Here is a 57,671-nt window from a genome sequence, read left to right as displayed (position 1 = left end):
GAAGAAATAGCTGATAAAGCTGAAGAAGCTTTAGAAACCGCAAAAAATACTGGAAAAGTAGCAAAAGGAACTAATGAAGTAACTAAATTTATTGAAAGAGGTAACGCAGAATTAGTCGTTATTGCAGAAGATGTAGATCCTGCTGAAATTGTAGCACATATTCCTGTTCTTGCAGAAGAAAAAGAAATTCCTTATGTTTACTTAGCAACTAAAGATAAAGTCGGTGGAGCTGCAGGTTTATCTGTCGGTACTGCTTCAGCTTGTATTGTAGAAGCTGGAGAAGCTGAAGAATTAGTAAAAGAAGTTGTTGAAAAAGTAGCAGAACTTAAAAACTAATTGTAAGCTCTGTAGAAAGCATAGTCTTTCATCTTAGTTGACGGTGATTATATGGAAGAAGGAACTCCTGCTGAAGTTATAGAAGTTCTTAAAAGAACTGGTATGACTGGAGAAGTAATGCAAGTAAAATGCAGAATCCTCGATGGTAGGGATAAAGGAAGAATTTTAACAAGAAACATCATGGGCCCTGTAAGAGAAGGTGATGTTTTAATGTTACTAGATACTATTAGAGAAGCTAAAGAAATTAGAACTCCATGGTATTATAAGAAGGTGTTTACATGAGAACTTGTTCATTCTGTGGTAAAGAAATAGTAGATGGTACAGGAAAAATGTATGTTAAAAAAGATGGATCTGTCTATTTCTTTTGTAGTAGTAAATGTGAAAAAAATATGATTAAACTTGGTAGAGTACCAAGAAAAGTTAAATGGGTTAAACAATGATTCAAAAAACTTATGTTATGTTAAAACCTGACGCAGTTGGCCGTCGTTTAATGGGTAAAATTTTATCTCGTTTTGAAGAAAAAGGTTTAAAAATCGTTGCTTTAAAATTAAGAATGATTTCCGAAGATTTAGCAAAAGAACATTATGGTGAACACAAGGATAAACCTTTCTTTGAAGGATTAATTGAATATATCACTTCAGGACCTGTACTTACTATGGTTATTGAAGGAGATGAAGCTATTAGTGTAATCAGAAAAATGGTTGGAGCAACCAATCCTCAAGAAGCTGATGTAGGAACTATTAGAGGAGATTTTGGTATGGATACTGGAAGAAACATAATCCATGCATCTGATGCACCTGAATCCGCTGAAAGAGAAATTAACCTTTTCTTCAATGAAGATGAAATTATTGATTATTCAATGTCTGACAACAGTTGGATTTATGAATAAATTTTCAATTCTTTTTAATTAAAGAATTTATAAGCAAATCTAAAAGAAATTTAAAATTAAATTTTTTTAAATATTTAAAAATTAAATATGTGGAGATAATATGAATATACGATCACCTATTGTTTCTGTATTAGGTCATGTAGATCATGGTAAAACAACATTACTTGATTATATTAGAGGTAGTACTATAGCTAGTAGAGAAGCCGGTGGTATTACTCAACATATAGGAGCTACTGAAATACCTATTGAAACTATTTCAGATATTTGTGGTCCACTTATTGATAAATTATCTATAGCAGATACTATTCCTGGACTTTTCTTTATTGATACTCCTGGACATGCAGCTTTCACATCTTTAAGAAAAAGAGGTGGAGCTTTAGCAGATTTAGCTATTTTAATTGTTGATATAAATGAGGGTTTTAAACCTCAAACATTAGAGGCTTTAAATATTTTAAAAATGTATAAAACTCCATTTATAGTTGCTGCAAATAAAGTCGATAAATTATTTGGCTGGGACTCAATTGAAAATGCTTCATTTACTGAGAGTTTTAAAAGTCAAGCTCCTAGTGTTCAACAAGACCTTGAAATGAAAGTTTATGAAGTTGTTGGTAGATTACATGAAGCTGGATTTCAATCAGAAAGGTTTGATCGTGTAAGTGATTTTGCATCTCAAATTGCAATTGTACCGATTAGTGCAAAAACTGGTGAAGGAGTAATTGAATTAATTACAATGTTACTTGGTCTTGCACAAAAATATTTAACATCTCAACTTGCTATCCATAAAGACGCTCCTGCAAAGGGTACTGTTCTTGAAGTTAAGGAGGAAGTTGGTTTAGGTACAACTATTGATGCTATTATTTATGATGGTGTTTTGAAAACAAATGATGAAATAGCATTAATGGTTCCAGGTGATGTAATAACAACAAAGATCAGGTCAATTTTAAAACCACGTCCTTTAAATGAAATAAGGGATTCAAAGAATAAATTTGAAAAAATTGATCAAGTAACTGCAGCAGCAGGTGTTAAGATTGCTGCTCCTCATTTGGATAATGTTATTTCTGGTTCACCTCTTCAAGTATTAAACGATAAAGAAGATGTTAAGGAGCAAATCCTTAAAGAAATTGATGATGTTACAATAGATACTGAAGACCGTGGAGTATTAGTTAAAGCAGATACTTTAGGTTCTCTTGAAGCTATTGTAAGTCTTTTAACTGATTTAAAGGTTCCGATCAGATCAGCTGATATTGGAGATGTATCTAAAAGAGATGTAATAAATGGTCAAATAGCATCTGAAGAAAATGACGAGGATGGAGTTATTTTTGCATTCAATGTAAGTGTACATCCTCAAGTCCGTGAAGATCTGGAAGAATCTGATGTTAAGTTATTTGAAGGTGAAGTAATCTATCAATTAACTGAGGATTATAGTATTTGGATTAAAGAGAAAAAAGAGGCTGAACGTAAGGCTTATCTTGATGCTATTATTAAACCCGGTAAAATATTCTCAATACCTAAATTGATTTTTAGACAAAGTAAACCTGCAATTTGTGGTATTGAGGTTTTAAGTGGTACAATAAAACCAGGTTATCCATTGATTAATGCTAATGGACATCCTGTAGGTAAAATTGCAAGTATGGAAGATAATGGTGAATCTTTACAATTTATTTCACGTGGTCAAAAGGTTGCAATGGCAATAGACAATGCAATCGCAGGTAAGGATTTTGAGGAAGGAGATGAACTGTATATTGATATTCCTGAGAATCATTATAAAGTCTTAAACCGTGAATTTAAAGATAAATTGTCCGAGGATGAATTACAAACTTTGGATGAGTTTGTAGAAATCAAAAGGCGTAATGACCCTGATTGGGGTAAATTAGGTTTGTTTGAATAATCATTATTATTTAATTGATTTTAGATTTGGTTAAAACATAACTAATAATCGTATTATATAGGAATTTTATAAAAAAACTAAAAGGAGGAATAGCTGTGGTATTTAAAGTAGTTGTTTCTGATAAAGATCAAACTTACCAAATTGAAACTGAAGAAACTATTTTCAATGGTAAAAAAATCGGTGACGATGTTGACGGTAGTGCTATTGGTTTAGATGGTTATAATTTAAAAATCACTGGTGGATCTGATAAGAACGGATTTGCTATGAGAAAAGATATTTCAGGACCTAGAAGAATCAAAACTTTAGTATCTGGTGGAGTAGGTTACAAACCTGAAAGAGCTGGAGAAAAAAGAAGAAAAACAATGAGAGGAAACACTATATCTGATGATATTGTTCAAATCAACACCATTGTTTTAAGTCGTGGTTCAAAATCTTTAAGTGATATCTTAGGATCTGATGAAGAAGATGAAGAATAGTTATACTATTCTTAATTTAAATTTTTTATGAATTTTATAATTTTTAAGTAAGGTGTAATCTGTGAAAGTACAGGCTGATGTAAATATAGGTTTAGTTGGACATGTAGATCATGGTAAAACTACACTCACAAAAGCTTTATCTGGAGTATGGACTGATACACACAGTGAAGAAACTAAAAGAGGTATCTCTATCCGTTTAGGTTATGCAGATATTGAATTTAGAAAATGTCCTGTTTGTGATGAACCTCAGTGTTATACTACAAAAGAAGTATGTGAACATTGTGGTAATAAAACTGATGTAATTAAGAAAATTTCATTTGTAGATGCTCCGGGACACGAGACTTTAATGGCTACAATGTTATCTGGTGCTGCAATAATGGATGGTGCAGTTTTAGTAATTGCTGCAAATGAACATTGTCCACAGCCACAAACTAAAGAGCATTTAATGGCTCTTGATGTAATTGGTGTAAAGGATGTTATTGTAGTTCAAAACAAAATAGATATTGTTTCTAAAGAAAGAGCTATTGAAAGTTATAAGGAAATTAAGGAGTTTGTAAAAGGTACCTGTGCCGAAGATGCCCCTATAATACCTGTATCTGCTCAACAAGGTGCAAATATTGATATTTTAATTGAAGCTATTGATAAAAATATTAAAACACCTAGAAGAAGTGTTAGAAAATCTCCATTAATGTATGTAGCTCGTTCATTTGATATTAATAAACCTGGTTCTTCACCTGATAAAATTAAAGGTGGAGTTATTGGTGGTACATTAGTACAAGGAACTCTCCATTTGGGAGATACAATTGAGGTAAGACCTGGTGTTGACGCTAGTTCTGATAAAGATAAAAATTCAAATTGGATTCCACTTAAATCAGAGATTATTGGTTTAGAGGCAGGAGGTCAACAAGTTGAAAAAGTTACCCCTGGTGGATTAGTAGGTGTCGCTACTAAACTTGATCCATCTCTTACTAAAGCCGATTCTTTAAGTGGTTCTGTTGCAGGTAAAGAAGATAAATTGCCTCCAGTTTTATTCAATTTTGAAATGGATGTAAACCTTTTAGAACGTGTTGTTGGTACTAAAGAAGAGAGAGAAGTTTCACCAATTAAACTTAAAGAACTTTTAATGATTAACTGTGGTACAACTACTACCATTGGTGTAGTAACTTCACTTAAAGGCGGATTAGTTGGTGTTAAATTGAAATTACCTATTTGTGCTGATAAAGATACAAGAGTAGCTTTAAGCCGTAGAGTCGGTGCTCGTTGGAGATTAATAGGTTTTGGTATTATAAAATAGATTATTTTATTAAATTTTTTAACAATATTTATTAAGAACTAATCGGTTTAATAAGTAATTTTTTCTTTTAATAGATTTTCTAGAAGGCATTAAATGGTAAATGAGGTTGTAATTGATACAAATTTTTTCATGGCTCCATTTCAATTTAATATTGATATAATTGAAGAGCTTAAAAAAGTTTTACCGTCTTATACATTAACCACTCCTAAATTTGTAGTAAGTGAGTTGGAAGGATTGAAGAACAATAAAAATAAAACTATTAGAACCGAAGCGTCTTTAGCTTTAAAAATAGCTCAATCTGATGATGTTGAAATAATGGATGTTTCAACAAAAAAAGGAGAAACAGTTGATGATGCACTTCTTAGAATCTCTGATTCCAGAATTCTTGCAACAAATGATGTTGAATTGAAGAATCGTGCAAAAGATAGATCTATTAAGGTTGCATATATCCGTCAAAAGAGATATATTCAAGTGGAATAGGTGACTATTAATTGTTTTAATAAGTATTTTTAATAAATTCAATTAAATTTATATTATTAATTGTTTCTAAAATTAATAAATTGAATTCTTAATATTTTAAATATCGTTAAAAATAAATAAGATATTAAATTATATATTTTATTAGAATTTTTTATTAACTTATAAATTATTTAATTTTTGATAAAAATATGAGGGATTATTTTGTATTATACGACTAAAATTGAGGATACCGTAAGGATAGCTCCTTATAAATTTAAATATCCTTTAAAAGATGTAGCAATTGATACTCTTAATGAAGCTTATATTGGTCAACTTGATAAAAAATTAGGTTTACTTGTTTGTGTTTATGAAATTGATGAAATTAGTGAAGGTCAATTAGTTATAGGTGATGGAGCTACTTATCATCATGTGACATTCTCCGCTATATTTTATAAACCTGAACAACAGGAAATTGTACTTGGTCAAGTTATAGAAATAGCTGAATTTGGAGCATTTGTTAGGATTGGACCTATGGATGGTTTAGTCCATGTTTCACAAGTAACCGATGATTATATTAACTATGATCCTAAGAATGTTGCACTTGTTGCAAGCGAATCCAGTAAAGTCCTTGGAGAGGATGATTTAGTTAGGGCTAGAATTGTTGCTTTAAGTCTCAAGTCTAAATCTGCAAGGGATAATAGAATTGGTCTTACAATGAGACAACCCGGTTTAGGTAAATTAGAATGGATAGAAGAGGATAAAAGGAAGAATAAAAAATGACTGAAAAAGCATGTCCAAAATGTAAAAGGATAACTCATAATGATATTTGTCCGGTATGTCCCGGTAAGGTAGCTACTTCAGACAATTGGAGTGGTCTTTTAATAGTTCTTAATCCAGATAATTCTAAAGTTGCTGAAGAATTAAATATTACATTACCTGGCGAGTATGCATTAAGGGTTAAATAGACTTTAAAATTTATTTTTTTATTATTCTAAAACTAACTTTATGATTAAGAAATTACTCATATAAAATTTAAAATATAAATAATTTATAAATAATATTTATTAGGTAAGGGTTAAATTGTTACAAATTACTACTAAATTAATTCAGGAATTAAAAGATCCTTTAGGGGAATTATATCCTAATTTTGAGGATGCATTGGAGGATATCAAAGCTTCTAAATTCTTAATTTCTGCTGGAGATTGTACTTTAAATAACCTTATTTCTCATAATATTTATCCCGATGTAGGGATAATTGATAATCGTATTCAAAGAAAGGATCACGATTCTATAATAAATTATACTGATAATATTTTAACAGCAGTAAATCCTGCTGGAACTATAACCGATGATCTATGGGAAACCATAGAGTTTGCTATAAAACAATCAATTGAAAATAATACCAGATATATTATTGATGTTGATGGGGAAGAAGATCTTGCAGTTCTTCCTATAATTGCATTAGCTCCAGAATATACTACTGTATTATATGGACAGCCTAATGAAGGTTTAGTTTTATTAAATGCTGGTGATTTAAAAGAGAAAGGTGAGAAATTTATCAGTGATTTTAATGAGATATAATCTCTTAAATCCATTTGCTCTAATGATAAATTAGCTAACCTTAAAATTAACTGTGAGGGTTAACTATGGAAATAGAAATTATTGAAGAAAAAGAAAATAAAATTTTTAACAGAAAAGAAATTAAATTTTATATTAATTATGAGGGAGAACCTACTCCTAAAATAATTGATGTTAAAAATAGATTAGTTGCTCAACTTGATTCACAAAAAGATTTAGTTGTTGTAGACACTATTGATCCATATTATGGTGAACCTAGAGCTTTAGGTTATGCAAAAGTATATGCTACAAAAGAAGATGTAGACTATATTGAAACCGAAAGTGTTTTACTTAAAAATACTGAACCTGCTGAAGAACCTGAAGAAGAGGAAGAAGAATAAGTGGAGGCTTTTTGATGAAAGTATCTAGTTTATATGAAGTAAAAGATGATAAATTAGAAAGAAAAAATCCAGTATGTCCTCGTTGTGGTGGAGGAGTCTTTATGGCTGACCACGGTGACAGATACGCATGTGGTAAATGCGGATATACTGAAATGAAAAACAAAGATTAAGTATTTTACTTAACCTTTTTTCTATTTTATTTACTTTTAGAGTTTTATTGTTTAATGCCTTTTAACTTCTTTTTTAGTTTTATTTTAAATTTATTTAGTTTTTAGTATTATTTTAATGTTTTATAAAATCCGTTCTCTTTTTTTATATTTATTCTTTAGTTATGTCTTTTTTTACTGATTAGTTTTTTTTTAAGGTTTATTGTTTATAATCTATTTTGATTTTCGATGGTACTTTCCTAATCTTATAATAATTTAGTTTTGTTTTAGAATTTGTTTAGATAGTTTAATAAATAGCTTAAATTCTTCTAGTAATTTTAAGTTTCAAATTCCTTCTATTTCTTTTAATGTTAATTAAAACTTTCTAGAATTATTGGTATAATCGAATTAATTAATTAATTATTTATATTTATTTTACAAATATTATATTATTATAATTAAGATTATTTTTTATCATTAAAATTATTAGGTGAGGCTTTTGATTTTACGTAGTGGAAGATTAGATAAAGAGATGACTGATGAGGCAGCTGAATTTACTTCATCACTTGAAGCTGATAAGGAAATTTTTTATGCAGATATTAAATGTAATTATGCACATACTTTAATGTTAAAAGAAGAGAAGATTATTGATGAGGATATTGCAGATAATATTCTTCATGCTCTTTTAAAACTTAAAGAGGAAGGTTATTCAGTATTAAACTTCGATCCGTCTGTTGAAGATATACATATGGCAATTGAAAATTATGTAACAGATATTGTTGGTCCAAATGCAGGATTTATGCATACGGCAAAATCAAGAAATGATCAGGTTGCAACTGATATAAGACTTGTAACCCGTGAAAAAATAAAGGATATTCAAAATGATATTCTTGATTTTATGGAGGAATTAGTGGATATGGCTTCAAACTATAAGGAATCTGTATTTATCGGTTTCACTCATCTTCAGCATGCACAGCCTATAACTATTGCTCATCATTTAATGGCTCATGTACAGGCTTTGAAGAGGGATTATGAAAGGTTATCAGATACTTATAAACGTGTAAATCTTAATCCTTTAGGTTCCGCGGCAATGACTACCACTAGTTTTCCGATAAATAGGGAACTTACAACAAAGTTGTTAGGTTTTGATGGATATCTTGAAAATTCCATGGACGGTGTTGCATCAAGGGACTTTGCAATAGAGGCAATATTTGACTTATCATCATTATGCACTAATCTTTCAAAGATATGTGAGGAACTAATACTTTGGAGTACCTATGAATTTGGAGTAATTCAAATGGATGATGCATACTGTTCCACATCATCAATCATGCCCCAGAAGAAGAATCCCGATGTTGCAGAGGTTGCAAGAAGTAAGGCCACACGTGTTAACGGAGAACTTGTAACGGTTTTAACAATGCTTAAGGCATTACCATATACCTATAATAGGGATCTCCAGGAAATCACACCTCATTTATGGTATAGTTTTGAACAATCTAAAGCTGTTTTAAGTATTGTATCTAAAATGCTTTTATCCGTTAAATTCAATGAGGATAGATGTTTGGAACTTGCAGGTAAGAACTTTGCTACTGCTACTGATTTGGCTGATATCATGGTAAGGGAGCGAAAGATACCATTTAGAACAGCTCATAAAATAGTTGGAAGGGTGGTAAACGAGGCAACTGCTCAAAAAATGGAGGCAACAGATGTTACAAGTGGATTTGTTGATGATATTGCAGAGGAGCTTGGTTTTGATAAATTAAATCTTCCTGAGAATCTTGTAAAGAATGCATTAAATCCCCTTGAAAATGTTAAAATGAGACAAGTTCCAGGTGGTCCTTCCCCTGAAATGGTTACCCTTGCAATGGACAACATTAAAAAGTTTATAAAAGAAGAAAGATCTAATTAATCTAATAGATTTTTTTATTTTTTTTTAATTTAATTGTTTTATTGAAATTTACATTCCTGTAATGTCAGGGTAACTTTGATTTTTAAAATAGCATCTAAAATATCGTTCTATGGTTTATATTCCAAGATCTTCTAATTTTTTATCGATTTCTTCATCAGTTAAATCATCCTCTTCATTGTCTTCCTCATCTTTCTCGTGATTTAACATTTTAAGACGATTGAGTTCCGCCTCCTTCATGATTTCCTCTTTATTTTCTCTCCAATTATTTACTATTTCCCTTTCTAAATCGTCATCCACCTCAATAACCGGTCCAGTATAGTCACAGTTATAGCAAATCCATCTTGACCAGACCTGTGGAATAATCCATTTTACTTTACGTGAACCACATCTGGGGCATATTTTCTTTTTCATAAAAATCGAAACTGTTTTTTATTAAGCCTTATAGGGGAATCGAACCCCTATTATTCGTTTACGAGACGAAGGTTTTACCATTAAAACTAATAAGGCACACTTAGTATAACTTTTATTGGATTTAATATTTAATAATATGTGATTAATATTAAAAAAATGGATGGGGTATTTATTTTATTTGATCTTATAAAAACTCCATATAAGGTCTAATGCCTCTCCGACTTCAAGGGCACCTGAGCGTGTTTCCCTAAGTATTCTTTGAATGGAATACTTTCTCATGTGGGGGTATTTTCTGTGAACCTCATATAGAAGTGGACAGCCAAATCCTTTAATTTCTTTAAAGTCATAGTCCTTCATTAATTTCTTGCCCTCTATTTTACCACAGGATAATGATGCAGGTAAGTTTAATCGTTTAATATTATGATTATTATATAGGTTATCTGTGATGCATTGGCTACCGGTAGATAACATGTCACCAAATATTACTATTGGAATATTGTTTTCTATGGCATAATCGAATATTGTAGACTCGATTTGTTTGGAGCATCTTCCACAGGGGTGGATTCTTCCGGAAAGACATTCCTTAATCAATTCGGAGTAATCAATATCAATATATCTATGTTGGATACCTGTTTGATTGCAGATATTGTCAATGTTGTTTCTAAATTGTTTTGGAAGTACAATAGTGCCTGGATTGACACTTATTGCAATGGGGTTGAATCCTAAATATTGTGCTAAAACTAGTGAGAAACTACTATCCACACCACCGGATAATGCAACAACGGCTTTATGGGTAGTATTGTCAACATTATCCAAATTATCTCTAAAATTTTCATTGAGATATTTTTCAAGGTTAAAATAACTTAAGTTTTCTAGTTTATACTGAATCGTTTTTTTAAGATTTTCAATTGGAATATATAAACCATCTTCCTTGTTTAATGTATTTTGAAAGCTCCTAACTTTATCGAGTGATAGTTTTAATCTATATTCCTTTTGCATAAAATCTGTATAGCTTTCTACATGGATACTGTTAATGTCTAGATCTTCTTTCAGTCTTCCTACAATCCATCCCCCTTTGCCGATTATTGCAGATTTATCAGGCCTATCCATTCCAATAATCCATAATTCATTAAGGCCCTCATCATAATGGATCTCTTTAATATTTATATCTGCCTCTTTATGGTCGATTTCTTTAAATATTCTGTTAATATTTTCAAGAATAATGTCCTCTGTTATTTTCATTTTACACCATTTTATCTAATTTCTTATAAGTGTTTTTATTAAATTTACTATATTTAGTTTTGATTCAATTAATTAATAAATCTTGTTTTATAACTTTTCCTATTGTTCTGTTTAAATATAAATTATTTTTAAAAACTTAATTTAATTCTTTTATAAGATAAACAAGTAATTGATTTTTATATTTATTAGTAAATAATCCTATTCTATCTTTTTATTCTATTTTGAAAACTATTTAATTAGTTATTATAAAAATTATAAGTTATAAGTTTTTTAAAAAAACTAAACTTTATATATAGGTGAATTATATAATATTATTTAATAGAAATATATTATTTTTTTAAAATATATAGGATACTGATGAATGTAATAATTTTAATAAATATTGGTCGATAAAAATGGCAAAATTCTTAGGAATATTAGGAGATAATGAGGAAGAACCTACAGATCGTTATAATCCTAGATTCATTGAGGATAACATTAAGATAGGAGTCAACTATAAAAGATTTTCAAAATCACCTGTAATAGGTAGAAATCCTTTTATAAGATCAAATTCTGTTATCTATAATGATGTAGTTATTGGTGATGATTTTAGAACAGGTCACAATGTCTTAATCAGAGAAAATACTACAATTGGCGATGATGTTCTTGTTGGAACAAATACAGTTATTGAAGGAAACTGTGTTTTGGGAAATAATATAAGTATACAGTCTAATGTATATATTCCATCAAATAGTATAATAGAAGATAATGTGTTTATTGGTCCATGTACTTGTTTTACTAATGATAGATATCCAGTTAGAGTGGATTATGAATTGAAAGGACCCCAAATAAGAAGAGGGGCTTCTATAGGGGGAAACTCAACATTCTTATCTAATCTAGAGATAGGGGAAGGAGCTATAGTTGCTGCAGGAGCGGTTGTAACCAGAAGTGTTCCTCCATATTATTTAGCTATAGGTACACCTGCTAAAATCAAACCATTACCAGCCTCACTTAGGGTTCCAAACATGATTTAGTTTAAAAACTTTTTTTTAATTAGTTTTTCACTTTTTTTTATTTATTTAGATTTTTAGTTTAACATTTTTTTAATTAGTTTTTCACTTTTTTTGTTTTATTTAATTAGTTTTAATATACTCATGTTTTTTAGATCCTGATTCACATTTTTTTGTCTATTTTACTTTTTTTATATTATTTCAATTTGATTGAATCTATTTTATAACCTTTATATTTTGGATATTTTTTTAATTTTGTTTATATTGGTTTATTTTTATTTTTTTTCAAATTATCATTCTTTAAATCCATATTTACTAAACATTTAAATAATATAAAAATGATAATTTAATTTTAATATTATACTTATTCTTAATTAATTTTTAATTACTATAATTTTATTAAGGAGAATCATTATGATTGTTAAAGATTGGTGTGTTTACTGTGGTGAATGTGCAGGTGTATGTCCTAGAAATTTAATCACAGTCAGAGAGACAAATTTGGAATTTAAAACTGATGAATGTAAGGAATGTAGTACATGTGTTGATGCATGTCCAATTAATGCTTTAGAACAAGAATAGGTGATAAAATGATTGAAACTGATGTATTGGTAGTTGGAGCAGGTCCTGCTGGTTCTACAGCAGCTAAACATGCAGCATTAGGTGGGGCTAAAGTAATTTTAATGGATAAAAAATCTGAAATTGGAGCACCAAAAAGATGTGCTGAAGGGGTTTCAAAAAAAGGTCTTAAAAAATTGGGTGTTGAACCTAATCCTAGATTTGTTGCTAAGGAATTAGATGGTGTAAGACTCGTATCACCAGATGATACTAGTGTATGGATGACTTCCGAAGAGATTGAACTTCCTGAAGCAGGTTATATATTGGAAAGAAAGGTCTTTGATAAATTTATGGCTATGGATGCTGCAAGGGCTGGAGCAGAAATTAAGATTAAAACATTGGCAAAAGGAGTTACTAAAACCGATGATGGTTATATTGTAAGCTGTGAACAATATGGTAAGGATATTGATATCAAAGCTAAAATTATCATTGCAGCAGATGGACCGGAATCTCATATAGGAAGATGGGCAGGATTAAAAACCGCTCAAAAAGCAGTAAACATGGAATCTGGAGTTCAATATGAAATGTGTAATCTTCACTTTGAAAGACCTGGAGTAATTGAATTTTATTTCGGATCCTGTGCTCCTGGAGGATATGTCTGGGTTTTCCCTAAAGGTGACGATATAGCAAATGTAGGTCTTGCAATACTTGCACCTCATGCAGATAAAGTTAACCCAGGTAAAACTGCAAAGGAATATTTGGATGATTGGATAGCAACCAGCCCAATTACAAAAGATGCTCAAGCTGTTGAGTTAAATGTAGGTGGAGATCCTGTTGGTGGAATGCCTAAAAAAATCTATGCTGACAATATAATGGTCTGTGGAGATGCGGCAGGTCAAGTAAATCCTTTAACCGGTGGAGGAATTATCAGTGGTATGACCGGTGGTATGTATGCTGGTCAGGTAGCTGCCGAGGCTATTAAAGAAGGGGATTGTTCTGCTAAATTCCTTAAAAAATATGATAAATTAGTTAGGGATGATATTGGAGATGAAATCAAGAAATATGCTGTTGTTCAAGATTATATGCTTGGTTTAAAAGATGAGGATCTTGATAAGATAGCACATGAATTTGTGGATGTTGATTTCTCAAAAGTTTCTACAACCCAACTTGTAAAAGCTTTAATCAAGGTATCACCTTCAGCTGCTTTAAAATTAGGTAAATACTTCTTATAGATTTTTTTTTACCTTTTTATTTTTTTTATTATTGTTCAATTATTTTTTATTTTATTCTGTTATTGTATATTTTTTTAATGTTTATGTTCTATTTTTATCTATTTTTCCTTATTGTTACTTTAAAGTTACTTATTAATTTAAATATCTTTAAATTAAATTATAATTAAAGTTTATTACTTAATATTGTATGGAGAAATGCTAAAATGTTTAAAATGAATTCATGGACAAAAAAAGATAATTATTACAATCCTAAAAACTTCAAAAAATTTATGAATGCTTCAAATATCAATGCTGTATCTACTGCTTGTGGTTCTGAAGTTGATACTGCTTGTGGTTCTGAGGTTTTTGCTGCTTGTGGTAGTGAAGTTGATACTGCTTGTGGTTCTGAGGTTTTTGCTGCTTGTGGTAGTGAAGTAAACTTATAAATTTTATTGTTAATTAATTTTTAACAACTTTTTTTTCTATTTTTTTAAGTGGTGTTATTTAGTGAAAGAATTTTTTGCTTTTCAATGGCATATAACTGATTATTGTGATCAAAGATGCAAACATTGTTATATCTTTAATAATGAACATGTAACTGATTTAAAAACTGTAAGTTATGAGGATGCAGAAAAAATTTTTCTTAATTGCCTAGATATGTGTAATGTGATTAATAGAAATCCATTCTTCTTTCTAACTGGTGGTGACCCTTTATTACATCCTGATTTTTTTAAAATAATTGATTTATTTAAAAAAAACCATATTAAATTCGGTATTCTTGGAAATCCATTTCATTTAGATCAAGATTTATGTAATGGATTACATGAAGCAGGTTGTATTGCTTATCAATTATCTTTGGATGGTCTTGAAAAGACTCATGATTACTTTAGGATGCCAGGTTCTTATCAGAATACTTTAGAAAGTATAAAATATTTAAAAAACAGTGGTATCAAAGTAAATATCATGTCTACCGTATCCAAGATTAATATGAATGAGATTCCAGAATTAATTGATGTTGCGGTTGCAAACAATGTTGACACTTTTAGTTTTGCAAGATATTGTCCTGAAGAGTTTGACGAGGAAAGTCATATAACACCTTTAGAGTATAAAGAATTCTTATCAAAATGTTGGGATAAGTTTAATGAATATAAAGATTCTGAAACTAACTTTAATTTAAAAGATCATCTTTGGACTTTGTTTTTATATGAAAAGGGATTATTTAAGATTCCTAAAGATTTAGATGACGATGTAATCTATGATGGTTGCAATTGTGGAAATTCACATATAACGATACTTCCAAATGGGGATGTATGCGCTTGTAGACGTATGGAAAGTTGTATTGGTAATATCTTTGATGAAAATATAGTTTCATTATTTACAAGTCGTAAAATGGATGAATATCGTCAGTACGAAAGCTTTGAAAAATGTAGTAGATGTGAATTATTAAGATTCTGTAGGGGATGTCCTGCTGTAAGTTATGGATATACTGGAAATATGTATAGTCCTGATCCTCAATGTTGGAAAATAATTGAATAATTCTCATGTTTTATTTAAATTTAAATTAAATATTCTGTGGATAAGATATGAAAGCTGTTGTTTTAGAAGATGTATGCAATTTAGAAGATTTAAAAGTAAGTAATATTCCAATTCCCAAAATCAAGGACGGCTGGGTTTTAGTTAAAGTTTTAGGTTTTGGAATAAATAGGTCTGAATTAATTCTCTGTGAATCAGAAGCTAGGGAAAACTATATTAATTTACCGGTTGTACCTGGAATTGAATGCTATGGTAAGGTTGTAGATGAATCCAATAGTAGATTTCAAGTAGATGATCATGTTGTAGGATTGATGGGTGGTATGGGTCGTAGTTTTGATGGTAGTTATGAGGAATATGTGTTAATACCTGAGAAAAACCTATTTAAAATACCTAAAAATCTTGTTGAAAAATTATCTGCTGAAGAAATCGCAGCTATTCCTGAAACATTTTTCACGGCTTATGGTTCTCTTTTTGATTGCTTAAACATTAAAGAAGATGATTCCCTATTAATTAGAGGGGCTACTAGTACTGTTGGAATTGCAGCTATTCAGCTTGCAAATAAATTAGGAGTAACAGTAATAGCTACAACAAGAACCAGTAAAAGAATAGAATCACTTAAAGAATTCGGTGCAGATTATGTTTTTATAGATGATAATGATTTATCAAAAAATATTTTATCCCAATTTCCGGAAGGTGTGGACAAGATTTTAGAGCTTGTAGGTCCTTTAACAATGAAAGACTCATTTAAGGTTTTAAAAAATCAAGGAATCTTATGTGTAACCGGTATACTTGGTGGGTTAGAATATATTGGCCAATTTGATCCAATTAAAGATATTCCAAACAATAAATATTTATGTTCATTCTTTAGTAATTATCCTTCACAGGAGATTATAACTGATATTTATGATTTCATTTTAGAAAATAATATTAGACCAGTTATTTCAGATGTGTTTTCTTTAGATGAGATAAATAAAGCACTTGTAATTAGTAAAAAAAATAATAAATTGGGAAAAATTGTAATTAAGGTTTAGTGATAATATGGCAAGTAAAGATGATTGTTTTAAATTATTAAGGGAAGTTATAGATGCTACAATTTCAACTATAGATGGTGATGGTAATCCTCAATCTAGAGTAATTGATATTATGCATACTGATGAAGAGACAGCATATTTTTTAACTGGAAGGGGAAAAAGATTCTACAGACAACTTGAAAATAATAATCATGTTGCAATTGTAGGTTTATTAAATAATGTTTCAGTTAGAATTATTGGGGAAGTTGAAAAGCTTGAAAATCAGAAAGAATGGATAGATTTAATGTTTGATGAGAACAAATATTTAAACAATGTTTATCCTGGTGATTCAAGATATATTCTAGAACCTTTTAAAGTTGTGAAAGGTGAAATGGAATATTTTAATCTAACTACTAAACCAATTACAAGGGAACAGTTTACAATAAATAGTGATGAGGTTAAGTATTTTAAACAAGGTTATAGAATTAAGGATACCTGTATAGCTTGTGGAATCTGTGCCAATGTTTGTCCTCAGCAGTCAATTATTCCAGGTTTACCTTATGAAATACAGCCAAACCATTGTCTTGATTGTGGTACCTGTTATGAAAATTGTCCTAACGGCAATATTGAAAAACTGTAAATATTTAAATATTTCCATATCATTTTTTTCTAATTTTCCAAATATTTTATTAACTATCTTCTATTTTCTATTAGCTATTTGATTGATATCCATTTTTTTTTAGTTAAACTGTCAAATAAGAAATATTTCATTTTTTTTTAGATTCATATAATTGATTTAATATTGAAATCCGATTTTCTTTTCAGATTCGAATAATTAATTTATTATTATAAATAATTTTTTTATTTTAAGTTTTCAAACTTTAAACAATTAATTTAATAAATATTAAATTATAAACTAGTCTAATAATAGAAATTCAACTTTTATAGTTTAATAATTTAATGTGATATAATGATTTTAATAACTGGCGGAGCTGGATATATTGGCTCTCATGTAAATAAAGCTTTAAATAAAGCAGGATATGAAACTGTAGTTCTAGATAATTTAATAAAAGGATTTGAGGATTTTGTTAAATGGGGAGTTTTTGTTGAAGGAGATTATGGTGACGAGGAACTCCTAAATAGAATCTTTAAGGAATATGACATAGAAGCTGTAATGCATTTTGGTGCATATATCTCAGTTGCAGAATCTGTGGAATGTCCTAAGGCATATCTTGAAAATAATTATGAGAAAACCTTAACTTTAATTAAGGCTATGAAGAATAATGGTGTTAAGAATCTTATATTCTCATCTACCGCTGCTGTCTATGGTTCACCTGTAGAAATACCAATCAAGGAAACTCATCAATTAAAACCTATTAACCCATATGGAAAATCTAAATTGCTTGTTGAGGAATATTTAAAATCCCAGGATGATATTAATTATGTAATATTCAGATATTTTAATGCCTCAGGAGATGATCCCGACTGTGAAATTGGAGAGTTACATGAACCAGAAACTCATTTAATACCTCTTATTCTTGATGCGGCATTAGGTAGACGTGATAGCATTTCCGTCTTTGGTGATGATTATGACACTGAGGATGGTAGCTGTGTACGTGATTATATACATGTAAACGATATTGCAAATGCACATATTGAAGGCCTCAGATACCTTGAAAATGGTGGAGAGAATAATGTATTTAATATAGGCAATGGCAGAGGTTTTTCTGTTAAAGAGGTAATTTCCGTTGTTAAGAAAGTCACAGGTAAAGATTTCCCAGTTAATATTGAATGCCGTCGTCCAGGAGATCCGGGAACACTTGTTGCCGATTCAAATAAGATTCATGAGGTTCTAGGTTGGACTCCAGAATATGATACCCTTGAATCCATTATTGAAACAGCTTGGATGTGGCATCAAAAACTTAATGAGAACTAATATTTTTCAATGATTTATAGATTATATGGAAGGTATTTGTATGGAAGAATATGATAAAAATAATGATTATGAAGATGAACATCTACATGATTCTAGTTATTATAATATTGATAAACATAATAATCTAAAAAACAAAAAGAATAAACAAAATACTGAAAATGAAATTTATAAATCTAATTTAAATAATCATGAAATTGAAAATAATGACAAGTTCAATATTAATGATTTTACAGATGACTTGATAAGTGACGGGGATTCCAATACTGATAAACCCCCTATTGGAAGTGATGATTTTAAAAACAGTAGGATAAATGATGAGAATCGGGATTTTATCGATGATTTTTTTAATGAGTCTGATGATTTAAACTCATCAAATCAGTTTATTGATGATTTATCTAATGGTTCAAATGAGAATCGGGATTTTATTGATGATTTATCAAGTGAGTCTAATGATCAATCCTCAACGGATCAGATTATTGGCGATTTATTGGAAAACAATAATGTAGATACAAAATCAACAGCTAAGGATATTGATTTAAGAATCATTGTAGACAATACTTATAATGCCGATTTGCTGAATAAGGCTTGTGAAAATATTGATTTAAATCAATACAATATCTCAATATCTGCAATTATACAAACCTTTAATTTAGATATTGCAAAAAGCACTACCCTAGGTTCAGATATAATATTTATTGCAAATGAAGGTGGAGAGGAAGGTAAATTATTGTATAATAATTTATATGACCACATAAAAACAGAAAACAACTATATAGAATTTTTGCAGATTCCTGTAAATGATGATAAAGAGCTGATTATTGAAGAGTTGGAGGTAAGTATCCGTAATTTAATTATTAATGTGGGTTTAAGTTCCATATTTAACATTACTAATTTTAACCATCTAAAATCTGAGATTAATACCCTTGAAAATAGATATTCTGTTTTAGAAAATGAGAAGGAAAAGACAGATCAACTAAACCATGAGCTTAAGGATAGAATATCCATATTAGATTCCAAAAACCATGATTTAAATTTAGAAATTACAGATCTTCAGAAAACAAATGACACTTTAAAATCTGAATTTGCAGATTTTAAAACAAGATATTCAAATATTCATACTAAAAAGATTCTGGAAATATTTTCAATATATCAGCTATGGCATGACACATTCAATGAAGATTTGGAGGATGAGGATAAGATTATAATAGCCACAAATAAATTCAAACCGGAGGATATTATAATCGGTCAGGGTTTAATAGGAGCTAATTCAATTGATGAGGCAATTGACTGGTTAAAAGTAGTTAGAACAGCACTTATCTTTGTGGAATACAATAGGGATGAACTTGAATCTGAAATTTATAACTCTAAAAGAAAGGATTCAGATGATGATAATCCTGATGTTGGAGAAACATTTTCCAATTTCATGTTTTAGTTTATAAATTTCTTTTTAAACATTATATTTTTTTTTTACATTAACTGTTTAAATTAAAATCATTCTACTTGTTTTTTAAATAATCCTTTTCGATTATTATTAGGTAAATCAATTTTATTTTATTTTATTTAATCTTTTTAAAACGATTTTTTTTATAAAAATCATAACTTATATATTGTTAAAATAATAAAAATATTTTTAATATTTATAATGATATACTAATGTTATATAATGAGGAATACAATGAGAGATAAGTGTGGTGTTGTAGGGATTTACTCTAAAGATCAAAGTAAAGATGTATCTGCTCCAATTTATTATGCTTTATATTCTTTACAGCATAGGGGTCAAGAATCTGCAGGTATTGCAACTCATAATAATATTAAGGGCTTAAATTATTATTGTGGTATGGGTCTTGTTGCAGATGTTTTTAAAACATATGAACTTCAAAAATTAAGTGGATATGTTGGTATTGGTCATGTAAGATATTCAACTACTGGTCAATCTAAACTTGAAAATTCACAACCTTTTGTAACTGATTTTGAAGATGGTTACATTGCTATGGCTCATAATGGTGATATTGTTAATTCTAAAATCTTAAGAGACCATCTTGTTGATTTAGGTTATGAATTTAACTCTGATACTGACAGTGAAGTATTGTGTTATCTAATTAAAGAACAATATCGTAAATTAGGTAATATTATTGATGCCTTAGAAGAGATTTCTAAAATGGTTATAGGTTCATATTCACTTGTCATAATGATTAACGATGAACTTTACATCGTTCGTGACCCTAAGGGTATGAAACCTTTGGCTATTGCTAAAAAAGATGATATGTTTATTGCAGCGTCTGAAACCGTTGCATTTGATGTATTAAGTGCTGATTTTATAAGGGATTTAGAACCTGGAGAGGTTATTTCCGTTGTTGACGGTGAGGTTTCCAGTCATATCTTGGAGATTACCTCTGAAACTCAAAATGCAAGATGCATGTTCGAATATGTATACTTTGCAAGACCTGATAGTGTTATAGACGGCAGATCTGTTTTTGATGTTAGGTTGGATATTGGTAAAAAATTATATGAGGAATTTCCATTTGATGCAGATTTAATTGTTCCCGTTCCAGATTCTGCAATACCATTTGCTTTAGGTTATTCCCGTGCCTCAGGTATTCCTTATGGTGAGGGATTAATAAAGAACAGGTATGTTGGAAGAACATTTATTATGCCTTCCCAGGAGGAAAGGGAACTTGCGGTTAAATTAAAATTAAATCCATTAAAATTAGGTCTTGAAGGTAAGGACATTGTTTTAATTGATGACAGTATTGTAAGAGGTACTACCTCAGCCTCATTAATTCATATTTTAAAAGAGGCTGGAGCCAATAAGATTTATCTTCTTGTAGGTTGTCCTCCAGTGGTCGCTCCTTGTTTCTATGGTGTGGCTATGGCATCTAAAGAAGAGTTAATAGCAGCTAATTACAGTATTGAAGAGATTAGATTACAATTAGATGCTGATGCATTAGGTTATATCAGTATTCCATCCTTGATTGATGCCATTGGTTTTGGTAAAGATGAATTATGTTTAGGTTGTATTACCGAGGATTATCCAACCTACTTACCTGATGATTTAGAAGTAGAATCATATTATACATTCTATTAAATTAACTATTTTTTTTATTATTTTTCATAAAACTTTAATGATGATATTATGGTAGAGTTATTATCCCCTGCAGGGGATTTTACATCACTTAGTGCGGTATTAAAAAATGGTGCGGATGCTGTTTACATTGGTCTTGATGGAGTTAATATGAGGATCAATGCATCTAATTTTAAACTGGACCAGATTAAAAAAGCGTCACAAATGGCAAAGGAATACAATGCTAAACTATATGTTTGCACCAACACTATAATGAGAGATAAAGATGTTGAACGTTTAAATAAACAATTGCCGGTCCTTGCAGATAGTGGTGTTGATGGTCTTATAATATCTGACATTGGTCTAATAGAATCTACATGTGACTATGGTATGGAGGCCCATATCAGTGTTCAGGAGAACATTACGAATCTTAATACCTTAAAGACTTTAAAAAAGTTAGGTGCTAAAAGAGCTATTTTATCAAGGGAATTATCTCTAAGGGATATTAGAAATATCACCAAAAAATCACCTATTGAAACCGAGGTTTTCATTCATGGCGCTATGTGCATGGCGGTTTCCGGAAGATGTTTTTTAAGTTATGGTCTTTATGGGAGAAGTGCAAACTGTGGTGACTGTCTTCAGCCCTGCAGAAAAAATTGGAAACTAAGTTTTGACTTTGATAATAATGATAAGGTTATAAATAGCAGTGATTTAAAAATGGATGAGGAATCATTTCTAATAGGTGAGGCATATGACAATACCTATAGAACAACCTTCTTCTCACCTAAGGATATGGCAATGATTGAACATATTCCGGAATTAATGGAATCCGGAGTAGATGCATTTAAAATCGAGGGTAGAGCACGTTCTGCAGATTATGCCGCAACAGCTACCAATGTTTATAGACAAGCTATTGACCTATATAATAAGGATAAAGAGAATTACAAATACAATCCTAAATGGATGGAACAGCTTCAGGAGGTCTTCAACAGAGGCTTTGACACTGGTTTCTATTTTAACACCCCATATGAAATAAGCGAAAATAATAAATCAGAGTATGTTAAGAAAGACATTGGTAAGGTTTTAAATTATTATAATAAGCCTAAAGTGGCGGAAATTAAAATCTGGGATGATTTATCTTTAGGGGATGAATTAATGGTTCAGGGACCTACAACGGGATCAGTTCGTTATACTGTAAATTCAATGGAGATTGAAAATAGAAGGATTGAAAAGGCTTGTAAAGGTCAGGATGTTGGAGTTTATTTCCCTGAGAAGTTACGTAAAAATGACTTTGTATATAAATTAGTTAAAAGAGAAGATTTTGAAAGTTAAATTATTTCCACATTTGATGGAAGATATGATTTAATCGTTTAATTAATCTATTTTATTCTATATTTACTTTAAAAATATGGATTTATCTGGTTTAATTAATTTATTCTTATCTTATGTTTATTTTAAAAAAAATATATTTATAAAAAGAATTGAGGATTTTCTATGTGTGAAAAAAGAATAGCTATTTATGGTAAAGGAGGTATTGGTAAATCTACTACAGTAGCTAATTTATCAGCAGCCTTAAGTAATGAGGGTTTAAAAGTTATGGTAATAGGCTGTGATCCTAAGGCCGATACTACTAGAACATTATATGGTATGAGGATTCCTACTATTATAAATACTATTAAAGAAAATAGAAATCCTGAATTGGGAGACATAGTCTTTAAAGGTTATAATGGCATTTTATGCACTGAAAGTGGAGGTCCTGAACCTGGTGTAGGCTGTGCAGGACGTGGTGTTATTGTAGCTATGAAACAACTTCAGAAACTTAATGCTTTTAATGAGGATATCGATGTAAGATTTTATGATGTTCTGGGTGATGTTGTCTGTGGAGGTTTCTCAGTACCCCTTAGAAAGGACTATGCAGACGAGGTTTACATAGTGTCCTCTGGAGAATATATGTCCCTTTATGCTGCAAATAATATTAGTAGGGGAATTAAAAAACTTAAAGGACAATTAGGTGGAATAATTTTAAATAAGCGTAATGTTAACAATGAAGAGGAGATTGTTAATGCATTTGCAGAAAAAATAGGTACCAAGGTAGTAGGTGTTGTTGAAAGAAGCGGTCTTATTCAGGATGCTGAACTTGATGCAAAAACGGTAGTTGAAAAATATCCTGATTCTGATGAAACATCAATTTATAAAAAGTTGGGTAAATCATTAATTGAAAATAGTGATTATACAATACCGGAACCAATAGATGATGAGGAGTTTGAAGAGTTTTTTAAATTTTACAGTAAAAATTAGTTGATTAACCATTTATTACTTAATTAGAATTAGAATCTATTTAATTAACTTTTTAAAATCATTTAAATTGTAGTGTTTCATATTTAAATCCTCATAAGAGTCAATAACTACTTTAAGTGCTTTATCGTAGTTTTGGAAGTAATGTAAATGTGAGTCACATGAACAATCACTGGAGCCGAAACTATCAACAGAATCATCACTTATATTCTTGATATAATCTGATAGTTCACATTCTATTTTCCTAGAACTTAACGTGTATATGACCTCAACAATATCTGCATCTTTATTTTTAAGTAAGTAATCTATATGCCAATGTAGTTTCTTGTCATCTGCAAGGTGTCTTTTAACTCTTGATTCAATTGAATTCATTGCAGAACCTACATAAACATAATATCCTGGCATAAACTCTATTTTGCCCAGAGCACCAATCTTTGTTTTTATACTTTTTTTAAGTTCTATAATTAAACAATATGTACCTTTCATTTTAACTAGATATAATTTTAAATAGGAATATTTATAAAAGTATTCATAATCAATTTTTTTCAGGTGTTTTTTATAAGATGAATTTTGAAATAATGGCTAGGGGTCATCCAAATGTTAGCTCAATTCATAAATCTACCTTTGAGATAACTAAGGACAAAAGTTTAACCAAGGCAGGGGATTGTATAATTGGTCTTGACATGAATAAGTCCATGTTGGATTTTCCAGAGGATTTTAAAAATAAACTTCAATCCTCCAGTACAAAGGTTACGGTTCAGCTTAAAACAGATAATGGCTATGATGAGATTCATGGAAGGGGGGATTCTAATTTGGAATTATCCCATGAAACAGATATGGTTATAAGGAAAAGCACATTTACATGTAATAGGACATTAATGGTTGAGGCGGATAAAGCTGCCTGTGATTTAAATAGGGATCTTATTGAAGATCTAATTAATGGTAAACGATTATATGTAAATATTATTTTGGATTGAATCTTTTAGTTTATCATTCATTTCTTAAATTTATATAAAAATCTTCTAATTTTCGAAACCTTTATATATTAGTTTTGACTAATAGTTTATTACTGTTTATTAGACTATCTTTTTTTATGCGGGGATGGTCGAGTGGTCAAAGGCGATAGGTTGAGGGCCTATTGGGTTAGTCCCTTCGCGGGTTCAAGTCCCGTTCCCCGCACTATATGACTTTTTTTGATTATTACTATTTTATAGATTGTAGAATTTTTACTTGATTTTTTTATATTAAATACTAAATTATTTAAATTATTAAAATATAGATTAAACTAATATAGATTAAAAATTTAAAATTTATTATAAAAAAAATCAAAGGTGGTATATGATGAAAGCAGTTATTCCGGCAGCAGGATTTGGAACTAGATTTTTACCTGCTACTAAAGCACAACCAAAAGAGATGTTACCTGTTTTTGATAAGCCTACTATTCAATATGTAATTGAAGAGGCAGTAGCATCCGGTATAGATGATATTTTAATTGTTACAGGTAAGAATAAAAGGTCTATCGAGGATCATTTTGATAAATCATTTGAACTTGAACACACTTTAAAGGAAAGTGGTAAACTTAAAGCTTTAAAACAAATTCAAGATATCACTGACTTGGCTGATATCTGTTATGTTCGTCAAAAAGAACAGAAAGGTCTTGGAGATGCAATATATTGTGCTAAGAAACATATTGACGGAGAACCTTTTGCTGTAATGCTTGGTGATACTATTACAAAGGGTGCTGTTCCATGTACTAAACAGCTAATTGAAGTTAGTCAGAAATATAACTCATCTGCAATAGCTGTCGAAGAGGTTCCTGATGAGAAAGTGGAAAGATATGGTATTATTGATGGAAGACCTGTTGAAGATTCTGTATATAAAATTGATAAACTTATAGAAAAACCACCTTTAGCAGAAGCTCCAACAAACTTGGCTATTATGGGAAGATATGTTTTAACTCCTGATATCTTTGATCATATTGAGAATACTAAACCGGGTAAAGGTGGAGAAATCCAATTGACCGACGCATTAGCTAAATTGAATGTTATATATGGTTCAATATTTGACGGTAAAACTTATGATATTGGAAACCGTCTTGAATGGTTAATGACCTCAATCGAATTTGCATTAGATGATGAGGATGCTCACGATCAAATATACAATTATATGAAATCAATTGTAGACTCCCAATAGATATTTTTAAGGATGTGCTTTTTTATGGAAACTCAAAGAATATTAGTAACTGGTGGAGCAGGTTTTATTGGAACAAACCTTGTAGAAGAGTTAAGATCACGTGGTCATGAGGTTTTATCAGTAGATTTATTACATCATGAGGATGAGGCAGACTTATACTCTGATGAATATTCTGATTATGTTAGAGGTGATGTTAGAAACTATCGCCAAATTGAGAGAATTTTTGAGGAAAATGATAAATTCGATTATGTTTACCATTTAGCTGCTGAGTATGGACGTTGGAATGGTGAGGCTTACTATGAAAACCTCTGGGAAACTAATGTGATTGGTCTTAAAAACATGATTAGACTTCAAGAAAAACTTAAGTTTAGAATGATTTCATTTTCAAGCTGTGAGGTTTATGGTGATTATAAGGGTGTAATCACCGAGGATTTAATGGAAACACATCCAATCAATGAAACATATCAGATGAATGATTATGCTATAAGTAAATGGGCTGGAGAACTTATGGTCATGAATTCAGCATCAATGTTTGGTACAGAAACTGTAAGGGTAAGACCTTTAAACTGTTATGGTCCTCATGAGGCATACTCTCCATATAAAGGTTTCATTCCAATATTTATCTATAAAGCATTGCATGACCAACCGTATTCTGTACATATGGGCCATAAAAGGATTATTGATTATGTTGGGGATACTGTAAACACCTTTGCAAACATTGTGGATAACTTTATACCTGGTGAGGCTTATAATGTAGGTAGTAAACCAGAATGGGAAAAGGATATTAAAGAATATTCTGACATTGTTCTTGATGCATGTGGTAAGGATGATTCCCTTGTAACTTACACACCTCCTGAGCCATTTACAACCAAGGTTAAAACAGTCGATTGTTCCAAGGCTATTCGCGATTTAAAACATGACCCTAAAGTGTCACCGGAAGAGGGAATTAAAAAGACTGTTGAATGGATGAAAGATTATTATAGAATAGAATAGTCTTTCTTTTTCTTTTTTTAATTATATTTTTCATAATCTGGTCTTTCAACAATAAAAATTATATTTTTATTATATGATGTTTTGTTCAGGTTTTGTGGTGGCATAATAGTTGAAATTATGTCTTTTATTTTTTAGAGATATTATATTAGTTCTGTGATGGTGTTTTAATGGTTAGGATAATAGCTTTAATACCTGCATTTAATGAGGAGGTGGCGTTAGGTTCTGTAATTCTAAGAACCTTGCAATATGTTGATGACGTATTGATTGTTGATGACGGAAGTACAGATGCTACAAATCAGATAGCCCGTCTTGCAGGTGCAAAGGTAATTACACATCCAAATAATCTTGGAAAAGGGGAAGGATTAAAATCTGGTTTTCAGGCTATTGGCGATGATTATGACATTATACTTACAATAGACGGTGACGGTCAACATAATCCAGATGAAATTCCTTTATTGTTAAAACCAATACTTGATGGTGAAGCCGATCTTGTAAATGGAAGTCGTTATATCAATGGTCCTGAGGAAAATACCCCGGCTTATCGTAGGGTTGGTCAGCAGGTTCTTGATAAGGCTACTAATATTTCTGCAGGTATTGATGTTACTGATTCACAAAGTGGTTTTAGAGCTTTTTCCTCCAAATGTTGTTCTTGTTTCAGATTTAAAGATACTGGGTTCGGGATTGAAAGTGAGATGTTGGTTGATGCTGCAGAAAATGGTTATAGAATAATGGAGGTTCCAATTACCGTTCGTTATGATGTGGACGGTTCAACAAAGGACCCTGTAACACATGGTGTAGGTGTATTGTTAAACATTATTAAGGATAAAATCCAAAGAACATTTAATGGTAATAAATAGTTTATCTATTAAATTAATCTAAGAATTTATTTACAATATTCTAATTAATTTAATTAAATATAAGATAGTTTATTTTAATTTAAATTTATTTTAATTCAAATTTTTGAAGGTTTTTTAATTTCTATAATTTTTTAACAAACTTAAGTTAAATAAGTGATAGTATGTATAGTGATGAGGAGAAAATACAGTTGATGAAAGATTTTGATAAGATGAATTATTATGAGAGTCAAAATTTTGATTATGATGATGAATTTGCTAGTGAATTAGTGGATATTGTTAAAAAATTAAATACTGGTGCTTTGTCTGTAGATTCTGATGAGATTAAACAGGCTATACTTGATTTGGAATTTAATTTATATGGTCAAGGTATCTTCCTAAGAAAGGAATCCAAATTCTTTGAAGAGGGTTTTGAGATATATTTGAATATTGGTATCAATTCAGACCAATTAACTAATCTTATTAAATGGTTAGATAGGTTTAGTTTTGAGATTTATTCAGTCTATGAGGACGGATTCTCATCTTTGAATATTACATTCCTTTTAAAACCTACCTATGAATATGAGGATGTTAACACTGATTAGTTAATTTACTTTATCAATTCCTATTTTTCTTGGTTTCGTATTCTTTAATTCTATTTTACAATTTCTTTATTTTTTTTAGTTTTTGCTTTTTTAAGCTTATTGTCATCTTTAAATAGTGATATTCTAGGAAAGTCGTTTAAATTATAAATTGTTCTTTTCTATAATTAAATAATAATCCTTTTCTTAGAATTAATAATAAATTAGTTAAATCCTTTTTGTTTTTATATAATTATATAATTTAAATCATTTTCAATAACAAAGTTTATATTATATTATCTAGTAATTTTATTATAATAAACAGATAGAAATTAATTGTTTTATCTAAGATAATTTTATGGTGAGATAATGAAGGTAGAAGACTTAGTAGCTAAATGTCCTAAATGTGGTTCAACTGATAAAACTGTTTATCGTAGAAGAATAGATAATCATTTAGCATATGCTGAAACCGCATATTTCAAATGTTCTAATTGTGGACATTTATTTGAAACAGGTCATGATGATACAAACGATGAAAGAAATAAGATGATTAAAAAATTAAATAAAATCATGTAATTTCAGTCTTTTTTTGCAATTTTTTTTTAAATTAACTTTTTATTTTTTTGTGATATAATGCCATTTCATATAATGATAATACCAACACTTAATTGTCCAGGTAACTGTAAGTATTGTTGGGGTTCTGATAAACATGCCGAGGTAATGGACATTAGCATGATTGAAAGTATTAAAGAATGGTTAGAAACATTTAGAAATAATGAACCGGTTCATTTTACTTTCCATGGTGGGGAACCTTTACTTGCAGGATATGATTTTTATAGGGAAGCTTTCCCGATACTTAATCAGTTAAAGAACATAAATGGATACTCAATGCAATCTAATCTTTGGCTTCTTGATGAGAATATCGTTGAAGTATTAAAGGAAAATAACGTTGCATTAAGTACCAGTATTGATGGTCCTAAGGAGATTACAGATTACCAGAGAGGTAAGAATTACTTTGATAAAACAATGGAATCTGTAAAACTTGCAGAGGATAATGGGTTATTTGTTAATTATGTATGCACATTCACCTCATATTCTAAGGATTATGCAAATGAAATATATGATTTCTTTAAAGGGATGGGTGCAACTGTTAAAATTCATTCTGCCCTTCCATCTTTAAGGGGGGATAATGCGGATCCATGGGTATTAAACCAAGAGGATTATGGTAAGTTAATGGTTTCATTACTTGATAAATACCTATATGATCTTGATAAGTTTCAGATTAAAGACTTTGACCATATGGCGAAAAGCAGTTTCATTCGTCATGGAACACTATGTACCTTTGCGGACTGTATGGGGGATACCCTTGCAGTAGGTTATGATGGCAGTATTTACCCTTGTTATAGGTTTGTAGGAATGGATGAATATATAATGGGTAATGTTAAGGATAAACCTAGTGTTGAGGATTTACATAATTCCAATGCCTGGGGAAAATTAGAGGAATTTAATTCATTTGTTGATGATAATTGTAAAACCTGTAGATTCATTAAATTCTGTAGAGGCGGATGTCCATATAATGGTATTGTTGCAAGCCATACACCGAAAGAGGTAGATCCTCAATGTGAGGCTTATAAGTTGATATTCTCCGATATTTCAAAAAGACAGAATAGGGATTTCTTAAAAAGAGGAATTCCAGGAATGCCGGGTATGGATGGACCGCAAGAGAAAAAAGAAGGGGAACCATATTCAATTATGGATTTAATGATGAAGCCATTATAATGTTTAAAGGTAAAATTGGGTTTTAATATTTAATTAAAACTATACTACTTATTTTTTTTAGATTACTTTTATTTTATCTTTTTTTTTTAATTTAAAAACCTTAAAGGATATTTCATATATTTTAAATTTTTTTATTATTTATTTTTAAAATCTTAGTTAACTTTTTTAATTAATTTCTTCTGGTTTAATTTTAATCATCTATTTCAACTTGAATTATGTTTTTATTATCTATTTTTAATCTTTTAATTTAAATTTTATTTATATTACTATATTTTGGATTTTAGTTTAGGTTTTTTTTTAAAACTTAGGATAGATTAGTATATCTTATTTATTTAAATATCCTGTAACTTTTAAATTTATTTTTGAATCTAAATTTCTAATCATTTTTAAAAATATTCATAAAATCTTTTATTTTACCTATATTTCCTAGATATTTCTTAGATTTTGATTTAGATAACCCTGATGTAATATTTTTTTACATAAATTAAATTTTATATAATTTTATTATTAGATTATATTGTTTTGTCTATAAATTTTTAGTTTTATTTTACAATAGTTTTAAATGGATAGAAAATTTTATATAATATAAATCATTAAAGAAATAATAGAAAAATATTTTTTCTTTTATGTTCAATTTTTTTTTGAACTAGGTTAAATTATATTTTTAGGGAGTGATATGATATTAAATAAAAAATTATTATTAATATTGACTTTGTTTGTAACTATCATATTATGTACTAGTTCAGTAGGTGCACAGAGTGTAAGTAATGTTATTACTGCTGATTCTAATAATGGTAGTTCCCAGGTTTCAGATGTTAATGAAGAAAATGGTACAGATGTGTATGTCCACAATGATCATAATGATGATTTAACTGATTCTAAATATGAGAATCCAAATGACTATTATTTTGATGAGAATGGTAACCGTGTGAATTATACTTCAGATACCCGTAGTTTTAATAATGTTACTATGTCTAATGGGTATAACGCTTATGCAATACATCATAGTGGTTATTTGGAAACTAATGACAGTAAGACACATCCAATATTTTGGAATGATACCTTTAAGGTGGTTAGTCCTAATCATACAGGGGTTGTTGTTGGCCATTGGCATTTAACTAATGCAACTCCAATTGGAGAATTTTTAAAAATACTAATCTATGAATATTTGGATGCCTTTAATAATATTAATGATCCTAATGTTCCTAATAGTATCTATTTACAATCTTATATATGGGACTTCTATGATAATGTAAACAATTATGACGGTTTATCAGATCTCAATAAAAGGGTTGTTGATGAGTATAATAACGGAACCCGTGTAAATAATACCGGCAATATTAAATGGACCAATAGCACCCATTATAAAATATACGATTTTATGGGTTTTCAAAATATGAATAGTACTCACATGAATATGTGGGGATTTAAAATTACAGAAGTAGATGTTCCACAACCAAGTAATAATACCACAAACGGTACTAACAGTACTAACAGTACTCCGGTAAATCCTGGAAACACTAACAATACTACCTCAGGGAATAATACTAATGGTACTAACACTACTCCATTAAACCCTAATGGTGATAATAATATTATATCTTATAATGATAATAATAATTCAAGTACTTTAGTTAATAATGTCCCATTACTAAATACTGGAAATCCACTTTATATGGTGTTTTTAGTATTAATTGTTTTAGGACTAATTCCATTTAACAGACGGATTAAAAAGTAATTTAAATAATGTTTTAACTTTTAAAATTTTATATAGTTTTAAATCTTTTAATATTATTTTTGATTCTTTTTTTTAAAAAAAACAGAGACTTTTTTTATTAATTTAATTCTTCATAGGATTATTGATTTTTTATTCTTTTTTTTTAATGGAAACTTTATCTATTAATTTAATTCTTCATAGAATTATTAATTTTTTTTTAATTAATTAAATTTTAAATTATTTTTTTCATGTTTAAAATAAATTAATTATCATGTAAAATTACATTTTTAATTATTATTCATAATGATTTGTTTATATCTAAATATTTTTTTGATTGTAAAATAATTTATTTGATGTATTACTTATTTTTAAATTCGTTTTCTAAATTTAAATTGTTTATTATAAGTTTTTTAAATTATTATTGTTTTATATAGATTTATTATACTATTTTTTTTAAGAAATCTATCATTATAAATTAAAACTTCCCTCTTTTTTTTAACAAAGTTTTAATATGATAAAAAATAAATTATCATTAATTATAATTATAAATTCTTAACAATTTTTAAGAAGGTATTAATAATGATAACCTCAGTTCAAAAGGAAATTTTACAAAATTTAATTAATTTATATCAAACCTCTGAAGGTAAATCTATTAAAGGTGAACAAATAGCTGAAGTTATGAACCGTAATCCTGGTACCATTCGAAACCAGATGCAATCATTGAGAAGTTTAGGTTTAGTGAAGGGAGTGCCTGGTCCTAGGGGTGGTTATAAACCAACTATTGAAGCTTATCATAATTTAAACATACCAGTATCTGATAAAGATTCAAAAGTGCCAATTTCAGTTAATAACAATAGGATAGAAGGACTTTCTGTTGCTAAAATTGAATTTACCAGTGTGCCTCATCCAAAGGAATGTGAAGCTGCTATTAAGGTATTAGGCAATATAAAATCTTTGAATATTGGTGATGAGATTCAGGTTGGACCTACGCCAGTCAATAATCTAGGTGTAATCGGTAAGGTTGTAGGACGTGATGATACAGATAATATTATTTTACTTGAGACAAATACAATACGCAGCATACCTAAAAAATCAGTTATTGAAATAGGATCTGTTGATTTATTAACATTGTTTCCTGACAATACTATCCGTGAGGCATCAAAAATATTTTCCTGCAATTCTATTAATGGTGCACCAATTGTTGTTGATAATGTGGCAGTCGGTGTTTTAACTGTTACAGATGTTGTAAAAGCTATTGCAGAAAATAAGGAGGATATAAAAGTCAGTGAATATATGTCTCCTAAAGTGGTTAGTGTTAATAAGGACATGTCTATTGCAAATGCGGTAGAAATAATGTATAAACATAAAATAGGAAGATTGATTATAACCGATGATAATAACAATCCAATTGGTATTGTAACAAGAACTGATCTTATTGAATCCATGATTAATCTTAAAAAATTCCCTATAACTACCGAGTAGTTATATCTCCTTTTTTTTAATTATTTTTATGAACTTGTTATTTAAATTAAAATTCTTATTCTATTAGATATTTCTATAATCAATAAAAATTGGTTTTCATTTAAATCCATTCAATCTATCATTATAAATCAAATGATTAAATATATAGTAATATCTTAAAAAGAGTATATTTGGATAAAAAATCTTATTTTAAAAAATAGAAATAAAGAGTTTGGATAATATTATATCATCTATCAGAAAACTTAAAAGGTTCTGTGAAACTGTTTAGATAATAATTATATCGTCTATCTCTTCTAGTTTTGCCTGGGCTAATTTTTTAATACGTGGAAATTCGTTTTCATCACGGGCTATCTTATTTAGAATTTCTCTATCATTAGTTAATTCCACTACAACTTTGTGATTCTCATAATTTTCCTGGCTAAGGGCAAGATATAATATTTTATCTTTACCTTCTGAGCTTACTTTATTAATATTGGTTTTAAACTCCTTAATTTTCTTTTTACAAAGCTCTTCTCTTTCTTTAATCAATTCTATTTTATTTTCGCTTGTATCCTCAAGCTCCTTTAGAGGATATCTATCATCAAGTTTCTGATAATAGGATAGGGTTTTTTCATAGGGTATAAGTAAAGTATCCATGAAAAATTTTTTATTTTCGATAAAATCGGATATCCCAACCTCCAAATCCTTATATTCATTATATGAATCATAGAATAGTTCGGAATCATTGGTGTTATTTAAAATCTCTTCAAGGGCAGGCTCTATTTTACCAAGCTTCTCATATGCTATTGCGCGTATCTGCCATACCTCATCATCTTTGGCTATCTCATTTAAAGTATAGATATCCGTTATTTTATTCACGATTACCTTTCTGATACTTGCATTGTCTGAATCCTTAAGTATCTCTTTAAGGTAATCCTCATTATGGATTTTCTCAACTAGAATTTTCTTAACGGAGTCGTCCTCATTCTTATCATATAATGAGTATAAAACGTTTTCATCATCAATCTTTTCTGCAATCTTGGATTTTAAAGTAGCATCTGTATTATCTATAAAGAGTTCTTTAAGTTTGTCCTCATCATATATTTTATCTACTATCTCCTCTTTAATCTGGTTGTTATCACTGTTTAAACCTATTTCGAGAAGTTTTTCCTCATCATAAATCTTTTTAATGATTGATGATTTGTATTCGACCTTGTCTGCTTTAAGTGCGATGTCACGTAGTAAATCCTCATCCTCGATTTTATCCAGTGCAATGTATGCCATATCATTGTTTCTGTTGGCTATTGCAATTTCTTTTAAATATTTGAGATTGTAGACTTTATCCGTTGCTAGACCTCTGGAGTTAAGGCAGTTACTGTTAAGGGCAATATTTGTAAGCTTTTTCTCATCCTCGATTCCATCGATTGCGACGATTCCAACATCGACATCCTCGTCTTTAATAGCTATTCTTTCAAGTATGTCCTCATTTTCAATTAACTCAGTTGCAATAAAACGTGTTTCTTTACATTTACTATTTAAAGCTATGCAATATATGTCCTCAAGTGATGTGATGTGGCTTAAAGCAAATTTACCTACATTGAAATCAGTATCTTTTATGGCAGATTCTTTGTATAACTTTTCATCATTTACCCTTGATAATGCTATGTTACGTATCGTTGGATCTGTATCGTTTAATGCTACTTCCTTAAGCACTCTAAGATTTCGAATTCTTGCAACCGCTACCTTACGGGCTTTTGCATTTTTTGCTTTAAGTGAAAATTCATCTAATAATTCAACATTTTTTATATTTCTAACAGCGGATATTGCATTATCGCTATTTCCATCATTATAAGCTATTTCAAGGTATCCATAGTCTTCGGAACCTATTCTCATATATGCCGCAGATCTGACCTGCCATGCATCATCATTACGAGCAATATCAATAAGTTCCTCTAAATTTAAATCTTCACTCTGTATTGATTGGATTCTTTCGGTTATAGAATCGCTGTATATTCCTTTTTTATTTATTCTATCCATAAAACCCATTATTACCACTTAATTAATTGAATTATTATATTTAAATAAATTTAATATTTTTAATTAACTTCGAATGTTTTAAAGAAAAATCTTTTATTTAATTACTAATAAATATATAAATATAAGTGTATCATTATATAATATTATATATAATTCTTATTTTTATAAATTTAATGTTTTTTATAAAAACTTATTTATTTTTAGTGATATTTATGGAAAATAAAGGTATTGAAAATATTTCATCTAATTTTAATCCAAAATTAAAGGCTCATAAGGTAAAACAAATAGAATTAAAAAATGAAATGACTGTTAGCCAACTTATTGATGAGTTTGATTCATCAGGTGTCTTAGGTTCTGGAAGGGTCTCAAGAGCTAGAAATCTTTTAATTGATATGGTTAATGATGATGATATGCAGATCTTCTTATCCGTTGCAGGTCCTATGGTTCCTGGAGGATTAAGGAATGTTATTGCAGATATGATTAGGAATAGACAGATAAGTACACTTATTACAAGTGGCGCAAATTTAACCCATGATATGGTTGAGGCTTTTGGTGGAAGACATTATAAGGATTTAGGATTTGATGATGAGGAACTCAATGATGCAGGAATTGGTAGGATTGCCGATGTATACACTCAATCAGGTGATTTTGAAGTATTTGAAGAAAAAATCACTAAGATGTTAGAGATAATCGAGAAGAAGTATGACAATCCTAAAGATAAAAATATCATCTCAATTGAGAAGTTGTTATATGAATTCGGAATGCTTATAGATGATGAGAACTCTATTTTATATTTAGCTGCTCATAATAGTGTTAATATATTTGCACCAGGTCTTATTGATAGTATGATTGGTCTTCAATTATGGATTTTTAGTCAGGATCATAATCTTCATGTAGATGCAGTTGGGGATATGCATCATTTATCTGATGTTGTATTTGAAACAGAAAAGGTAGGTGCCATTATGTTAGGTGGTGGTATTCCTAAGCATTATACTTTAGCATCCAATCTTCTTAAGGGTGGAATTGACGCAGGTTTTCAGATCACTATGGATAGACCTGAAACTGGAAGTTTAAGTGGTGCAAGACTTGAGGAAGCTAAAAGCTGGTCTAAAGCAAAACATGGTTCAAAACTGGTAACTGTAATAGGTGATACAACTATATTATTCCCACTTATATATGCGGGAGCAATGGATCATTTTAAAGAATAATGGGGTATTATTGTGGAGTTTCTACTTTATCCTATTTTATATGGTCTTTCAGGATTTTTCATGAAGATATCAGATGATATTTATGATGAGAAACATAATAAAATTCTTGCTTCTTTAATCGGCGTTTTATGTGGTGTTGTATCTGGAATAATTACAAGTTCCAGTGTTGACGGTGCATATATCTTTCTTGGAATATTGATAGGTAATTTTATAGCTTTAAAAGTTGATGGAATACATCATGTGGTTACATTGATTGTATTTCTCGCTGTTTCACTGTATTTGTCTATTCCAACTTTAAATCTTTTATTACTGGCAGTTATTATTATTTCTGCTTTAATAGATGAGATTGGAAATGATAATGAGAAAATCTATGCAAAAAGTAAATTCTTAATGTATTTCTTTGATTATAGATTTACCATGAAGGTTGTAATCCTTATACTTGCACTATTCGGATACTTAAGTCTATGGACATTTTTATTCTTCCTGTGTTTTGAAATAGCATATGAGATTGGAAGGGTTTTATTTGAAAGATATCTAATTAATTGGGATTTATGATTCTTAGATTTCTTTTTTTTATTTTTTTTTTCAAATTTTTTCATTGGACTTGAATTTTATATTATCTATTTTTTAAGTTTTTTTATTGGGATATATTTTTTTTAGTTTTTAATTTTAACATGATATGTAAATTTCTTTTTACAATTTAAATTGTATATTATTTAGTTTTTATTATGATGTAAAATACTTTTTACAATCATTTTTTTATTTTTTTGAACATTTTCTATTTTTATCTTAATTTTTTATATTTTTTTATAATTTTTAACTAATTTAATTATAAATATTTTACATTTATGGATGATAAAGTATTTAAGTTCGTTAATTAAACATATATATAGAAAAATAAATTCAATTTTATTTTTCTAATTCTAAATTGAACTTTAAATTTTTAATAAAATCAATTGGAGGATATGATGAAAAAGTATAGTAAATATTTAGTTTTAGCTTTGCTTTTAATTACAATAGTTACTATTACTGGAGTATCAGCAGAGGACACTTCAAATTACTCTTCTTCAGATAATACAACATTAAACTCTGTAAACAACAATGTAAACATTTTAACAGATGATAATGTTAGTGACGGGAATGTCACACCTGTGGAGAATACAAGTATTGGTGAAAACACAACCCCTGTTGTTGAAAATAAGACAGTTAATACTAATATAGATATTTCTGTAGATAACTCCTCAGTGTATGAGCCATCTATTGTAAACATCTCTGTTATAGGGGATGATAATGCTACAGTTAATGGTGGAAATATTAGTGTCATTATTAAATATGACGATAACGGAACTGTTTATAATAAAACTCTCCCAGTAACTGATGGTAAGGCTATAATTCAATGGACTCCTACAATCACTGGAAAATATACTATTAATGTAGATTTCAATGGTTATACTGCAGATAACATTACTTACAGCACTTCCAAAGGAAGTAAAACCTATAATGCAATTGCAAATAATAACTTAATTATTATTTCAAATAATGTTGTAATGTATTATAGGGATGGAACTAAATACTATGTATTTGTTACAGATATTGATGGTAATCCTATAAGTAATGTTTCTGTTGAGATAAATATTGCAGGTAAATCCTACAAAAGGATCACTAATGAAAACGGAACAGCCTCTCTTTCATTAAACTTATCTCCAAAAACTTATAATGTTACTACCTCAGTAGTAAACTCCACTGTTACTAATTCATCTTCAGTAACAATTAATAATTGGAACAATAGTTTAATCAAGGTTAATCCAGTTAAATTAACTAAAGAGTATAAACTTAGCAATAAGTTTAAGGTCTATATAAGCCACAATGGTACAGCCCTTCAAAATGTACCTGTATACATTGTCATTAAAGGTAAGACTTACAAAGCAACCACTGACAACTCAGGACTTGCTCAACTTAACATTAATCTTAAACCTGGAAAATACAACGTATATGCATATGTTGTTAATGGTAATAAAAAAATAGGCAGTTATTCCACTATTACTGTTAATAAATGGAATAAAAAATATGCTAAATTAACTGTTAATAAAGTAGTTAAAAACTATGCTGATTCCAATAAGATCCGTGTAAAATTGACCTATAAAAATCATGGAATTTCTGGTGAAAAGGTCTTAATCAAAGTTGCAGGTAAAACATATACTAGAACAACTAACTCTAATGGTGATGTTAGTATGAGCTTTAATAAAATAGGTACCTATAAGGTTAGTGCTTCTACTAATGTTGTTGGCGTTAAAGTCTCAGGTTCAAACACTGTTAAAGTAAATCCTGCATATGTTAATTTACTTGTTAACAATAATGTAAATTCTTATACTGGACAATCAGACAATAAAGGTAAATTAGCTTTATTCTATAATATTAACAAGAAATACCTTGATTCAAAGAATAAAACTGTAAACAATAAATTAAAATTACAATTTACATATAATAATAAACCACGTGTTCAACAATATGTAAGTGTTACTATAAATGGTAAAAATACTGTTTATAAAACTGATAAAAATGGTAGAATCTATGCCGACATTAGTAAGGCAAAAACAGGTTGCCAATATGTTACAGTAATTTATTATTCTTTTGATAAAAATTATTATAGCTTAAAATGGTCCGTTCGAGTTAATTTCAGATAGTTAAAATTCATTATCTGAATTTTTTCTATCATTTCTTTTTTATTTTTAATGTATTTTTTTATTTTTCAGATCAACCTATTTTTAGCTAATGAATTCAAAGAGTAATTGTTTTTATGATTTCTTAGTTTAAATTTAAGAATTATTTCCATAGAAAACTATAATACATTTAAAACCATGTTTAAGTATTTAGTCTAGCTTTTTATTATTAAAACTAGTTTAAAATTCTATTTTTCTTAATTGATATTTGATTGGTCATTTATTTTTTTATTGAATTTTTTCATGATAAAAGTGTATTTAATGGTTAAATTCACAAATTAAAATGGAAAAATTAGGTTTTTTATTTATTTAAAATAAAATGAGCTTTAATAATTTAATCTATGTAATTAAAATGGAAAATTAGGTTTTTTATTTATTTAAAATAAAAATGTGGATTTAATAATTTTTTATTAAATCTTTATAAAAGGAAGTAATGCTTTAAATCATTTATTCAATATGTCGTGTACGGCTTTTTCAGGATCATCTGACTGATAAATACTACGTCCTACAATAGCGGCATTGGATATCTTAAGTGTTTCTTTTGCACTTCCTCCCTGTGCTCCAACGCCCGGTGATATTATAAAGGCATCTTTTCCAACAATGTCCCTGATTTCCTGAAGTCTATCTAATCTTGTTGCAGGTGCCACATAATTTTTAATACCTAAATCTACACCCATTCTTGCAATATCATCTGCTACAGGTTGGATAAATCTTTTAGCTCCTGGATGTGACATTTCTGTTACAAGGAATAAATCCTTACCATATTCATCTGCTTTATTTAGGCAGGCTTTAACACTATCTTCTCCTGTAAACCCATGACAGATAAGACCGTCCGCACCATTTGAATAGGTTATATCAGCTATCTTATCATTAGTTGCATCAATATCTGCAACCTTATAATCACATATAACCTTAAAATCAAATTGATCCTTTAATGTGTTAATACAATTAATTCCAACTGCAAGTGTTAATGGATAACCAATCTTTATAGTGTCTATCTGATTTGATACCTTATCACATATATTGATAGCCTCATCCATATCCATAACATCTAATGCTAATATAATATTATTTTTAACTTTCATATTTATCCCAATAAATTTTAATTATTATTATTTAGTTTATACTTCTTTTTATTTTTTATTACTTAGAATGATTTTAAATTTTTTAAGTTTATTAATGGATTATTTTTTTTTAAAAGATTTTTATTTTTCTATTAAATAATCTCATTTTAGATATTTTTTAAATTTATTATGAATTTTCGGTTATTTTATAGGGTATTTTTGTTTTTTTTTAAAAATTTTTTATTAATTTTATAAATATTATATATCTTATATAAGATTTTTTAATTGTTTATTCAAATATGATTGAATCAAGATTATTTGATTTATTTTTAGTATAATTAAAATTGATTTTATTAATATATAATTTTTTTAAATTTTTTATTATTTTTGTTCAATTTTTTAATTAATTTTTATATAATTCTCTTTTCAATTAATTTAAATTATGTACGAAAATATATTTTTAAGAAAAATTTATATTAATTAATATAATATTGATAAAATTCATTGTATATTTTATCAATTTTCATTAAGTTTATATAATATTTGATTAAAAAATAGTATTATTACTTATTTATTTTTTCACGAAATCTTTATAAGAGCTAAAATATATATTAAGTATTAATCAATTAAACTTAATTTTTTTTTAAGTTTATTTGATTTTTAAATTAGAAATTTTTTATAAAATATTAAGGAGAGTTTAAATTGCATATTATGGAGGGATTTTTACCACCTATGTGGTGTCTTATATGGTATATTATAATGATTCCAATAGTAGGTTATGGTATATATCAAATTAAAAAAATTACGGAGGAATATCCCGATACAAAAGCTTTACTAGCAGTATCAGGGGCTTTTATGTTTGTTTTATCCTCACTTAAAATGCCATCTGTAACAGGAAGTTGTTCTCACCCTTGTGGTAATGGTTTAGGTGTCGCATTATTTGGACCAGCAATTACCGGTGTTTTAGGAACTATAGTACTTATTTTCCAAGCTTTACTTTTAGCTCATGGTGGTATTACCACTTTAGGAGCAAATTGTTTATCTATGGGTATTATTGGTCCATTCTGTGGTTGGGTAGTATATAAGGCTTGTCAAAAAGTTGGAGTTAATACAAAGGTCAATATATTCTTAACTGCATTTGTTGCAGATATTATGACTTATTTCGTAACATCAGTTGAACTTGCATTAGCATTCCCTGTCCCTAGCTTCGGAGCAGCATTTGCAAAATTCTTTATAATATTCATGCCTACCCAAATTCCATTAGGTATTGCTGAAGGTTTACTTACCGTGATTATTTGGAATGGATTATTATCCTACAAACCAGAACTTCTTGAGAAGTTAAATGTAATCAATCCTCAGGATGTTCCAAGTGGAGATGATTAGATGAAGTATGAGAATTGGATTCTATTAATCTTAGTAATAATCCTTTTAGTTGCACCATTTGTAATTTATAGTGGATTAGGCGAAGATCAAGGATACTTTGGTGGAGCAGATGATCAAGGATCAGATGCTGTATCCGAAACAGGTTACCAACCTTGGTTTAGTTCTTTATGGGAACCACCATCAGGTGAAATTGAAAGTTTACTCTTTGCAGTACAGGCTGCAATCGGTGCAATAATCATTGGTTATGCTTTTGGTTATTGGAGAGGTCAGGCTTCAAATAAAAAAGATAATTAATTAATTATCTTTTAATTTTTTTTAGGTGAAATATATGGAGATAAATTTAGATTATGTTGCTCATACAAATAGGATTGCAGATTATAATCCTTATGTAAAGGTAGGGATTTCCTTATTTTTTATGTTGTCAGCATTAATATTAAGTAATAATTATTACTCTATTCTAGTTATCATTCTTTCTAGTGCTATAATATTAGGTATTGCCCGTGTTTCACTTAAGGAATATTGTAAATTTTTAGTTATTCCATTTTCATTTACATTCTTAACATGTTTGTTTATTTTATTCTTCTTTCCACAAGGGGAATATATCTGGGATAGCGGATTCTGGGGTATTGGTATTACAACATATTCCTATACTACTTCAGTTTTAACATTTTTCAGAGTGTTTGCATGTTTTTCAGCTTTGGGGATTCAATCTTTAACTACACCTATCAGTGATGTAATGCATGTTTTAAGAAGTATTAAGGTTCCTAAGGTTTTCTGTGAGATTGCTGTTTTAATGTATAATGCCATATTTATATTTCTTGAATGTGTTGAAACTATGAGGAATGCACAAAAAACAAGATTAGGTTATTTAACAACTTCCCTTACGGCTTTTAAATCAATGGGATCCATGTTTTCTAATTTATTTTTACAATCCCTTAAAAAAAGTGAAACCATGCAGGTTGCCCTAGATTCAAGATGTTATACTGGAGAATTACCTGTCTATAAACCTAATAGGAAGGCAAAATCTTATCCTGAACTTGTAAATTAGATTCTTTATAAAATCTTAAATAGTAATCTTTAAGTATTATATTAATGATATTGAATATTGAAAGTATTATCTAATTTTTATTTATAAAAATTGGATTTTTTTTATAAACCCTGTGTAATACTTAATATTTAAATAAATCTATAAAAAGTAATACTTTTAATTAATATTCTATTGTCTTAAATTTATTCAATTGGTTTTATATGTCTAAAAAAATGGTTATTTTAGGTTAAAACAACAAAATAAATTTTCATAATATTTATATTAACATTTAAAAGGTTTAATCTCATAAACTCAATAATATTGAGTTTTTTTTTATAGATTATAAGTAATACTTAATATATAAACAAACTTAAAAAATGTAATAATTTTATTAAAAATTAATATTCTAATAATTTTCTTTACAAATAGGGTAATACTCATTATATAAATAAAATATAAAAAAGTAATAAAAGGTGATAATATGGATTTTGAGGAATTAATGGATTTCTTTGCAGGTCTTAAAATGACTATTGTTGCAGGAGTTTTCCTTTTAATTGGAATTTTACTAATGATATTTCATATTCAAGTTCCGTTATGGTTAGATCCATCATGGGGTGCAGTTGTTATTAGTGGTTTACCATTAGTATATTTAGCACTTGTCAGATTAATCAAACAGAAATGGGTTTCATCAGCATTACTAATTACTATGGCGATGGTTGCATCATTGCTTATAGGTCAGGTATTTGCAGCTGGTGAGGTTGCATGGATTATGGCTTTAGGTGCCCTTCTTGAGGATTGGACCGTTGAAAGATCTAAAAAGGGTCTTAAAAATTTAATAGATTTATCACCTCAACGTGCAAGAATCGTTAATGAGGATAACAGTGAGGAGATAATTCTTGTAGATGATGTCAAATTAAATGATACATTAAGGGTACTACCAGGTGAAAGAATCCCAGTTGACGGTGAAATTATTGAGGGAAACTCTTCAATCGATCAATCTGTCATGACTGGTGAATCCTTACCTATTGATAAAACCATTGGAGATAAGGTTTTCTGTGGTACTATGAATATGTATGGTGCAATTGATATTAGGGCTACAAGTCTCGGTGAAAATTCATCACTTCAAAAACTTATAGACCTTGTAAAGGAAGCAGATAATAAGAAGGCACCGACACAGAGAATTGCAGATAAATGGGCAACATGGCTTGTACCTGTTGCATTAATAATTGCAATTGCAGCATGGTTAATTACAGGAAATATTGAGCGTGGTGTAACTGTTCTCGTTGTATTTTGTCCTTGTGCTTTAATTTTAGCTACCCCAACAGCCATTATGGCTGCAATTGGACAGGCTACAAAACATGGTGTGTTAATCAAATCAGGTGAAGCACTCGAGAAATTAGGAGGGCTTAACACCTTTGCATTCGATAAAACAGGTACATTAACCTATGGTAAATTGGCAGTATCTGATGTGATGTCCTTTGATTTTAAATATACAAGTGAGGATATATTGCTAATGGCAGCATCTGCAGAGAAACGAAGTGAACATCCAATTGCAAAGGCTATTGTTGAAAATCTTGAAAATAAATCAATTGATATTGAAGATCCATTGGATTTTAAAATGATACCTGGTAGGGGAATTAGTGCCAAAAACTCCTATGGTGATGTATTATGTGGAAATGATAATTATTTAAAGGAGGAAAACATCTCATTTACAGATGAGGTTAAGGCAGAAATCAAATCATTAAGGTCAGTTGGAAAGGCATTGGTGATTGTTGCATTAGATGGTAAAGTTGTAGGTCTTATTGGATTATCTGATATCATAAGGGAAGATAGTAAAGATATGGTTGATGCGTTACATAAATTAGATACAGAAACCATATTACTTACTGGAGACCACAGACAAACAGGGGAATATTTTGCAAAACAGGTAGGAATTTCAAAGGTATATGGTGATCTTCTTCCTGAGGATAAATTAAAGGCTATTGAAAAGATTAAATCATCAGATAAACAGGTTTGTATGATTGGTGACGGTGTCAATGATGCACCTGCCCTTAAAACATCTGATGTAAGTGTTGCAATGGGTTCAATTGGAAGTGATGTTGCAATAGAAACTGCAGACATTGCACTTTTAGGTGATGATATTGGAAAGATTCCATATCTTAAAAAATTATCAAACTCAACACTTTTTACTATAAGATTTAACATTGCACTTTCAATGTGTATTAATGCGGTAGCGATTGTGATGTCTGTAATTGGTTGGTTAAACCCTGTAACTGGTGCTATTGTTCATAATGCAGGAAGTTGCCTTGTTGTTTTAAATGCAGCATTATTATATGATAGAAAATTTGATGAGGATATAAAGGATGATGAAAATAAGGTTGAAATAGATAATGTTCAATTAAATAGTAGTGAAGAAATTATTGATGATAATCTAGTTCATACACATATGCACACTCATAGATATGGGGAACATACCCATTCCCACGAGGGTGTCGAAATTTTAAATGAGATTAAAACAGATGAAGGTATAAAACACTCTCACAGACATATACATCCTGCTAAGTTTAAACATAGTTGTGATGTGTACCATGGTGTGAACTAATTTTTCATTTTTTTATTTTTTAAATTAATCTAATATTCTTATTTTAAGAAATATTAATTTTTTAAACTATTTTTTAGAAATTATTACTATTTTCTTATTTATTTGTTTTTATTAATACTTTTAATAGTTTTTTAAAATCATTTTAATTATTGTTCAAATAAACTTTAATTATTTTTAATTTTAATTTAAACTTTATATATAAGTAAAAATAAATTAATATTAATTATGGAGGGGTTTTTATTTTAGAAGTTAAAGATGTTAGTTATAAATATCCTGATGGAACTCTTGCACTAAATCATATCAATTTTAAAGTGGAAAAGGGAGAGATGGTTTCATTATTAGGTAAAAATGGAGCAGGTAAATCCACATTGTTCTTGCATTTTAATGGTATTTATGAACCAACTAGTGGTGAGGTTCTAGTCGACGGAGAACCAATTAACTATAAAAAAGAGGGATTGATGAAAGTAAGACAGAAGGTAGGAATCGTATTTCAAAACCCTGATGATCAGCTATTTGCACCTACCGTTGAGGAGGATGTTGCATTCGGTCCTTTAAATCTTGGTTATTCTCAGGAAGAAACACAGGAAATTGTAACAGAATCCCTTAAAAGAGTTGGAATGTCTGGTTATGAGAGAAAAGCACCTCATCATTTAAGTGGAGGTCAAAAGAAAAGAGTGGCTATTGCTGGAATACTTGCAATGAAACCTGAAATAATGGTTCTTGATGAACCTACCTCTGGTCTTGATCCTAAGGGCGCATCAAATATTTTACGATTACTTTATGAATTAAATGATGAGGGTATGACCATTATTATTTCTACCCATGACGTTGATTTAGTGCCGGTATATTCAAGTAAGGTATTTGTAATTAGTAAAGGTGTTATTTTAGAACAAGGTAGTCCTAAAGAGGTTTTCTCCAATATTGATCTTATAAGGAAAGCTAATCTAAGACTTCCAAGGATTGCCCATTTATCTGAAATTCTTGAAAAGGAGGACGACATTGATTTTAATGGTGACTATCCATTAACCATAGGTCAGGCTCGTAAAGCATATAGATCTATAATAAAAAACAGATAATCTATATTGTTCTAGTTTTTAATATTTTTTTTAAATAAATTAATTCTATTTTTTTTAAATCATGATATTATGTCAAATAAGGATTTCAAATTAATTTATGAAACCGATTCCCATGATAAAATTTATACCAATAAAGACTTTCTTATAGTTGAATTTCCATATGGGAGGAATGGTGTTTCCATATCCTATTTAAATGGAGGATATAGGGAAGATTTAGAATCTGTCTTTAATCAACATCTATCTGATGATGAGATAAATGAAATCAACATGGATGGAATAGTTGAATATCTGAGATTGAAAGCCAAATCCTTAGATTTGAATGCGGATAAAACATCTTCACTTCTAACTCATGCGGATATTAGAAACACCTCAATAGTTAAAAAATCATTTGAAAAAATATCCGTTACAGCCATTACAACTGCAGGAACAAAAGTCAATGCTGTAAGAGCAGGTGATCCTGCATCCTATTATGAGGAAAACCATATATATTATGATTTAAAAGGGAATAAACTTAAAAAAGATATGGATGTAGGAACAATAAATATTATACTGATTTTTAATTGTTATCTGGATGAAAATTCTCTTTTAAATGCATTAATGACTGCTACGGAAGCAAAATCAGCAATACTTCAACAACAACAAATTCCCTCCCAGTATTCCAGCGGTATTGCTACAGGAACAGGGACCGATGGGATTATTCTAGTCTCAGATAAAAAGTCCGACAATATTGTTGAAAATACTGGTAAGCATTCAAAACTTGGAGAGTTAATTGGCTCAGCCGTTATGGAGTCAATAGCAGAGGCGAATCTAAAGCAAACATGGATTAGTCCCAGTTCACAATCAAATGTTTTAACATTACTTTATAGATATAAACTAGATATCAATGATTTTTATAAGGATTTTACAGAGGATGAAAAGGAAAACTTTATAAAATCCTTACAGGGTGAAATCCACAACCCTAAAATGGTAGCTGTTACATTGACTATCACCCATATAATTGATGATGTGGCCTATAATCTAATGGCATCTAGAACTGGATATAATTTGGCGATATCCATAATCAATAATCTTTTTAGTTCCAATGATTCTAGGGAGGTTAAAAGATTGCTCCTATATTGGATTGATTATTATCTTAAATGATTATTAATTAAATACATACTATCTAGATTTAATTATATATTGAATTATAAAATTTTAAATAAAAAGATAAATAAAATAATAATATTATAAAATAAATTAAATGGTTACTATGAGAATTGGAATATGTGATACTACCTTTGCAAGATTTGATATGGGTCGTGCTGCAGAGGATGAACTTAAAAAATATATTTATGATACTAAAATCATCAGAGTAACAGTTCCAGGTATTAAAGATCTTCCTGTAGCTAGTAAGAAACTCATTGAGGAGGAAAACTGTGATATTGTAATGGCACTTGGAATGCCAGGGCCTAAAAGAAAAGATAAAATATGTGCTCATGAAGCCTCAACAGGTTTAATCAATGCACAGCTCATGACAAACACCCATATCATTGAGGTTTTCGTACATGAGGATGAAACGGATTCCGAGGAGGAACTTAAATTCCTGGCAGAAAGTAGGGCTAGGGAACATGCCCAGAACGTTTATAAAATGATGTTCCATCCTAAACAAATGCGTAAAGAAGCAGGTAAAGGTAAACGTGAAGGATTTGAGGATGCAGGTCCTTTGTAATCTAGAAATTTAAAATGTGAATTTGATATGACAGAAGATATTGACGGTGTATATTTGGTTATTCCGGCTTATAATGAAGAGAAACATGTTAAAAAGGTCTTATGTGATGTGGCTAATTTAGGTTATAAGATCATTCTCGTTAATGACGGGTCAAAAGACAATACATTAAAACTTGCAAGAGAAGTTCAAAAATTATATCCTCATCAAGTTTTCATTGTTTCTCATGTTATAAACCGTGGTTTAGGTGCAGCTTTAAAAACAGGTATGACTGTTGCCTTGAAACATGGTGCACAGTATATAATAACTTTTGATGCCGATGGTCAACACGCTTTTGAAGATATTTCAAAGGTCGTAAAACCGTTAAAAGAGAGTAAGGCTGATGCGGTAATTGGTTCACGCATATTTGACGACATGCCCAGAACCAAACATTTTGCAAATGATGTAATGAATATTTTAACTCATATATTTTATGGTATTAAGGTTAAAGATTCACAGTCAGGTCTTAGGGCTTTTTCTGCAAAGGCTGCTAAGGAAATTAATGTAGTTTCCCCAGGTTATGGGGTATCTTCTGAATTCATTAAAGAAATAAAAGACAATCACATTGAGTTTGATGAGGTTCCAATTACCACTATCTATACTGATGAAACTCAACATAAAGGAACTAATGCAATTGTCGGTATTAAAATCATGTTTAAGATGATTATTGACTTGTTTAGATAGTTTGATTCTTTAATTGGAATTATCTAATCAAATATTATATATTAGTTGGAAGCTTATTTATTTAATTAGAATTTATTAATTGGAAATTTTATAGGTTAAATGGTTATTAGATTGGAAGTTTATTTATTTAATTCAGATTTAATTTGATAAATAAACTTAGATTTTTAATTATAAGGCTTATATATTTTTAAATATTTGAATATTTCAAAATTATTAGGTGTTTATATGGAATCTTTATTGTTATATCAGGTAATAGTTTTGATAATGGCGGTAATTGCCGTTATTCTATTTGCCATTAGATATAAGAATGGAAAAACGAATCTTTCAACATTCCTTGTATCAATTATTTTCTGGTTAATTATTGTTGCTATTGGTATATTTCCTGAATCTACAACTTATGTTGCTCAGATTGTAGGTTTTAGAAGAGGTTTGGATTTAGTTTTTGTTTTAGCTATTGTATTTTTAGGATATCTGTTAATAAAAATAAATATGAGATTAGATTCAGAAAATGAAGAATTAACTAAATTAATTCGAAAAATAGCTATGGATAATGAAGAAAGTCTTGATGATGATAAAGAAGACGATTAACTTTTTCTATTTTTTTTATATGGACAAATAATTAATTATATACTTAATTTTTACATTTTTATATAATGGAATAATTAGTTTTATATACAATTAATATCAAATATTCTATTGATTTAAAACAAATAACTTTTTTTTAAAGTATCTGTCTAAAAAAAACATTTAAATGAATAATTTTTTTTATTAAAGTAGTGATTATATGTTATATTTTAGGGGATGTACTGCAAGAGAGAAGGATTCTAATATTGAAAATGCAACGAAATACATATTAGATAAGGCAGGAATTGATTATCATACCATTGATAATGAAGAATGTTGTGGTTCCATACTTTTAAGAAGCGGATTTTATGATGGGGCTACAGAACAAATGAAAAGAACTTATAATGATATTAAAGACGAGGATCTAATATTAACCTCATGTGCAGGTTGTTATAAAACACTTAATGATGACTATAAAGAAATATTAGGTTATGACTTAAATGTAATCCATATCTCCCAGTTACTTTATAAATTAATTGATGAAGGTAAGATTGAAGTAAACGATAACTTTAAGGATTTGAAGGTAACTTATCATGATCCTTGTCATTTAGGTAGGGCCTCAAAGGTATATGATGAACCTCGGGAGGTTATCGGGAAATATTCTAATCTTGTTGAAATGGAGAATAATCGTGAAAACGCGTTATGCTGTGGCTCTGGAGGTGGAGTAAAATCTGCATTTCCTGAAATCTCAGCAAACATTTCAAAAAACAGAATAAAACAGGCAGAAGATACAAAATGCGACTTAATTGTCACGGCTTGTCCTTTCTGTAAATTGAATTTGGGTTCTAATTCCGAAAATCTAAAAGTTATAGATTTATCTGAGTTTGTAGCAAAAGCATTAAAGAAAGAGGATATATAAGTGGGTAATATGGAAGAAAGAGAATTAAAACAAATGAATAAATCATTTAAATTATTACATAAACGTTTCGAAAAGATTATTAACAAGCCAGAAACTCGCCGTCTTCAGGAAAGGGTAATTAATATTCGTACTAGTGCTATTGAAAACAATGAAGAATTGCAAGAACAGGTAAGGAAAACATTTAAAAGAAATGATATTGAGTTGTTTGAAGCTAAAGATGGTGATGAAGCTATTAAAATTATGGTTGATTTAATTAATGATTATGACAAGGAAAATAAACTTGTAATTAAATCAAAATCAAACACTATGGGGGAAATCAGTGCTCGAAGGAGACTTGAAGAGAATGGTGTAAAAGTTATCGAAACTGATTTGGGAGACAGAATCCTACAACTTAAACATACGGATAATAGACCGGTACACAATACGGGACCTGCATCACATTTAAGTATTGATGAAATTACCGAGATTGTTAATGATGGATTAAATACGGATTTAGATCCTGTGCATCAGGATATATTAAAGACTGTAAGGGCTGATGTTTTATCCTATGTTGATGATGCCAAGGTAGGTATTACAGGAGCCAATGCAATTGCTGCTTATGACGGATCAATTGCAATTGTCCACAATGAAAACAATGTGGCATACGCATCAAGCCGTAAACTTCATATTGTACTTGCAGGAATTGATAAACTTGTTCCAGAAGTTGAGGATGCGGTATCAGTTTGTAAATTAGAATCAGTATTCGGAACAGGCTCACCAATATCCTCATATATCAATATTATTTCAGGACCATCAAAAACAGCAGATATTGAGAAAAAACTATTGAAACCAATGTATGGTGCAGAGAAGGTGGTAGTAATATTACTTGATAACGGACGTTCAAAAGCTAAAGACGAGTGTTTATGGTGTATAAACTGTGGTAATTGTGTAGTTGCATGTCCTGTATACAATGTAGTAGGTAATGAATTTGGTTTTAATTATTATCTTGGAGGACATGGGATTGCATTAAGCAGGTATCTTAATGAGAACGAGGAAAAAGATGATAAAAAATTGTATATGTGTACCTTATGTGGAATGTGTACCTATAATTGTCCTGTAGCCACCCCTACCAATGAACTTATCGAAAGTTTACGTTCAAAAACAGAATTTAAAGTGGATAATCATAGGAGGATTAAAAACAATATAAAAAATAATGGAAGTCCATATAAACATAAAGGATAATTAAATATTTAATTAAGTTTAAATACACTTTATATATTAATATTTAAGAATATTTTTAAGTTAAAGTTTGGATTAAACATTTGTTTATTCTTTAATTCAATTATTATTAATTTTAATCTTATTGAAATGTTATTCTTTAAATATTCTTATAAGAGGCAGTATTATTTTATTATAAATAATAATTATAGAAAACATTTATAAATATAAACTAATAAATTGTTAATTGTTATTTTATTATGATAATATTTTTTTTATTTTAGTTATGCTATATTGGTAGTATAATTATTATGAATTTATTATTAAGGATTAAATTTACTTAATTATATTTTTATAAATACATAGGTTATTTGTTTAAATTTGAGTAAATAATTGGAGGAAATTTTTTGCTTTTATTAATAAGTCCAATCAATCATGAAGAAGCTGTAGAAGCTATTGAAGGTGGAGCAGATATTGTAGATGTTAAAAATCCTAAAGAAGGATCTCTTGGAGCTAATTTCCCTTGGGTTATTAAAGATATTAGAGAACTTACTCCTTCTGATAAGTTAGTTTCTTCTACAATAGGTGATGTTCCATATAAACCAGGAACCGTTTCCCTTGCTAGTTTAGGTGCATTAAAATGCGGTGCTGACTACATTAAGGTAGGATTATATGGTACTAAAAATTATGATGAGGCAGTAGAGGTTATGTCTAATGTTGTTAAAGCTGTTAAAGACGAATCTCCAGAAACTATTGTAGTGGCTGCAGGTTATGCAGATGCTGAAAGAGTTGGAGCTGTTTCACCATGGGATATTCCTAAAGTTGCACGTGATTCTGGTTCAGATTTGGCTATGTTGGATACTGCAGTTAAGGATGGTAAAACATTATTTGACTTTATGAGTATGGAAGACCTTGAAAAATGGGTTGCGGAAGCTAAAGAATATGATTTAAATACTGCACTTGCAGGTTCAGTTAAAAAGGATCAAATCAAGCCATTATATGATTTACACTGTGATGTTGTAGGTATTCGTGGTGCTGCATGTGTTGATGGTGACAGAAACACTGGACACATTGACCGTACTGCTGTTAAAGAGTTAAAAGATTTAATCAAATCCTTTGATTAAATAAAATTCATTTTTAATTTTTAATTAAACCTTTTTTTAGCTATATTTTATTAAAACTTTAGCTATTTTTTTATTTTAAACTTTTTTTAATATTTTTTTTTAGAAGTTGGTTCTTTTGTCTAGAAATGAGGATAAAACAAATGTAATGAGGCTTTTAGAGAGAAACAAAATAGCCTATAAAAGTTATAATTACCTTGATTCCGGAGCTATAAGTGGAAAGGATGTAATTGAGGTTTTAGGTGAAAATCCTGACAATGTATTTAAGACACTTGTAACCGTAAGTAAATCTGATAATCATTATGTTTTTTTAGTGCCTGTTAGTAAGGAATTAGATTTGAAACTTGCATCTGAGGTTGTATCCGAGAAGAAGATTAAAATGTTAAAATCTAAGGATCTAGTATCATTGACTGGATATACTCATGGGGGATGTTCTCCAATAGGTATGAAACATAAATTTCCAACTATTATCGATGATAGCGCTAAGAATTTTAATACCATTTATTTCAGTGGTGGAAAGATAGGTTATCAGGTTGAGTTAAAACTAGATGATCTTTCAAAAATAATTGATTTTAGATTGGCTCATATTACAAAGTAGTTCTATAATTGTTTGGAAAAACTGTTAGCTAAGGTTAAATCATAATATAATGTAATTTTAGTTTTATAATTGTTGTAAAAACTATTTAGACTAAATATATTATGGATAGTTTTATAATTGAAAAGGTTTTGTCATATAATAATGGGTTATTTTAGATTTTCCTATCTATCAGTTTTTTTTTAAAACAGAATATGTTTTATAGTATGATTAATTTCACATTATGTCGTCAATTTATTTTTTTAAATAATTTCATTTTTTCATCGTAATTTTTATTGAAAAACATAAAGTTTATATTTATTAAAAGAGATAAGAATAATAATTATATTTATTTTAAAAAATTGGTACTATATTTTTTAATTATATAATTTTAAATATAAATTTTATATTTTATGATTATTTATTTTTAATTTTTCAAATTTATTTATTCGGTGAGAAATGTGTTTTCAGAAAAAATTCAAGAAGCTAGAATGGGATATACATTTGACGATTTTCTTTTAACACCAAATGCATCATATGTAGAACCTAAAAATGTAGATACAACCGTTAAACTTGATAAGGATATTTCTCTTAATATTCCTATTTTAAGTGCTGCTATGGATACTGTCACAGAATCTGAACTTGCTATAGCACTTGCTCAAGAAGGAGGTCTAGGTGTTATTCACAGGAATAAAACCTTGGAACAAGAAGTTGAAGAAGTTAAAAAAGTAAAATCAGCTGAGGATATTACTATTCGTGATGTAATTACTATCACTCCTGATTCCTCTGTTAATGAAGTTCAAAAACTTATGGATGATTTATCCATTAGCGGATTACCTGTAATGAACGATGAGGAAATTGTTGGTATCATTAGTCGTAGGGATGTAAATCCGATTATTAAATCAGGAAAAGATAGGTTAGTTAAGGACATAATGACCTCTGATGTTGTAACTATTGATGAGAATACTTCTCCTGAAGAGGCTTTAGATATCGCTTATGAAAATAAAGTTGAAAGGCTTCCAGTTTTATCTCCTGATAAAAAACTTGCAGGTATTGTAACTATTAGGGATATCTTAAATCATAAAAAACATGCAAATGCAGCAAGGGATAAAAAAGGAAGATTGTTGGTGGCAGCTGCTACTGGACCATTCGATTTAGATAGGGCAATGGCATTGGATGAGGCTGGTGCAGATATCATTTCCATTGACTGTGCTCATGCTCATAACATGCATGTTGTTAATTTCATAGAAACTATGAAGGAAAATATCGATGCGAAATTATGTGTTGGTAATATTGCAACTGCAGAAGCTGCTGAGGATATTGTTGCTAAAGGTGCAGATGGACTTAAAGTAGGTATTGGTCCAGGTTCAATGTGTACTACCCGTATTGTAGCAGGTGTAGGTGTACCACAACTTACAGCTGTATCCGATGTTGCAGATGTTGCAAAAGATTATAATATTCCAGTTATTGCAGATGGTGGTATCAGATACTCCGGAGATATTGCAAAAGCTATTGGTGCAGGTGCAGATCTTGTAATGTTGGGTAATGCCCTTGCAGGTACTTATGAGTCTCCTGGTGAAATTGTTGTAATGAATGGTAAAAAATATAAAACTTATCGTGGTATGGGCTCTATGGGAGCTATGACTGGTGGATTTGGTGGAGGTGCTGACAGATACTTCCAAGAAATCAAAGGACCAATGAAACATACAAAATTAATACCTGAAGGAGTAGAAGGAGCTGTGCCATATAAAGGTACTGTATCTGAAGTTTTATTCCAATTAGTCGGTGGACTTAAAGCTTCAATGGGTTATTGTGGTGCTAAAGATATTGAAACCATGAAAAGGGTTGCTAAATTTACAAGAATTACTCAAAGTGGAATTAAAGAATCTCACCCACATGATCTTTTAATTACAAATGAAAGTCCAAACTATCCAACATTAGAATAGTTGCTAATTTAGATAATTTTTATTGGATTTTTATTTAATTTTTTTATTTTTATTTTAATCTTATTTCAATCTATTTTTTATCAAATATCTTTTATTATTTTATTGTGTAAAGAATTTAAAATTAAACCGTTTTCTAGATAAATACTAATTTGTTTTAATTTTTAAGAAGATACCTTATTTCAGTTTAAATAAGTTAGAATTCATATAACATTTATTTTTCTATTTTAAACGGTTTAAAAAGATTCACTGGTAAATTTTAAAAAATAGTGGTTTTATTCAATATCTGTAGGTCTGTTGAAGTTCTTAAAGTTTTTCTCATGAATCAAATGATTATCGATTGGAATATAGAAACAGTTATGATTTTTCATAATTGTTCTTACCCTAAGAATTCCTTGACTTATGTATTCTTCCATTATTGGAATGTACTTTCTATTATAAATGGAATGTAATGGCTCCGCTCTTTTTATGATGTTAACATCTTTGGGACTTCTGTGATAGGGTACCAAGGCATTAATTTCCCCATCTTCAATCAATGATTCTAATGTATCGAACATGTAGAATACAAAATTGCCCTCAACATATGGGGAGTCACAGGGTAATACGAGTGCATAATCAGAGTGTATATGTTTAAGGCCTGTCATTATTCCACACATTGGTCCTAGATCTTTTATTTCATCCGTTGTAAAATAGATTTTATAATTATAATCTTTCTGTCTTATAATCTTTTTATATTTTTTAATTCTTTTTTCATCATTTAAAACAATTACAGCTTCATCTATTTGATTGTTTAATGAATCAAGAACATGAATAATCATAGGCTTATCATTAATTTTCATTGATCCTTTATCTTTACCCATTCTTTTACTCATTCCTCCACATAAAAGTATACAAGATTTCATTTTTTTCACGGTTTTTAAAAATTGTTTATAGTTAAAAATAGTTTGTTACTTATTATTATATTATAATTGCTATTTGATTTTTAAATTTAAAAAAAGTAGATTGGTTTTAAAAAATTAATATAAAAATTTAAAAAAAATTATAAATACTCTAAAGGGTATTATTTAGAATCATTTAGCGTTTTGTTGCCCTAAGAGTATTTATTTATTTGGAATTGTTTAACACTTCATAATTTAAGAGTGTTTATTCAGTTAAAATTACATTTGCATCTTCATCAAATGGATTTGTACGAATTGCTAAATTTAACATATATGGATAATGTTTCTTAATAGATGCCAAATATCTAATCCATTCATAGAGAAGCTTACTATAAATTCTGTTCACATCACCAAATAAATGTTTTAAATCTGTTTCCGGTGATTTACTTATATCATCTCTAAAGTCTAACTCTTCCATTAAGTGCATAATTGAAAGCATTAACTGTGAGAAATTATCCCTATTGTGCAATGTAGGATTTGATATGATCTCAAGGACAAATTCCCTGTTTGCATTTAAAAACTCTTTTAAATCTTCAAAAAATAAAACCATTTCATCATTTGTAATTGTTGGATGCAATGTTTTAGGTTTATTTTCCATTTCTTCTAAATGTTTTTTGAAGTCATCATCACTCCAGGTAGAAATAGATTTCAATGCTCTAACAATATCATCACTTTCATCAATTTTATAGATACGACTTAATAGACCATAACCAATTTCATTAAAGAATATGCCCATCATCATATCTATTTTATCCTGAATTTGTTTCTTTTCATTTCTTTCAATCATGTTTTCTGCTACTAATGCTACAATTAGAATGTCTATTGGAATAAATCCTAGATGTAACATTACATAGTGGAATATTTCTGCAGGCTCTCCAAATATTATTGTATCTATTCCATATATAATAAATACCAATATTATGAGGATGATTGCAAAATGTAGCTCCCACTTAGACCATTTTACTTTTACCATTCTCTCACCACTAAAATTTACATCAATAATGTATATAATTTTTTATAGATTTATTAAAATCTATTATTATTTTAATACTTTATTATTGATATATTTTTAATTGATTTAAGTTTAAATTAAAAAAAATAGTTAATAATCTCACACATTATATTAATGAAATATGGAAAGTTGTTAATATATTCTACGATTAATATGTCATTTCTTCATTAAATTTAAAACCATGATCTAAAAAATAATATTTCATTGTTTTAATAGTTGAAAAATGGTTAAAATAGGAAATAGTTTAATTTAAAATAATATTTTCGGTTTGTATATAAAATAGTTAGAATAAGAACTCCAATATTTTATTATTCTAAAATAATTGAAAAATGGTAAAAATAAGAAATAATTTTTTCTATCTTATATCGTTGAAAAGTGGTTATATTAAAGATAGTTAATGTTTAGATGCGGTTATAATACCTATTGGATTTTCCGCTTTCATAAGTATTCCACGATCTAGTATTCTACCTTTTGACACGTTAATCTCCATAAATTGAGGATTATAGTTCAAATCTTTTAGTTTGTTAACCGCTTCAACTTTTGTATCTACAAGTATTGATGTAATTAGGATTCTACCTTTAGGATTTAACTTTTCATTTACAATATCTAAAATGGTCTCAAGTTCCCTTCCACTTCCACCGATAACCGCAATATCCATATTGTCTATTTTTTTAAGGGCATTAACAGCGTCATCTTCCATAAG

Annotated in this window: 59 protein-coding genes, 1 tRNA gene and 1 pseudogene (1 of these 61 running past the window's edge); 53 read left to right on the top strand and 8 right to left on the bottom strand. The window is 29.2% G+C overall.

Going from position 1 to position 57,671, the window contains the following annotated elements; all coding sequences use genetic code 11:
- The 14 genes from rpl7ae to argH all read left to right on the top strand — a co-directional run.
- A protein-coding gene (rpl7ae, locus tag ON24_RS03445) for a 50S ribosomal protein L7Ae (protein WP_016358305.1) crosses the window boundary here: on the top strand, positions 1 to 336 show its 3' portion. It extends 36 nt beyond the left edge of the window; 336 of the gene's 372 nt are visible here — the last part of the coding sequence; its start codon lies off the left edge, out of view; it ends in the stop codon at positions 334 to 336.
- 51 nt (positions 337 to 387) lie between these two features.
- Positions 388 to 618, top strand: a complete 231-nt coding sequence (locus ON24_RS03440) for a 30S ribosomal protein S28e (protein WP_040681975.1) — start codon at positions 388 to 390, stop codon at positions 616 to 618.
- Complete coding sequence (locus ON24_RS03435) at positions 615 to 776, top strand: 50S ribosomal protein L24e (protein ID WP_016358307.1); 162 nt, start codon at positions 615 to 617, stop codon at positions 774 to 776. The genes ON24_RS03440 and ON24_RS03435 overlap by 4 nt, the downstream gene beginning before the upstream one ends.
- Positions 773 to 1,225 carry a nucleoside-diphosphate kinase gene (gene ndk, locus ON24_RS03430; protein ID WP_016358308.1) on the top strand — a complete coding sequence of 151 codons (453 nt, stop codon included), beginning with the start codon at positions 773 to 775 and terminating at the stop codon, positions 1,223 to 1,225. The genes ON24_RS03435 and ndk overlap by 4 nt, the downstream gene beginning before the upstream one ends.
- A 100-nt stretch (positions 1,226 to 1,325) precedes the next feature.
- A complete protein-coding gene (gene infB / locus ON24_RS03425) occupies positions 1,326 to 3,113 on the top strand; it encodes a translation initiation factor IF-2 (RefSeq protein ID WP_016358309.1) in 1,788 nt (595 codons plus the stop codon).
- Positions 3,114 to 3,208: 95 nt separating this feature from the next.
- Complete coding sequence (locus tag ON24_RS03420; RefSeq protein ID WP_016358310.1) at positions 3,209 to 3,589, top strand: 30S ribosomal protein S6e; 381 nt, start codon at positions 3,209 to 3,211, stop codon at positions 3,587 to 3,589.
- 61 nt (positions 3,590 to 3,650) lie between these two features.
- On the top strand, positions 3,651 to 4,883 hold the full coding sequence (locus tag ON24_RS03415) for a translation initiation factor IF-2 subunit gamma (protein WP_016358311.1): 1,233 nt from the start codon (positions 3,651 to 3,653) through the stop codon (positions 4,881 to 4,883).
- 93 nt (positions 4,884 to 4,976) lie between these two features.
- Positions 4,977 to 5,363 carry a type II toxin-antitoxin system VapC family toxin gene (locus ON24_RS03410; RefSeq protein ID WP_040681974.1) on the top strand — a complete coding sequence of 129 codons (387 nt, stop codon included), beginning with the start codon at positions 4,977 to 4,979 and terminating at the stop codon, positions 5,361 to 5,363.
- A gap of 201 nt (positions 5,364 to 5,564) precedes the next feature.
- Positions 5,565 to 6,122: a DNA-directed RNA polymerase gene (locus ON24_RS03405; RefSeq protein ID WP_016358313.1), complete on the top strand. Its 558-nt coding sequence runs from the start codon at positions 5,565 to 5,567 to the stop codon at positions 6,120 to 6,122.
- A complete protein-coding gene (gene spt4, locus ON24_RS03400) occupies positions 6,119 to 6,307 on the top strand; it encodes a transcription elongation factor subunit Spt4 (protein ID WP_016358314.1) in 189 nt (62 codons plus the stop codon). Before ON24_RS03405 ends, spt4 begins: the two co-directional genes overlap by 4 nt.
- A 115-nt stretch (positions 6,308 to 6,422) precedes the next feature.
- Entirely contained in the window at positions 6,423 to 6,923 is a 501-nt protein-coding gene (locus ON24_RS03395; protein WP_016358315.1) for a GTP-dependent dephospho-CoA kinase family protein, read from the top strand.
- Positions 6,924 to 6,988: 65 nt separating this feature from the next.
- Positions 6,989 to 7,300 (top strand): 30S ribosomal protein S24e, encoded by a 312-nt coding sequence (locus tag ON24_RS03390; RefSeq protein ID WP_016358316.1) that lies wholly within the window; start codon positions 6,989 to 6,991, stop codon positions 7,298 to 7,300.
- Positions 7,301 to 7,314: 14 nt separating this feature from the next.
- Entirely contained in the window at positions 7,315 to 7,470 is a 156-nt protein-coding gene (locus ON24_RS03385; protein ID WP_016358317.1) for a 30S ribosomal protein S27ae, read from the top strand.
- Positions 7,471 to 7,945: 475 nt separating this feature from the next.
- Positions 7,946 to 9,355 carry an argininosuccinate lyase gene (gene argH / locus ON24_RS03380; RefSeq protein ID WP_040681973.1) on the top strand — a complete coding sequence of 470 codons (1,410 nt, stop codon included), beginning with the start codon at positions 7,946 to 7,948 and terminating at the stop codon, positions 9,353 to 9,355.
- Between the two features lie 114 nt (positions 9,356 to 9,469).
- On the opposite strand, the gene ON24_RS03375 is transcribed toward argH, so the two are convergent.
- The gene (locus ON24_RS03375) at positions 9,470 to 9,766 is read right to left on the bottom strand and encodes a hypothetical protein (protein ID WP_040681972.1); all 297 of its coding nucleotides are present in this window, start codon (positions 9,764 to 9,766) and stop codon (positions 9,470 to 9,472) included.
- A 174-nt stretch (positions 9,767 to 9,940) separates the two neighbouring features.
- Positions 9,941 to 11,008 (bottom strand): 7-cyano-7-deazaguanine synthase, encoded by a 1,068-nt coding sequence (locus tag ON24_RS03370; protein ID WP_040681971.1) that lies wholly within the window; start codon positions 11,006 to 11,008, stop codon positions 9,941 to 9,943.
- Positions 11,009 to 11,403: 395 nt separating this feature from the next.
- On the opposite strand from ON24_RS03370, the gene ON24_RS03365 reads away from it, so the two are divergent.
- The 12 genes from ON24_RS03365 (at position 11,404) to cfbC (ending at position 23,601) form a co-directional block, all read left to right on the top strand.
- On the top strand, positions 11,404 to 12,021 hold the full coding sequence (locus ON24_RS03365; protein ID WP_016358321.1) for an acyltransferase: 618 nt from the start codon (positions 11,404 to 11,406) through the stop codon (positions 12,019 to 12,021).
- A gap of 390 nt (positions 12,022 to 12,411) precedes the next feature.
- Positions 12,412 to 12,576 (top strand): DUF362 domain-containing protein, encoded by a 165-nt coding sequence (locus tag ON24_RS03360; RefSeq protein WP_016358322.1) that lies wholly within the window; start codon positions 12,412 to 12,414, stop codon positions 12,574 to 12,576.
- A gap of 8 nt (positions 12,577 to 12,584) precedes the next feature.
- Complete coding sequence (locus tag ON24_RS03355) at positions 12,585 to 13,784, top strand: NAD(P)/FAD-dependent oxidoreductase (protein WP_040681970.1); 1,200 nt, start codon at positions 12,585 to 12,587, stop codon at positions 13,782 to 13,784.
- Between the two features lie 203 nt (positions 13,785 to 13,987).
- The gene (locus ON24_RS03350; RefSeq protein ID WP_040681969.1) at positions 13,988 to 14,209 is read left to right on the top strand and encodes a hypothetical protein; all 222 of its coding nucleotides are present in this window, start codon (positions 13,988 to 13,990) and stop codon (positions 14,207 to 14,209) included.
- A 61-nt stretch (positions 14,210 to 14,270) separates the two neighbouring features.
- Complete coding sequence (gene acgM / locus ON24_RS03345; RefSeq protein WP_040681968.1) at positions 14,271 to 15,299, top strand: radical SAM/SPASM domain protein, ACGX system; 1,029 nt, start codon at positions 14,271 to 14,273, stop codon at positions 15,297 to 15,299.
- A gap of 47 nt (positions 15,300 to 15,346) precedes the next feature.
- A complete protein-coding gene (locus ON24_RS03340) occupies positions 15,347 to 16,327 on the top strand; it encodes a zinc-binding dehydrogenase (RefSeq protein ID WP_040681967.1) in 981 nt (326 codons plus the stop codon).
- A gap of 7 nt (positions 16,328 to 16,334) precedes the next feature.
- Complete coding sequence (locus ON24_RS03335) at positions 16,335 to 16,946, top strand: pyridoxamine 5'-phosphate oxidase family protein (RefSeq protein ID WP_040681966.1); 612 nt, start codon at positions 16,335 to 16,337, stop codon at positions 16,944 to 16,946.
- A 330-nt stretch (positions 16,947 to 17,276) separates the two neighbouring features.
- Complete coding sequence (gene galE, locus ON24_RS03330; RefSeq protein ID WP_040681965.1) at positions 17,277 to 18,242, top strand: UDP-glucose 4-epimerase GalE; 966 nt, start codon at positions 17,277 to 17,279, stop codon at positions 18,240 to 18,242.
- A 25-nt stretch (positions 18,243 to 18,267) separates the two neighbouring features.
- Positions 18,268 to 19,674, top strand: a complete 1,407-nt coding sequence (locus ON24_RS03325) for a hypothetical protein (RefSeq protein ID WP_152411884.1) — start codon at positions 18,268 to 18,270, stop codon at positions 19,672 to 19,674.
- Positions 19,675 to 19,917: 243 nt separating this feature from the next.
- Entirely contained in the window at positions 19,918 to 21,327 is a 1,410-nt protein-coding gene (gene purF, locus ON24_RS03320; protein WP_016358326.1) for an amidophosphoribosyltransferase, read from the top strand.
- Positions 21,328 to 21,375: 48 nt separating this feature from the next.
- Positions 21,376 to 22,635 (top strand): peptidase U32 family protein, encoded by a 1,260-nt coding sequence (locus tag ON24_RS03315; RefSeq protein WP_040681964.1) that lies wholly within the window; start codon positions 21,376 to 21,378, stop codon positions 22,633 to 22,635.
- A gap of 162 nt (positions 22,636 to 22,797) precedes the next feature.
- Positions 22,798 to 23,601 (top strand): Ni-sirohydrochlorin a,c-diamide reductive cyclase ATP-dependent reductase subunit, encoded by an 804-nt coding sequence (gene cfbC / locus ON24_RS03310; RefSeq protein ID WP_040681963.1) that lies wholly within the window; start codon positions 22,798 to 22,800, stop codon positions 23,599 to 23,601.
- A gap of 36 nt (positions 23,602 to 23,637) precedes the next feature.
- Here the strand turns inward: cfbC and ON24_RS03305 are convergent, their stop codons facing one another.
- Positions 23,638 to 24,084 carry a GIY-YIG nuclease family protein gene (locus ON24_RS03305; protein ID WP_016358329.1) on the bottom strand — a complete coding sequence of 149 codons (447 nt, stop codon included), beginning with the start codon at positions 24,082 to 24,084 and terminating at the stop codon, positions 23,638 to 23,640.
- Positions 24,085 to 24,161: 77 nt separating this feature from the next.
- Here ON24_RS03305 and ON24_RS03300 point away from each other — a divergent pair, with 77 nt between their 5' ends.
- From ON24_RS03300 to ON24_RS03255, 10 genes are all read left to right on the top strand, one after another.
- Positions 24,162 to 24,575 carry a DUF371 domain-containing protein gene (locus ON24_RS03300; RefSeq protein WP_016358330.1) on the top strand — a complete coding sequence of 138 codons (414 nt, stop codon included), beginning with the start codon at positions 24,162 to 24,164 and terminating at the stop codon, positions 24,573 to 24,575.
- A gap of 118 nt (positions 24,576 to 24,693) precedes the next feature.
- Positions 24,694 to 24,777, top strand: a tRNA-Leu gene (locus ON24_RS03295).
- A 162-nt stretch (positions 24,778 to 24,939) separates the two neighbouring features.
- A complete protein-coding gene (gene galU / locus ON24_RS03290) occupies positions 24,940 to 25,791 on the top strand; it encodes a UTP--glucose-1-phosphate uridylyltransferase GalU (protein ID WP_016358331.1) in 852 nt (283 codons plus the stop codon).
- A gap of 24 nt (positions 25,792 to 25,815) precedes the next feature.
- The gene (locus tag ON24_RS03285) at positions 25,816 to 26,784 is read left to right on the top strand and encodes an NAD-dependent epimerase/dehydratase family protein (protein WP_016358332.1); all 969 of its coding nucleotides are present in this window, start codon (positions 25,816 to 25,818) and stop codon (positions 26,782 to 26,784) included.
- Positions 26,785 to 26,951: 167 nt separating this feature from the next.
- On the top strand, positions 26,952 to 27,641 hold the full coding sequence (locus ON24_RS03280; RefSeq protein ID WP_016358333.1) for a glycosyltransferase family 2 protein: 690 nt from the start codon (positions 26,952 to 26,954) through the stop codon (positions 27,639 to 27,641).
- 161 nt (positions 27,642 to 27,802) lie between these two features.
- On the top strand, positions 27,803 to 28,222 hold the full coding sequence (locus ON24_RS03275) for a hypothetical protein (protein WP_040681962.1): 420 nt from the start codon (positions 27,803 to 27,805) through the stop codon (positions 28,220 to 28,222).
- A 345-nt stretch (positions 28,223 to 28,567) separates the two neighbouring features.
- Positions 28,568 to 28,774 (top strand): TIGR04165 family Cys-rich peptide, encoded by a 207-nt coding sequence (locus ON24_RS03270; protein WP_016358335.1) that lies wholly within the window; start codon positions 28,568 to 28,570, stop codon positions 28,772 to 28,774.
- Positions 28,775 to 28,831: 57 nt separating this feature from the next.
- The gene (locus tag ON24_RS03265; protein ID WP_040681961.1) at positions 28,832 to 29,977 is read left to right on the top strand and encodes a TIGR04083 family peptide-modifying radical SAM enzyme; all 1,146 of its coding nucleotides are present in this window, start codon (positions 28,832 to 28,834) and stop codon (positions 29,975 to 29,977) included.
- 676 nt (positions 29,978 to 30,653) lie between these two features.
- Entirely contained in the window at positions 30,654 to 31,715 is a 1,062-nt protein-coding gene (locus ON24_RS03260) for a hypothetical protein (RefSeq protein WP_040681960.1), read from the top strand.
- A 558-nt stretch (positions 31,716 to 32,273) separates the two neighbouring features.
- Complete coding sequence (locus ON24_RS03255) at positions 32,274 to 33,176, top strand: CBS domain-containing protein (RefSeq protein ID WP_040681959.1); 903 nt, start codon at positions 32,274 to 32,276, stop codon at positions 33,174 to 33,176.
- Between the two features lie 264 nt (positions 33,177 to 33,440).
- Here the strand turns inward: ON24_RS03255 and ON24_RS03250 are convergent, their stop codons facing one another.
- Positions 33,441 to 35,201 carry a hypothetical protein gene (locus ON24_RS03250; RefSeq protein ID WP_040681958.1) on the bottom strand — a complete coding sequence of 587 codons (1,761 nt, stop codon included), beginning with the start codon at positions 35,199 to 35,201 and terminating at the stop codon, positions 33,441 to 33,443.
- A gap of 203 nt (positions 35,202 to 35,404) precedes the next feature.
- Here ON24_RS03250 and ON24_RS03245 point away from each other — a divergent pair, with 203 nt between their 5' ends.
- From ON24_RS03245 to ON24_RS03235, 3 genes are all read left to right on the top strand, one after another.
- The gene (locus ON24_RS03245) at positions 35,405 to 36,400 is read left to right on the top strand and encodes a deoxyhypusine synthase (protein ID WP_050553542.1); all 996 of its coding nucleotides are present in this window, start codon (positions 35,405 to 35,407) and stop codon (positions 36,398 to 36,400) included.
- 12 nt (positions 36,401 to 36,412) lie between these two features.
- Positions 36,413 to 36,955, top strand: a complete 543-nt coding sequence (locus tag ON24_RS03240; RefSeq protein WP_040681957.1) for a hypothetical protein — start codon at positions 36,413 to 36,415, stop codon at positions 36,953 to 36,955.
- A gap of 413 nt (positions 36,956 to 37,368) precedes the next feature.
- Positions 37,369 to 39,084 carry a carboxypeptidase regulatory-like domain-containing protein gene (locus ON24_RS03235; RefSeq protein WP_040681956.1) on the top strand — a complete coding sequence of 572 codons (1,716 nt, stop codon included), beginning with the start codon at positions 37,369 to 37,371 and terminating at the stop codon, positions 39,082 to 39,084.
- Between the two features lie 479 nt (positions 39,085 to 39,563).
- Here the strand turns inward: ON24_RS03235 and pyrF are convergent, their stop codons facing one another.
- A complete protein-coding gene (gene pyrF / locus ON24_RS03230; RefSeq protein ID WP_040681955.1) occupies positions 39,564 to 40,205 on the bottom strand; it encodes an orotidine-5'-phosphate decarboxylase in 642 nt (213 codons plus the stop codon).
- Positions 40,206 to 40,886: 681 nt separating this feature from the next.
- Between pyrF and ON24_RS03225 the strand changes: the two genes are divergently transcribed.
- The 14 genes from ON24_RS03225 (at position 40,887) to guaB (ending at position 55,021) form a co-directional block, all read left to right on the top strand.
- Entirely contained in the window at positions 40,887 to 41,567 is a 681-nt protein-coding gene (locus tag ON24_RS03225) for an energy-coupling factor ABC transporter permease (RefSeq protein ID WP_040681954.1), read from the top strand.
- Positions 41,568 to 41,861 carry an energy-coupling factor ABC transporter substrate-binding protein gene (locus ON24_RS03220; protein WP_040681953.1) on the top strand — a complete coding sequence of 98 codons (294 nt, stop codon included), beginning with the start codon at positions 41,568 to 41,570 and terminating at the stop codon, positions 41,859 to 41,861. It begins immediately after the preceding gene.
- A gap of 34 nt (positions 41,862 to 41,895) precedes the next feature.
- Positions 41,896 to 42,615 carry a cobalt ECF transporter T component CbiQ gene (gene cbiQ / locus ON24_RS03215; protein WP_040681952.1) on the top strand — a complete coding sequence of 240 codons (720 nt, stop codon included), beginning with the start codon at positions 41,896 to 41,898 and terminating at the stop codon, positions 42,613 to 42,615.
- A gap of 460 nt (positions 42,616 to 43,075) precedes the next feature.
- The gene (locus ON24_RS03210; RefSeq protein ID WP_040681951.1) at positions 43,076 to 45,196 is read left to right on the top strand and encodes a heavy metal translocating P-type ATPase; all 2,121 of its coding nucleotides are present in this window, start codon (positions 43,076 to 43,078) and stop codon (positions 45,194 to 45,196) included.
- A gap of 239 nt (positions 45,197 to 45,435) precedes the next feature.
- Complete coding sequence (locus tag ON24_RS03205; RefSeq protein WP_201415762.1) at positions 45,436 to 46,272, top strand: ATP-binding cassette domain-containing protein; 837 nt, start codon at positions 45,436 to 45,438, stop codon at positions 46,270 to 46,272.
- 69 nt (positions 46,273 to 46,341) lie between these two features.
- The gene (locus tag ON24_RS03200) at positions 46,342 to 47,412 is read left to right on the top strand and encodes an adenosylcobinamide amidohydrolase (protein WP_040681949.1); all 1,071 of its coding nucleotides are present in this window, start codon (positions 46,342 to 46,344) and stop codon (positions 47,410 to 47,412) included.
- A 109-nt stretch (positions 47,413 to 47,521) separates the two neighbouring features.
- A complete protein-coding gene (gene ribC, locus ON24_RS03195) occupies positions 47,522 to 47,980 on the top strand; it encodes a riboflavin synthase (RefSeq protein ID WP_040681948.1) in 459 nt (152 codons plus the stop codon).
- Positions 47,981 to 48,007: 27 nt separating this feature from the next.
- The gene (locus tag ON24_RS03190; protein ID WP_040681947.1) at positions 48,008 to 48,700 is read left to right on the top strand and encodes a glycosyltransferase family 2 protein; all 693 of its coding nucleotides are present in this window, start codon (positions 48,008 to 48,010) and stop codon (positions 48,698 to 48,700) included.
- 225 nt (positions 48,701 to 48,925) lie between these two features.
- The gene (locus tag ON24_RS03185) at positions 48,926 to 49,288 is read left to right on the top strand and encodes a DUF2304 domain-containing protein (protein WP_040681946.1); all 363 of its coding nucleotides are present in this window, start codon (positions 48,926 to 48,928) and stop codon (positions 49,286 to 49,288) included.
- 196 nt (positions 49,289 to 49,484) lie between these two features.
- Positions 49,485 to 50,183, top strand: coding sequence for a (Fe-S)-binding protein (locus tag ON24_RS03180; protein ID WP_040681945.1), 699 nt, complete (start codon positions 49,485 to 49,487; stop codon positions 50,181 to 50,183).
- Between the two features lie 9 nt (positions 50,184 to 50,192).
- Positions 50,193 to 51,404 (top strand): LUD domain-containing protein, encoded by a 1,212-nt coding sequence (locus ON24_RS03175; RefSeq protein ID WP_040681978.1) that lies wholly within the window; start codon positions 50,193 to 50,195, stop codon positions 51,402 to 51,404.
- Between the two features lie 383 nt (positions 51,405 to 51,787).
- Positions 51,788 to 52,504, top strand: coding sequence for a (5-formylfuran-3-yl)methyl phosphate synthase (locus ON24_RS03170; RefSeq protein ID WP_016358354.1), 717 nt, complete (start codon positions 51,788 to 51,790; stop codon positions 52,502 to 52,504).
- A gap of 115 nt (positions 52,505 to 52,619) precedes the next feature.
- A complete protein-coding gene (gene ybaK / locus ON24_RS03165; protein WP_040681944.1) occupies positions 52,620 to 53,099 on the top strand; it encodes a Cys-tRNA(Pro) deacylase in 480 nt (159 codons plus the stop codon).
- 437 nt (positions 53,100 to 53,536) lie between these two features.
- The gene (gene guaB / locus ON24_RS03160) at positions 53,537 to 55,021 is read left to right on the top strand and encodes an IMP dehydrogenase (protein WP_016358356.1); all 1,485 of its coding nucleotides are present in this window, start codon (positions 53,537 to 53,539) and stop codon (positions 55,019 to 55,021) included.
- A gap of 272 nt (positions 55,022 to 55,293) precedes the next feature.
- On the opposite strand, the gene ON24_RS03155 is transcribed toward guaB, so the two are convergent.
- From ON24_RS03155 to ON24_RS03145, 3 genes and pseudogenes are all read right to left on the bottom strand, one after another.
- Positions 55,294 to 55,920: a molybdenum cofactor guanylyltransferase gene (locus tag ON24_RS03155; RefSeq protein ID WP_040681943.1), complete on the bottom strand. Its 627-nt coding sequence runs from the start codon at positions 55,918 to 55,920 to the stop codon at positions 55,294 to 55,296.
- A gap of 241 nt (positions 55,921 to 56,161) precedes the next feature.
- On the bottom strand, positions 56,162 to 56,929 hold the full coding sequence (locus ON24_RS03150; protein WP_040681942.1) for a hypothetical protein: 768 nt from the start codon (positions 56,927 to 56,929) through the stop codon (positions 56,162 to 56,164).
- 433 nt (positions 56,930 to 57,362) lie between these two features.
- Positions 57,363 to 57,671, bottom strand: a pseudogene (locus tag ON24_RS03145) (precorrin-6Y C5,15-methyltransferase (decarboxylating) subunit CbiT); the annotation flags it as partial.

Origin of the sequence: Methanobrevibacter boviskoreani JH1 (genome assembly GCF_000320505.1) — an archaeon.
Taxonomy (GTDB): Archaea; Methanobacteriota; Methanobacteria; order Methanobacteriales; family Methanobacteriaceae; genus Methanarmilla; species Methanarmilla boviskoreani.
Note: the sequence above shows the minus strand (reverse complement) of the source record. Positions and strands in the feature narration are given on the sequence as shown.

Bases quoted from the DNA above. Each gene is read 5' to 3' on its own strand.
- ON24_RS03440 (WP_040681975.1), top strand. From the start codon at position 388: ATGGAAGAAGGAACTCCTGCTGAAGTTATAGAAGTTCTTAAAAGAACT.
- ON24_RS03435 (WP_016358307.1), top strand. From the start codon at position 615: ATGAGAACTTGTTCATTCTGTGGTAAAGAAATAGTAGATGGTACAGGA.
- ndk (WP_016358308.1), top strand. From the start codon at position 773: ATGATTCAAAAAACTTATGTTATGTTAAAACCTGACGCAGTTGGCCGT.
- infB (WP_016358309.1), top strand. From the start codon at position 1,326: ATGAATATACGATCACCTATTGTTTCTGTATTAGGTCATGTAGATCAT.
- ON24_RS03410 (WP_040681974.1), top strand. From the start codon at position 4,977: ATGGTAAATGAGGTTGTAATTGATACAAATTTTTTCATGGCTCCATTT.
- spt4 (WP_016358314.1), top strand. From the start codon at position 6,119: ATGACTGAAAAAGCATGTCCAAAATGTAAAAGGATAACTCATAATGAT.
- ON24_RS03390 (WP_016358316.1), top strand. From the start codon at position 6,989: ATGGAAATAGAAATTATTGAAGAAAAAGAAAATAAAATTTTTAACAGA.
- ON24_RS03385 (WP_016358317.1), top strand. From the start codon at position 7,315: ATGAAAGTATCTAGTTTATATGAAGTAAAAGATGATAAATTAGAAAGA.
- ON24_RS03375 (WP_040681972.1), bottom strand. From the start codon at position 9,766: ATGAAAAAGAAAATATGCCCCAGATGTGGTTCACGTAAAGTAAAATGG.
- ON24_RS03370 (WP_040681971.1), bottom strand. From the start codon at position 11,008: ATGAAAATAACAGAGGACATTATTCTTGAAAATATTAACAGAATATTT.
- ON24_RS03365 (WP_016358321.1), top strand. From the start codon at position 11,404: ATGGCAAAATTCTTAGGAATATTAGGAGATAATGAGGAAGAACCTACA.
- ON24_RS03360 (WP_016358322.1), top strand. From the start codon at position 12,412: ATGATTGTTAAAGATTGGTGTGTTTACTGTGGTGAATGTGCAGGTGTA.
- ON24_RS03355 (WP_040681970.1), top strand. From the start codon at position 12,585: ATGATTGAAACTGATGTATTGGTAGTTGGAGCAGGTCCTGCTGGTTCT.
- ON24_RS03350 (WP_040681969.1), top strand. From the start codon at position 13,988: ATGTTTAAAATGAATTCATGGACAAAAAAAGATAATTATTACAATCCT.
- ON24_RS03340 (WP_040681967.1), top strand. From the start codon at position 15,347: ATGAAAGCTGTTGTTTTAGAAGATGTATGCAATTTAGAAGATTTAAAA.
- ON24_RS03335 (WP_040681966.1), top strand. From the start codon at position 16,335: ATGGCAAGTAAAGATGATTGTTTTAAATTATTAAGGGAAGTTATAGAT.
- galE (WP_040681965.1), top strand. From the start codon at position 17,277: ATGATTTTAATAACTGGCGGAGCTGGATATATTGGCTCTCATGTAAAT.
- ON24_RS03325 (WP_152411884.1), top strand. From the start codon at position 18,268: ATGGAAGGTATTTGTATGGAAGAATATGATAAAAATAATGATTATGAA.
- purF (WP_016358326.1), top strand. From the start codon at position 19,918: ATGAGAGATAAGTGTGGTGTTGTAGGGATTTACTCTAAAGATCAAAGT.
- ON24_RS03315 (WP_040681964.1), top strand. From the start codon at position 21,376: ATGGTAGAGTTATTATCCCCTGCAGGGGATTTTACATCACTTAGTGCG.
- cfbC (WP_040681963.1), top strand. From the start codon at position 22,798: ATGTGTGAAAAAAGAATAGCTATTTATGGTAAAGGAGGTATTGGTAAA.
- ON24_RS03305 (WP_016358329.1), bottom strand. From the start codon at position 24,084: ATGAAAGGTACATATTGTTTAATTATAGAACTTAAAAAAAGTATAAAA.
- ON24_RS03300 (WP_016358330.1), top strand. From the start codon at position 24,162: ATGAATTTTGAAATAATGGCTAGGGGTCATCCAAATGTTAGCTCAATT.
- galU (WP_016358331.1), top strand. From the start codon at position 24,940: ATGAAAGCAGTTATTCCGGCAGCAGGATTTGGAACTAGATTTTTACCT.
- ON24_RS03285 (WP_016358332.1), top strand. From the start codon at position 25,816: ATGGAAACTCAAAGAATATTAGTAACTGGTGGAGCAGGTTTTATTGGA.
- ON24_RS03280 (WP_016358333.1), top strand. From the start codon at position 26,952: ATGGTTAGGATAATAGCTTTAATACCTGCATTTAATGAGGAGGTGGCG.
- ON24_RS03275 (WP_040681962.1), top strand. From the start codon at position 27,803: ATGTATAGTGATGAGGAGAAAATACAGTTGATGAAAGATTTTGATAAG.
- ON24_RS03270 (WP_016358335.1), top strand. From the start codon at position 28,568: ATGAAGGTAGAAGACTTAGTAGCTAAATGTCCTAAATGTGGTTCAACT.
- ON24_RS03265 (WP_040681961.1), top strand. From the start codon at position 28,832: ATGCCATTTCATATAATGATAATACCAACACTTAATTGTCCAGGTAAC.
- ON24_RS03260 (WP_040681960.1), top strand. From the start codon at position 30,654: ATGATATTAAATAAAAAATTATTATTAATATTGACTTTGTTTGTAACT.
- ON24_RS03255 (WP_040681959.1), top strand. From the start codon at position 32,274: ATGATAACCTCAGTTCAAAAGGAAATTTTACAAAATTTAATTAATTTA.
- ON24_RS03250 (WP_040681958.1), bottom strand. From the start codon at position 35,201: ATGGGTTTTATGGATAGAATAAATAAAAAAGGAATATACAGCGATTCT.
- ON24_RS03245 (WP_050553542.1), top strand. From the start codon at position 35,405: ATGGAAAATAAAGGTATTGAAAATATTTCATCTAATTTTAATCCAAAA.
- ON24_RS03235 (WP_040681956.1), top strand. From the start codon at position 37,369: ATGAAAAAGTATAGTAAATATTTAGTTTTAGCTTTGCTTTTAATTACA.
- pyrF (WP_040681955.1), bottom strand. From the start codon at position 40,205: ATGAAAGTTAAAAATAATATTATATTAGCATTAGATGTTATGGATATG.
- ON24_RS03220 (WP_040681953.1), top strand. From the start codon at position 41,568: ATGAAGTATGAGAATTGGATTCTATTAATCTTAGTAATAATCCTTTTA.
- cbiQ (WP_040681952.1), top strand. From the start codon at position 41,896: ATGGAGATAAATTTAGATTATGTTGCTCATACAAATAGGATTGCAGAT.
- ON24_RS03210 (WP_040681951.1), top strand. From the start codon at position 43,076: ATGGATTTTGAGGAATTAATGGATTTCTTTGCAGGTCTTAAAATGACT.
- ON24_RS03200 (WP_040681949.1), top strand. From the start codon at position 46,342: ATGTCAAATAAGGATTTCAAATTAATTTATGAAACCGATTCCCATGAT.
- ribC (WP_040681948.1), top strand. From the start codon at position 47,522: ATGAGAATTGGAATATGTGATACTACCTTTGCAAGATTTGATATGGGT.
- ON24_RS03190 (WP_040681947.1), top strand. From the start codon at position 48,008: ATGACAGAAGATATTGACGGTGTATATTTGGTTATTCCGGCTTATAAT.
- ON24_RS03185 (WP_040681946.1), top strand. From the start codon at position 48,926: ATGGAATCTTTATTGTTATATCAGGTAATAGTTTTGATAATGGCGGTA.
- ON24_RS03180 (WP_040681945.1), top strand. From the start codon at position 49,485: ATGTTATATTTTAGGGGATGTACTGCAAGAGAGAAGGATTCTAATATT.
- ON24_RS03175 (WP_040681978.1), top strand. From the start codon at position 50,193: ATGGAAGAAAGAGAATTAAAACAAATGAATAAATCATTTAAATTATTA.
- ON24_RS03155 (WP_040681943.1), bottom strand. From the start codon at position 55,920: ATGAAATCTTGTATACTTTTATGTGGAGGAATGAGTAAAAGAATGGGT.
- ON24_RS03150 (WP_040681942.1), bottom strand. From the start codon at position 56,929: ATGGTAAAAGTAAAATGGTCTAAGTGGGAGCTACATTTTGCAATCATC.